General features: G+C 60.8%; 41 protein-coding genes (1 of these 41 only partly in view). 28 read left to right on the forward strand and 13 right to left on the reverse strand.

Annotation, left to right across the window (positions count from 1 at the left end; translation table 11 throughout):
• The 10 genes from prpB to HK20_RS03930 all read left to right on the forward strand — a co-directional run.
• Positions 1-810 carry the 3' portion of a methylisocitrate lyase gene (gene prpB, locus HK20_RS03885; protein WP_086645781.1) on the forward strand. It extends 123 nt beyond the left edge of the window, so only the last 810 of its 933 coding nucleotides appear in the window; its start codon lies off the left edge, out of view; its stop codon occupies positions 808-810.
• 52 nt (positions 811-862) lie between these two features.
• The gene (gene acs / locus HK20_RS03890; protein WP_233129070.1) at positions 863-2,845 is read left to right on the forward strand and encodes an acetate--CoA ligase; all 1,983 of its coding nucleotides are present in this window, start codon (positions 863-865) and stop codon (positions 2,843-2,845) included.
• Between the two features lie 197 nt (positions 2,846-3,042).
• Positions 3,043-4,272, forward strand: coding sequence for an MFS transporter (locus tag HK20_RS03895; RefSeq protein WP_086645783.1), 1,230 nt, complete (start codon positions 3,043-3,045; stop codon positions 4,270-4,272).
• Positions 4,273-4,297: 25 nt separating this feature from the next.
• Entirely contained in the window at positions 4,298-5,473 is a 1,176-nt protein-coding gene (locus HK20_RS03900) for a hypothetical protein (protein WP_086645784.1), read from the forward strand.
• Positions 5,474-5,570: 97 nt separating this feature from the next.
• Entirely contained in the window at positions 5,571-6,707 is a 1,137-nt protein-coding gene (locus tag HK20_RS03905; protein WP_086645785.1) for a hypothetical protein, read from the forward strand.
• Between the two features lie 66 nt (positions 6,708-6,773).
• Entirely contained in the window at positions 6,774-7,364 is a 591-nt protein-coding gene (locus tag HK20_RS03910) for a sugar O-acetyltransferase (protein WP_086645786.1), read from the forward strand.
• Between the two features lie 88 nt (positions 7,365-7,452).
• Positions 7,453-8,007 (forward strand): DUF1643 domain-containing protein, encoded by a 555-nt coding sequence (locus HK20_RS03915; protein WP_086645787.1) that lies wholly within the window; start codon positions 7,453-7,455, stop codon positions 8,005-8,007.
• Positions 8,008-8,198: 191 nt separating this feature from the next.
• A complete protein-coding gene (locus HK20_RS03920) occupies positions 8,199-9,479 on the forward strand; it encodes an aminopeptidase (protein ID WP_369823012.1) in 1,281 nt (426 codons plus the stop codon).
• Positions 9,476-10,036: a hypothetical protein gene (locus tag HK20_RS03925; protein ID WP_086645789.1), complete on the forward strand. Its 561-nt coding sequence runs from the start codon at positions 9,476-9,478 to the stop codon at positions 10,034-10,036. Before HK20_RS03920 ends, HK20_RS03925 begins: the two co-directional genes overlap by 4 nt.
• A gap of 107 nt (positions 10,037-10,143) precedes the next feature.
• A complete protein-coding gene (locus HK20_RS03930) occupies positions 10,144-11,685 on the forward strand; it encodes a hypothetical protein (RefSeq protein WP_143296446.1) in 1,542 nt (513 codons plus the stop codon).
• A gap of 37 nt (positions 11,686-11,722) precedes the next feature.
• Here HK20_RS03930 and HK20_RS03935 read toward each other — a convergent pair whose 3' ends face one another.
• The 3 genes from HK20_RS03935 to HK20_RS03945 form a co-directional block, all read right to left on the reverse strand.
• A complete protein-coding gene (locus tag HK20_RS03935; protein ID WP_086645791.1) occupies positions 11,723-12,574 on the reverse strand; it encodes an EipB family protein in 852 nt (283 codons plus the stop codon).
• A gap of 74 nt (positions 12,575-12,648) precedes the next feature.
• Positions 12,649-14,445 carry an aspartate--tRNA ligase gene (gene aspS / locus HK20_RS03940; RefSeq protein ID WP_086645826.1) on the reverse strand — a complete coding sequence of 599 codons (1,797 nt, stop codon included), beginning with the start codon at positions 14,443-14,445 and terminating at the stop codon, positions 12,649-12,651.
• A gap of 155 nt (positions 14,446-14,600) precedes the next feature.
• Positions 14,601-15,680: a low specificity L-threonine aldolase gene (locus tag HK20_RS03945; protein ID WP_086645827.1), complete on the reverse strand. Its 1,080-nt coding sequence runs from the start codon at positions 15,678-15,680 to the stop codon at positions 14,601-14,603.
• Positions 15,681-15,850: 170 nt separating this feature from the next.
• On the opposite strand from HK20_RS03945, the gene HK20_RS03950 reads away from it, so the two are divergent.
• The 8 genes from HK20_RS03950 to HK20_RS03985 all read left to right on the forward strand — a co-directional run bounded on the left by HK20_RS03950 (position 15,851) and on the right by HK20_RS03985 (position 22,095).
• Positions 15,851-16,456: a 50S ribosomal protein L25/general stress protein Ctc gene (locus HK20_RS03950; protein ID WP_086645792.1), complete on the forward strand. Its 606-nt coding sequence runs from the start codon at positions 15,851-15,853 to the stop codon at positions 16,454-16,456.
• Positions 16,457-16,552: 96 nt separating this feature from the next.
• The gene (gene pth, locus HK20_RS03955; RefSeq protein ID WP_086645793.1) at positions 16,553-17,134 is read left to right on the forward strand and encodes an aminoacyl-tRNA hydrolase; all 582 of its coding nucleotides are present in this window, start codon (positions 16,553-16,555) and stop codon (positions 17,132-17,134) included.
• Positions 17,134-18,228 carry a redox-regulated ATPase YchF gene (gene ychF, locus HK20_RS03960; RefSeq protein ID WP_086645794.1) on the forward strand — a complete coding sequence of 365 codons (1,095 nt, stop codon included), beginning with the start codon at positions 17,134-17,136 and terminating at the stop codon, positions 18,226-18,228. Before pth ends, ychF begins: the two co-directional genes overlap by 1 nt.
• A gap of 94 nt (positions 18,229-18,322) precedes the next feature.
• The gene (locus HK20_RS03965; protein ID WP_369823013.1) at positions 18,323-19,636 is read left to right on the forward strand and encodes a glutamate-5-semialdehyde dehydrogenase; all 1,314 of its coding nucleotides are present in this window, start codon (positions 18,323-18,325) and stop codon (positions 19,634-19,636) included.
• 92 nt (positions 19,637-19,728) lie between these two features.
• Positions 19,729-20,448 carry a nicotinate-nucleotide adenylyltransferase gene (locus tag HK20_RS03970; RefSeq protein ID WP_086645829.1) on the forward strand — a complete coding sequence of 240 codons (720 nt, stop codon included), beginning with the start codon at positions 19,729-19,731 and terminating at the stop codon, positions 20,446-20,448.
• Positions 20,449-20,570: 122 nt separating this feature from the next.
• Complete coding sequence (rsfS, locus tag HK20_RS03975) at positions 20,571-20,993, forward strand: ribosome silencing factor (protein ID WP_086645795.1); 423 nt, start codon at positions 20,571-20,573, stop codon at positions 20,991-20,993.
• A 53-nt stretch (positions 20,994-21,046) separates the two neighbouring features.
• Positions 21,047-21,505 carry a 23S rRNA (pseudouridine(1915)-N(3))-methyltransferase RlmH gene (locus tag HK20_RS03980; RefSeq protein ID WP_086645796.1) on the forward strand — a complete coding sequence of 153 codons (459 nt, stop codon included), beginning with the start codon at positions 21,047-21,049 and terminating at the stop codon, positions 21,503-21,505.
• An 83-nt stretch (positions 21,506-21,588) separates the two neighbouring features.
• The gene (locus HK20_RS03985) at positions 21,589-22,095 is read left to right on the forward strand and encodes an RcnB family protein (RefSeq protein WP_086645797.1); all 507 of its coding nucleotides are present in this window, start codon (positions 21,589-21,591) and stop codon (positions 22,093-22,095) included.
• Positions 22,096-22,199: 104 nt separating this feature from the next.
• Here HK20_RS03985 and HK20_RS03990 read toward each other — a convergent pair whose 3' ends face one another.
• Positions 22,200-23,669 (reverse strand): amino acid permease, encoded by a 1,470-nt coding sequence (locus HK20_RS03990; protein WP_086645798.1) that lies wholly within the window; start codon positions 23,667-23,669, stop codon positions 22,200-22,202.
• A gap of 384 nt (positions 23,670-24,053) precedes the next feature.
• Here HK20_RS03990 and HK20_RS03995 point away from each other — a divergent pair, with 384 nt between their 5' ends.
• Positions 24,054-24,515 carry an Lrp/AsnC family transcriptional regulator gene (locus HK20_RS03995; protein ID WP_086645799.1) on the forward strand — a complete coding sequence of 154 codons (462 nt, stop codon included), beginning with the start codon at positions 24,054-24,056 and terminating at the stop codon, positions 24,513-24,515.
• Positions 24,516-24,547: 32 nt separating this feature from the next.
• Here the strand turns inward: HK20_RS03995 and HK20_RS04000 are convergent, their stop codons facing one another.
• A complete protein-coding gene (locus tag HK20_RS04000; protein WP_086645800.1) occupies positions 24,548-25,480 on the reverse strand; it encodes a LysR family transcriptional regulator in 933 nt (310 codons plus the stop codon).
• Positions 25,481-25,599: 119 nt separating this feature from the next.
• Here HK20_RS04000 and budA point away from each other — a divergent pair, with 119 nt between their 5' ends.
• The 9 genes from budA to HK20_RS04045 all read left to right on the forward strand — a co-directional run bounded on the left by budA (position 25,600) and on the right by HK20_RS04045 (position 36,984).
• Positions 25,600-26,382 carry an acetolactate decarboxylase gene (budA, locus tag HK20_RS04005; RefSeq protein ID WP_086645801.1) on the forward strand — a complete coding sequence of 261 codons (783 nt, stop codon included), beginning with the start codon at positions 25,600-25,602 and terminating at the stop codon, positions 26,380-26,382.
• Positions 26,383-26,481: 99 nt separating this feature from the next.
• Entirely contained in the window at positions 26,482-28,170 is a 1,689-nt protein-coding gene (gene alsS / locus HK20_RS04010) for an acetolactate synthase AlsS (protein WP_086645802.1), read from the forward strand.
• Between the two features lie 182 nt (positions 28,171-28,352).
• Complete coding sequence (locus HK20_RS04015) at positions 28,353-29,846, forward strand: FAD-linked oxidase C-terminal domain-containing protein (protein WP_086645803.1); 1,494 nt, start codon at positions 28,353-28,355, stop codon at positions 29,844-29,846.
• Between the two features lie 21 nt (positions 29,847-29,867).
• Positions 29,868-31,076, forward strand: coding sequence for an FAD-binding protein (locus HK20_RS04020; RefSeq protein ID WP_086645804.1), 1,209 nt, complete (start codon positions 29,868-29,870; stop codon positions 31,074-31,076).
• A gap of 11 nt (positions 31,077-31,087) precedes the next feature.
• Entirely contained in the window at positions 31,088-32,422 is a 1,335-nt protein-coding gene (gene glcF, locus HK20_RS04025) for a glycolate oxidase subunit GlcF (protein WP_086645805.1), read from the forward strand.
• A 98-nt stretch (positions 32,423-32,520) separates the two neighbouring features.
• Entirely contained in the window at positions 32,521-34,218 is a 1,698-nt protein-coding gene (locus HK20_RS04030; RefSeq protein ID WP_086645806.1) for a thiamine pyrophosphate-binding protein, read from the forward strand.
• Between the two features lie 29 nt (positions 34,219-34,247).
• Positions 34,248-34,991 (forward strand): (Fe-S)-binding protein, encoded by a 744-nt coding sequence (locus HK20_RS04035; RefSeq protein WP_086645807.1) that lies wholly within the window; start codon positions 34,248-34,250, stop codon positions 34,989-34,991.
• On the forward strand, positions 34,988-36,394 hold the full coding sequence (locus HK20_RS04040; RefSeq protein ID WP_086645808.1) for a lactate utilization protein B: 1,407 nt from the start codon (positions 34,988-34,990) through the stop codon (positions 36,392-36,394). The genes HK20_RS04035 and HK20_RS04040 overlap by 4 nt, the downstream gene beginning before the upstream one ends.
• Positions 36,391-36,984 carry an LUD domain-containing protein gene (locus tag HK20_RS04045; protein WP_086645809.1) on the forward strand — a complete coding sequence of 198 codons (594 nt, stop codon included), beginning with the start codon at positions 36,391-36,393 and terminating at the stop codon, positions 36,982-36,984. Before HK20_RS04040 ends, HK20_RS04045 begins: the two co-directional genes overlap by 4 nt.
• A gap of 105 nt (positions 36,985-37,089) precedes the next feature.
• Here the strand turns inward: HK20_RS04045 and murA are convergent, their stop codons facing one another.
• From murA to HK20_RS04085, 8 genes are all read right to left on the reverse strand, one after another.
• Positions 37,090-38,352, reverse strand: coding sequence for a UDP-N-acetylglucosamine 1-carboxyvinyltransferase (gene murA / locus HK20_RS04050; RefSeq protein WP_086645810.1), 1,263 nt, complete (start codon positions 38,350-38,352; stop codon positions 37,090-37,092).
• Between the two features lie 5 nt (positions 38,353-38,357).
• Complete coding sequence (dcd, locus tag HK20_RS04055) at positions 38,358-38,912, reverse strand: dCTP deaminase (protein WP_086645811.1); 555 nt, start codon at positions 38,910-38,912, stop codon at positions 38,358-38,360.
• Positions 38,903-39,127, reverse strand: a complete 225-nt coding sequence (locus HK20_RS04060; RefSeq protein ID WP_086645812.1) for a hypothetical protein — start codon at positions 39,125-39,127, stop codon at positions 38,903-38,905. Before HK20_RS04060 ends, dcd begins: the two co-directional genes overlap by 10 nt.
• 160 nt (positions 39,128-39,287) lie before the next feature.
• Positions 39,288-41,045, reverse strand: coding sequence for a carbohydrate porin (locus tag HK20_RS04065; protein WP_086645813.1), 1,758 nt, complete (start codon positions 41,043-41,045; stop codon positions 39,288-39,290).
• A 385-nt stretch (positions 41,046-41,430) separates the two neighbouring features.
• A complete protein-coding gene (gene hpnK, locus HK20_RS04070) occupies positions 41,431-42,285 on the reverse strand; it encodes a hopanoid biosynthesis-associated protein HpnK (protein WP_086645814.1) in 855 nt (284 codons plus the stop codon).
• A 122-nt stretch (positions 42,286-42,407) separates the two neighbouring features.
• The gene (gene hpnJ / locus HK20_RS04075) at positions 42,408-43,835 is read right to left on the reverse strand and encodes a hopanoid biosynthesis associated radical SAM protein HpnJ (protein WP_179290143.1); all 1,428 of its coding nucleotides are present in this window, start codon (positions 43,833-43,835) and stop codon (positions 42,408-42,410) included.
• Between the two features lie 146 nt (positions 43,836-43,981).
• Complete coding sequence (gene hpnI / locus HK20_RS04080; protein WP_086645816.1) at positions 43,982-45,157, reverse strand: bacteriohopanetetrol glucosamine biosynthesis glycosyltransferase HpnI; 1,176 nt, start codon at positions 45,155-45,157, stop codon at positions 43,982-43,984.
• 74 nt (positions 45,158-45,231) lie between these two features.
• Entirely contained in the window at positions 45,232-45,885 is a 654-nt protein-coding gene (locus HK20_RS04085; RefSeq protein ID WP_086645817.1) for an ABC transporter substrate-binding protein, read from the reverse strand.
• Between the last annotated feature and the right edge of the window lie 128 nt (positions 45,886-46,013).

The following is a 46,013-nucleotide window of genomic DNA, read 5'->3' on the forward strand; positions in this document are numbered from 1 at the left end:
GCAAAGGACTGCGGGTTTGGCGCGCTCTATCTTTCGGGCGCGGCCATGACCGCCAGTATGGGGTTGCCGGACCTTGGTATTATTACCATAGACGAGGTGTGTTTTTTCATCCGTCAGGTTGTGCGTGCCACGGGCCTGCCCGTACTGGTGGATGGAGATACCGGGTATGGTGAAACCCTGAACGTGATGAACATGGTCCGCGCGTTTGAAGAGGCCGGGGCCGCCGCCGTGCATATTGAAGATCAGGTTCTGCCCAAAAAATGCGGCCACCTGAATGACAAAAAACTCGTCTCCCCTCAGGAGATGGCGCAAAAAGTGGCTGCCGCCGCCCGTGCCCGGCGCGATATGGTGGTGATTGCGCGCACGGATGCCGCTGGCTCGGAAGGGCTGGATGGCGCGGTAGCCCGTGCAAGGCTGTATTATGAGGCCGGGGCAGACGCCATCTTCCCCGAGGCTTTGATATCGGAAGATATGTTCAGGGAGTTTGCGCGCCGCCTGCCTGATGTGCCTCTGCTGGCCAATATGACCGAATTTGGCCGGTCCCCCTATTTTACCGCCTCCGAGTTCGAGGCCATGGGGTACAGCATGGTCATATGGCCGGTCAGTTCCCTGCGGGCGGCCAACCGGGCACAGGCGGACCTGTATGCCACCATTGCCCGCACGGGGGGCACACAGGCCATGCTTGAGCGGATGCAAACCCGCGAGGAGCTGTACAAAACGCTTCGGTATTATGATTATGAAACACTCGATGCAGGCATTGTGGCCACGGTTCTCCCGCACATTGGACAGCCCGACCGCAACGCAGCCTGAAAACCGCAGACTTCTGTCCCACACAAACAACAAGAACAGGGGATACAAGACCATGACGGACCAAACACTCATCCCGGCGCGTGCCTACCCCCATTACCCGGCCATTATGTCTCCGGAGCAGTTGCAGGCCATGCGTGAACATGCCCGGCGCGACCCGGACGGGTTCTGGCTGCAACAGGCGCGGCGCATCCACTGGTGCTCGCGGCCCACACAGGGCTTTGCCGGCAGTTTTGAAAAAGACGTGTCCATAAGCTGGTTTGCAGATGGCACGCTGAATGCCTCGGTCTGCTGCATAGACCGCCACCTGACCGAGCGGGGCGACCAGGTTGCCCTGATCAGCCAGCGCGAGGCCGCAGGCCGCTCGGAAAGTCTGACCTACAAGGACCTGCACGAGCGGGTCTGCCGTCTGGCCAATGCCCTGACCCATCTGGGGGTGGAAAAAGGGCACCGCGTGGCCATCTGCCTGCCTATGGTGGCAGAGGCGGTTGTGTCCATGCTGGCCTGCGCGCGCATTGGTGCGGTGCATGTGGTGCTGTTTGGCGGGTTCTCGGCCGAAGGTATTGCCGAACGTCTGGTGGATAGTGGGGCTGTGGCTGTTATTACTGCCAATATGGCATGGCGTGGCAACAAGCCCGTGGCATACAAGCAGAGCATGGATGAAGCCTTGCGCAAGGCCGGGGGCAATAGTGGCGTGCACTCCATGCTGGTCGTGCGCACATCGGAAGAAGCCGTGCCCATGCTGCCGGGCCGGGACTACGATTTTCATGATTTTGTAGATAATTTCGAGGCAGATTTTGTGCCTGCCGTCATGCGGGCGGAGGACCCGCTGTTCATGCTCTATACCTCGGGCAGCACGGGCAAGCCCAAGGCGGTTGTGCATGCAACGGGTGGGTATATGGTCTGGGCGGCCTACACCATGGGCATGGTCTATACCCACCAGCCGGGCGATGTGCTGTGGTGCACGGCGGATGTGGCTTGGATTACGGGGCACACCTCGGTTGTGTATGGCCCGCTGGCCAATGGTGGCACCACCATGATCTCGGACAGTCTGCCTACTCACCCCCAGCCGGGGCGGTGGTTTGAACTGATTGATGAATACAAGGTGAGCATGCTCTTTACCGCGCCCACAGCCGTACGCGCCATGATGGCCGAAGGCGATGCGGTGGTGAACCGGTATAACCTTGGCTCCCTGCGCCTGCTGGGTGTTGCGGGTGAACCCATAAGCCCCGATGCGTGGCTGTGGTACCATGATGTGGTGGGCAAAAAACGCTGCCCCGTGGCCGATACGTGGTGGCAGACGGAAACCGCAGGCATTGTGCTTGGCCCCATACCCGGTGTGCATTCGCTCAAGCCCGGTTCGGCCACCATGCCCCTGCCGGGGGTGGAAATGGCCATACTCGACCCGCAGGGTAAAGTGGAGCAGGGTGCTGCGGAAGGTGCTTTGTGCATTGCGCGCTCATGGCCCGGTCAGGCGCGCACCATATGGGGTGACCATGCCCGCTTCTGCCAGACGTATTTTGCCCTTGCACCGGGCCTGTATTTTACAGGCGATGGCGCAAGGCGGGATGAGGACGGGTATTACTGGATAACCGGCCGCATGGATGATGTGATCAACATTGCCGGGCACCGCCTTGGCACGGCAGAGGTGGAGGACGCTCTGGGCGCGGACCACAGGATTGTGGAATGCGCGGCCGTGGGGGTGGAGCACCCGGTCAAGGGGCAGGCGCTGGTTGTGTTTGCCATCCCCCGCAAGGATGTAACCTCCGGGCTGGATGAGGAGGGCATAAGCCGCCTTGTGGTGCAGTTGATCGGGCGGTACGCAGCACCGGAGGCCGTGTATCTGGTGCCCGATCTGCCCCGCACACGCTCTGGCAAAATCGTGCGCCGCCTGTTGCGCAAGATCGCAAGTGGGGATACCAATGAACTGGGTGATCTGTCTGCCCTGAGCGATCAGTCCATTGTGCCGATGCTGCGCGAGCGCGTGTGGGGGCAAATGGCCTTTGGGCAGCCAGAAGCCGTGCAGGCCCGAGCCTGAGGCTTGGTGGCCAGCACGCAGCGGAATCTTGCTAAGCGCGGCAAGACCGGGGGGGTCGAGGCGGTAACGCCCCGGCCCTTCTGCTTATTCAGGCCATAGCCTGCGCGTGGGTCTGGCGTATTCGTGATTATTCCTGCGTGGCAAAGCCAATGGCGGGCATGCCACAAGGTGGGTAACCGGCAAGCAGGAGTACCCCCATGGCCGCCACTGCTCTCTCCCCCATTGACCGTACAACAGCCCGGCATGTTGTGGCCGCCTCCTTTTTGGGGTGGATGCTTGATGCCTGCGATTTTTTTATTGTCCTGTTCACGCTTGATAATGTGGCCCGCAGTTTTTCCACCTCGCTGGAGGTAGTGCTACTGGCCCCCACACTAACCCTTATCACCCGGCCCATAGGGGCTTTTGTATGCGGGCGCGCCGCAGATGCGTACGGGCGCAAACCGGTGCTGATCGGCACAATTACCATTTACTCGCTGATCGAGGTCTTATCGGCCTTTGCGCCCACGCTTACGGTTTTTCTGGTTCTGCGTGCCCTGTTTGGTGTGGCCCTTGGGGGGGAATGGGGGGTTGGCACCTCCCTGATCATGGAAAGTGTTCCACCGTCATGGCGGGGCACGGCATCGGGCATTTTGCAGGCCGGGTATCCGGCTGGGTATCTGCTGGCCTCGCTTATGTTCCTGCTCCTGCCCGTGCTGGGCTGGCGGGGGCTGTTTGTGCTGGGGGGCGGGGCTATTGTGTCGGCCATTTACATCTGGCTGCGTGTGCCCGAAAGCCCGGACTGGCTGGCCCGTCAGGCACAGGGGGCAGGGGCCGAGCGCCCGCCGGGCATGCTGGCGGTTGCACGCCAGAACATGGCCCTGTGCGTGTTTGCGGTGGCGCTTATGGCGGCCTTTAACTTCATGAGCCACGGCTCGCAGGATTTGTATCCCAAGGTGTTTCTGGCACTTGAGCGGCATGTGCCTCCTCCCTCCATTACCCTGCTGGCTGTGCTGTACAATCTGGCGGCCATTGCGGGCGGGGTGGTGTTTGGCGTGCTCTCCCAGCGTATCGGACGGCAGTATGCCATTGCTGTGGCCGCAGCGCTGACTATTCCGCTGCTGCCGTTATGGACCCTGCCGCATTCCATTTTCTGGCTTGGGGTGGGGGCTGTGTGCATCCAGTTCTGTATTCAGGGTGCGTGGGGGGTGGTACCGGCGTATCTGAGCGAACTCTCCCCTGCTTCTGTCCGTGCCACGTTTCCGGGGCTGGCGTATCAGTGCGGTAATCTTATTGCGGCTAGCAACGCACTTGTGCAAACCCGGCTTGCAGGGTGGATCGGGGCAGGGCTTGCTCCCGCCCTTATGCTCACTGTAGGGGGAGCAGCACTGGGAGTGCTGGTGCTGACCCTGCTGAACGCCCGCCTGCACCCGCAAAGCAGGCTGGGCTGAAAACCACAGACACGGAGAGGCATGCATGTACCGCCCAAACATCTGGTTCGCCCGGCTGCGTGGCCTTCTGCCTTTTGGCCTGTGTGGTGTGCTGCTGGCTACTGTTGCCAGCACTGTGGCCCCTGCCGCAACCAGAGTGGGGGTGGATGACCCGCGTGACCCGGCCCCGGTCCAGCCGTTGGCCAGCGCACTGGTGTTTGACAGGTTCGAGCACATAAAACCCCGCTCCATGGAGCTGAAGTTTACGGATGTCTCCGTGCAGGTGGATGTGGCAGAGCACCAGCCCTGCCCGACCCGTGGTATTCTGATGGATGATGAGGAGGGCGGAACCTCCCCCGAGCCAGGACAGTTCTGCACGGTTGCCACACTGGTTGCACAGGCCCCGAACCATCCGGCGTTCCGGCAGGTTATTGCCTCCCTGCTGACCGGAGATAACGGGGCGCTGGATACGCTGCATCTTGCCCTTTACCAGATGGAGGCGGGGGGTGGGCCACCTCAGCTCCTGCTCTCTGGTTACACGGGTGGCGCGCATTGCTGCACGGTCAGTGCTCTTGTTGGCACAGACCGCACTGGCACATGGCATGTGAGCGCACTGCCACCTCAGGACGGGGATGGCGTGTCCGGTGTCGTGGATATAAAACACGATAACGGGCGACAGCTTATCTTTCAGGACGAGCGCTTCAATTACAGGTTTGAAAGCTATGTCTGGTCGGTCAAGCCAATTGTGATTTATGAATACACACAGGGGCAGTTACGAAACGTCACCACGCAGGCGGCTTACCGGCCTTTCCTGCGCGCGTATTTCAGGCATGACTTTGCTCCTAATAACATGAGCGGGTTTGACCATGGGGCCGTGAATGGCTTTCTGGCCGCATATGTGGCCAATAGTGCCAACCTTGGCCAGTTGCAGGCCGGGTGGCAGTTCATGTTACGCCATTATAACCGCAAGACGGACAATACCGGTGTCGTCTGGTGCGCGCTGGACAAGTCCGTATGGAGCCGAGCGGGGCAGGAGGATTGCCCGGCACCATACGTGCGCACGGTGCCATACCCACAGCAACTGGCCCTGTTTTTGCTGCAAACAGGGTATATTACGCACGCCCAATGCGTGGCCCTTGGGTATGATCCGGAAAAAATACAGCAGGCGCAGGAGCAGGTTATTACGCGCACAACGGCCCGGTGGAAAGCAGCGCACCCGTAAAAGAAGTGTCTTTAATTTATAACAATCTATTCAAAACCTTCTGCATGCGCCTGCAAAGCGGGTCGGGCAGAGAAGATACAAAAAGAGATATGTGTTCATGCGTTATTTAAGGCTTCCCCTTCATCTGTGCCTGTTTCTGGCGGCTGTCTGCGGCACGCAGGCTCTGGCTGCTCCCGCGCAGGATGATTTTTCCGCTGTCGCTCGGGATGTTGGGCCGTTTGCCAGTGCAATTGTTTTTAACGCTGCGGATCGGTCATTTTCTCAACCTCTGAGTGTTACTGTCGGGGAGTTGAGCATGCGGGTGGAGTTTGCCGAGCACCAGCCCTGCCCCTCCCATGGCCTGCTGGAGTGGGAGGAGCAGGCTACGCTTTCACGCTCAGGGGGGCTTTGCAAGGTTGCCACACTGGTGGCCAGTGCTCCGGGTCACCCTGATTTCAGGCAGGTTATTGCAGCGCTCGGAGGCGGAGGAAAAGGGACACTTAGTGATCTCAACCTGTCTTTTTACTATCTGGAGCAAGGGGCAGTGCTGCCACAGCTTCTCCTGTCCGGTTTTACGGGGGGAACGCATTGCTGTCTGGTCAGTGCTATTGTGGGGGCAGGGGATGCGGGTCAGTGGTATGCGGTTCAGCTACCCAAACAGAATGGGTTCGGGCCGCCCTCGGTGGTGGATGTTGCTCATGATGGCGGGCGGCAGTTCATTTTTCCGGATAAACGGTTTGATGCCGTTTTTCCCTCGCATGATCTGTCTGTAGGGCCGGACGTTATTTATGAATACGCGCAGGGGAAGCTTAATGTCATCACCCGGCAGCCCCGCTTCAGGCCGTACATGGAACTGTCCGTCAGGATCTTGCCAACTGAGGAGGATGTACCTGTTCCCAGAAGCCGCGAGGTTAACGGGTATCTGGCAGGTTATGTGGCAACCAGTGCTAACGCCGGGCAATTGCAGGCCGGGTGGCGCTATATGCTGGCACGTTATAACCCGCAATCACCTTATCTGCTAAAATGGTGCACGCTGGATAAATCCGCGTGGGGTAAAGGGCGTACGGCCTGCCCGGCACCGTATGTGCGTACGGTGCCATACCCGCAGCAACTGGCCCTGTTTTTGCTGCAAACCGGGTATATTACGCACGCCCAATGTGTGGCCCTTGGGTATGATCCGGAAAAAATACAGCATGAGCAGGACGCAATCCGGGCGGCAGCCACGGCACACTGGCACGCAACACACCCCGGCTAGGCCTGCGTGCACCCTTTTGCGCCCCGTTGTTGGGCCAGAGGCCGGAGGTAGGGAGAATGGCACGGTATGACGTTGGAAAACCACATGGCGTTCATGCGCACTGGCGCAATGTACAATGACCTAGCACCAGAACTGGTGCAGGCCCGTGCGGATGCCGTTGTGCTGAGCAACCGTTACAATGCAAGTTTTGGCCGCCCGGCCGTCGAGCGGGAGGCGCTTTTACGCACCCTGCTGGGCCGTGTTGGCCAGCAGGTGCATTTTGAACCGGCATTACGGTGTGAATTCGGGCGTAATATTAGCATTGGTAATAATTTTTACGCCAATTTTGACTGCATCCTGCTCGATGCGGCTCCCATTACAATTGGGGATAATGTTCTGTTTGGCCCGCGTGTGGGCCTGTACACAGCCAACCATGCGCTGGATATGCACGAGCGCGCGGCAGGGGGCTGTTACGCGCAGCCCATTAGCATTGGCAGCGGTGTCTGGCTGGGGGCAGGGGTGCATGTTACCCCCGGTGTGAGCATTGGCGAGGGCAGCGTTATCGGCGCGGGCAGCGTGGTTACGCGTGATGTGCCCGCAGGTGTGGTGGCGGCTGGTGTGCCGTGCCGGGTGCTGCGCGCACTCACCCCGGCTGACCGTACCGGGTTTGCCCCCTAGCTCCGCACATGCGGGTTTGTGCCACACGCCATTGCACCGTAAACGAGGGGGAGAAAGCCGTGCCTAACCCTCTGCCAGCCGGAGTATCATGAACGATCTGTTTGCAGGCCACCATGTAGGCCAGTCCCGCCCGCTCAAACTGTCGGGGGATGTTGTCAGTACTGCCACCTATGGCGGGCCGGACGACTGCTACCGCTACACCCTGCGCCGGGTGTGGGATGTGGACAAGCCGCTGGTCATGTGGCTGATGATGAACCCATCGGTCGCAACCGAACACGGGGATGACCGGACCGTGGCCAAGTGCCAGCGTTACGCGCGCGCATGGGGCTATGGTGGCCTGTATGTTGGCAATACCTTTGCCTACCGCTGCACGGACCAGTTCCGCCTGCTGGAAACCCCGGACCCCATAGGCCCCGGCAACGATGCCGCTTTGCTGGACATGGCGCGCAAGGCCGATCTGGTCGTGGCGGCTTATGGCTCGCCCCACCACAAGGCGCTGCTCGCCCGTGGGCCGCAGGTTGTGCAGATGCTTCAGGACCACGGCATTGCGGTGTGTGCGCTACGGCTGAGCAATGCCGGGCGGCCGTGCCACCCGCTTTACCTGCCAGCGGAATTAAAACCGTTTGAACTGCCCGTGGCGTAAGCCGGGGCGCCCGGCAGGCTTTGCCCGGCTGGCCAGCAAAAAAGGCAGGTCTGGCGGGTTTGCCGCATGCGTTGGCCCATAATGGAGCCTGCCAGCAGGGCAGGGCGTAAAAACCCGGAGTTGACGGACGCGCTCCATACGTATCCCATAAGCACCAAAGGGTTACGCCACAAAAAAGGACAGGCATAAACGTGACAGAACGCAACACGCAGGCCCATGGTGGCTATCTGGCTTCGGCCGAATTTGCAGCCCAGCTTGACCGGCTGGGCGAGGTTGCGGCCCGCACGGGGCTGAATGTGGCTCCGGGCCAGCAGGTTATCATGACTGCTCCCCTGCATGCCGTGCCGCTGGTGCGCCGTATTACGGAACATGCGTACAGGGCTGGGGCATCGCTGGTCACCACATTCTATTCGGATGAGGAAACCACGCTGGCCCGCTACAAATATGGTGCGGAAAACACGTTTGATACGGCATCGGGCTGGCTGTCCGCCGGTATGGCGGAGGGCTTTCGCGCGGGGGCTGCGCGTATGGCCATTACCGGCTCCAACCCGGCCCTGCTGGCGGGGCAGAACCCGGACCACGTCTCCCGCGCCAGCAAGGCGGCGGCACGGGTTAACCGCCCGGCCATGGAGATCATTACCAATTTTGATGTGAACTGGTGCATTGTGGCGGCCGCAACCCCGGCATGGGCCATGCAGGTGTTCCCGGACCTGCCCGAGCAGCAGGCGGTGGAAAAACTCTGGCAGGCCATTTTTGCCGTCTCCCGCCTTACGGGGGATGACCCCGTAGCCCAGTGGGAGGCCCACAACGCCATTCTGCACCGCCGCGCAGCCTACCTGAACCATGTGCGCTACGACGCCCTGCATTTTTCCGGCCCCGGCACGGACCTGCTTGTTGGGCTGGCCGATGGGCATGACTGGGCTGGTGGTGCGGAAAAAGCAGGCAACGGCATTGTGTGCAACCCCAACATCCCGACCGAGGAGGTGTTCACCACCCCCCATCGCCTGCGGGTGGAAGGGACCGTGGCCAGCACCAAGCCTCTCTCGCATCAGGGTACGTTGATTGATGGGATCAGGGTCCGGTTTGAGGCCGGGCGTATTGTGGAAATGCACGCAACCCGTGGGCAGGATGTGCTGGAGCGTGTGCTGGATACGGATGAAGGAGCCAGAAGGCTGGGCGAGGTCGCGCTTGTGCCCCATTCCTCCCCCATCTCGCGCAGCGGCTTGCTGTTCCAGAACACGTTGTTTGATGAAAACGCCGCCAGCCACATAGCCCTTGGCCAGTCCTACACCAAATGCATGCGCGACACGCAGGGGCAGGACGAGGCCGCACTGGCCGCACGTGGGGCTAATACCAGCATGATCCACATAGACTGGATGATCGGTTCGGGTGAGATTGATGTGGATGGGCTGGACGCACAGGGTGGCCGCGTGCCGCTCATGCGGAAGGGCGAATGGGTGATTGAAGCATGAAGAGGTTGAAAAACATGGTTTTTATTCGCAAGGCGTCCACTGTACTGGGGGCTATGGCCCTGCTGCTGGCCGGGGCCGCACAGGCCCAGAGCGTTGCCCCCGTTGGCGGGAGCAGGCCGCAGGCCCCCTCCCTCACGCCTGAGCAGGTCGCCACCATGCAGCATGACATGGATACAGCCCTGCACTACAAACTGGCCCCCGATGTGCTACCCCGGCTGAGCGCCGCACTCCGGGCTATTCAGGCCGCCAAAATACAGCCGCCGGGGCATGTGGGCATGTCGCTTGACCAGCAGATCGCCCTTGTGGGGCAGGTGCCGGGGCTGGATGCCATTCTCAAGGCGCACGGGCTGGATGCGCGCAGCTTTGTCATGAGCCTGACCTGTGTGGGGCTGACCGGCAGCCTGCTCAATATTCCACCCGGCCAGGGGGGCGCGCAAATGCCTGTGCCCGACGCGGCCAATGTGGCTATTCTCAAGAACAACCCGCAGGCTTTGCAGGAACTGGTGGGTGTTCTGCGCGAGGGTGCGCCCGCCAGCAGCAGCGCGCAGGTCCACTAAGCCGCTTAATCCTGTTGGCCTGAGCCTGCGCGGTGTGGCAGGGTAATGCACCGCGCAGGGGCATGGCGGGTTTTGTCCACCATGCCATAAAGGCTACGGAGCAGGCCATGACAGCAACCACAGGATCAGGCGGCCTGCCCGGCGTGGGTAACTGGCTGGGGCAGGCTGTACAAAGTGCCGGGCAAGGCACCAGCATGGCCGATGGCGGGGCCGGGCAGGCTACCGCGCAGTCCCGCCTTGCCGGGGCTTTGCCCTCTTCCACAGCACTGGTGCAGAGTGCGCGCACGGCACTGGTTGCAGCACAGGCCCAGCAGGCCGAGGTTATGCTCACATTATCCGAAGGGGCAAAAACCCTGCTTGGCGGGACCTCCTCTGCCAGACAGCCCACGGCCAGTGCGGATAATAAGGCCACTGCGGCAGCAACCAGCCAAAATACCGCCGCCAGCATGGCAGGGCGTGTGCCCACAGGGGCCGGGACCACAAGCCTTGTTGCGGATCTTATGCAGGCCGCAAATACGGTGCTGAATGACCCTGCCGCCACAGCAGACCAGAAAGCCATGGCCAGCAGGCTTGTGCAACTGGCCACAGCCATGGCGGGCCAGTCCGCTGGTGGGGGAGGCAGTGCGCTTGCGGGTGGAATTGCCGCGGCCTTGCCCCTGCTCCAGTCCCTTGGGGCGCAGCCGGAAGCACCGGGCGCGCTGGGTGGGGCGGTTGTGACCACGGCAGGGCTGTACGGGCTGGTTGGCAACACAGTGCAGGACGGCAGGCTGGCCAGCGCCCTGCAGGGTATGACAGGCGCTCAGGAGGAGGAAATCGTGCTGCCCGGCGGTATTGTGCAGCTCCCGCAGGACGTGGAGGCCGGGACTGTGGCCGCACTCATGCCCGCATCCTCCGCAGGAGTGGGGGGGAGTTTGACCAACGCCCTTAGCAGCGCCCTGCTCCCAGACCTGTTCAGAGCACTTTCTGCCGTGCTGACAAACACCAATGCGACGGATGAGCAAAAAGCCGCCGCCACCGCCCTGCTCCAGATGCTGGAGACGGCAGACAACACGCTCGATATTCCTCAGGCCCTGCTTAACCCGCTGGTTGCCGCAGCCCTTATGCCCGCGCTCAGCCCCTCCCAGCGCGGGCGGCTTGTCCGCGCTGCTCTGGCGGAGGAGGTGGAGGATATGGGGCAACTGGCAGATACCGAACAGACCGCCCAGCCGGGTGTGGCAGGGTTGCGGGCGGCTTTGCGCAAAAATGCTGCGTATCTGGCAGCGGTGCAGACCCCCTTGCTGGACCACGCGCTCCAGTTAACCCGCAAGCAGGAGGCCGAAGCCGTGGCCGCCGCACTGGCAGGGTGGGGTTTTGCAGGCCGCAGCCGTGAGCAGTGGATGGATGAGGCACTGGATGTGTCCTCTATCATGGCTTTGTCCCAGAACCTTATGGCAGATTCCCCCTATATGGGGGCTTTGGCCAGCACCAGCCTGACCCCGATCCTGATCATGAGCTGGGCGGCACTTCTGTCCGGCTGCCTGCCTCGGGCCTACCCGTTTGTGCCGCGTGTGTGGCGGCGGGCAGATAAAAAGAAGTGGCGCAGAAAAAGCCCCAACCAGAAAATGGATTTCCAGAATCTGCTGTTCATGGGCGACGCGGTGGAGGCATAGGCCCACCCCGCTGCGTGCGCCCCTGCTGTGCGGGCGCTTACGGTGCGGTATCCTGCGTGCAGGTGGGTGTGGCGGGCAGGTCGAGCGTGCTGAGCGTGCCCTGCATTTTAAAATCGCCAAAATCCAGATGCAGCTGGTCAGACACGCCATTGGCAAAATAGCGCATGCCCATTTCGTATTCAGGCATCATGGTGTGGGCGTTGCGGTCGTAAAAGGCGATATGCACGTGCCCGGAGGCCAGTTTCTGCAAGGGTTGGTACGGCGTGTTGCCAGCCGGAGGGGGCGACCATGTGAGCAGGGTCACATAGGTATCTTCCGGCCCATCAGGCAGGGTGCCGTCAAACAGGGGGGTGGTCAGGTCTTTTTCACCTTGCCGGGCGGCACTTAAAATACGGGCCGTATGAGTTACGGGGAACAGGGTGCCCACGGGCAGGCGCAGCGTTTTGGCCAGCGGCTGGCGATACTGCACAACCCCGGACCCATCGGGGGCAAGGCTTGCCTCCCCGCTGACAACGCGCAGCAGTTTGCCGTTGCGTGTTTCCTGGCTTTTAAAGGTCAGGTGGCGGCCATCCAGACTTTCCTGCGCCGCATAGTCGGAGAGCAGGTGCTCCTCGCCCTGCTTGCGGGTGACACTCTGTATGTCCAGCCTCTGGTGGGAGGACCAGCCAAGGCAGGTCTTGAGCACGGAGTAGCTCATGCGCCCGGTAGCAGAGAGCGTTTGCCCGCCCGCAGATTCCACCAGCCCCAGATCATACACCGCCTGTTGTGACACAAGGGGGGATGTGGGGGCCGCCGCGCGTGCAGCCGGGCACAGCAGGGCAAGGGTAAGGCAGGCTGGGGCAAGAACTGCCAGCAGGGTGGTCTGGTGGCGCGGGGGGCGTATGGTCATACCCCCTACAAAAAAACATCCGGCGTGGTCATGCAACCAGCCGGATGAATGTTTGTGGTCTCAAAAAACGGTTATCAGTCTTTTTTAACCGTTGGTTTGGGCTTGGGCAGGTTGAGCGCGAGGGAAAGTTCCTTCATGCGCTCAGGGGCTACGGGGGCGGGGGCCCCCATCATCAGGTCTTCGCCCTGCTGGTTGAGCGGGAACAGAATAACCTCGCGGATGTTTGGTTCATCGGCCAGCAGCATCACAATGCGGTCCACGCCGGGGGCGGAACCACCATGCGGGGGCGCTCCGTAGCGGAAGGCGTTGAGCATGCCGCCAAAGCGGGCTTCCACCTCGCTTTCGGGGTAGCCTGCAATTTCAAACGCCCGCACCATCACGTCGGGCAGGTGGTTACGCACCGCACCGGAGGAGAGTTCGATCCCGTTGCATACAATGTCATACTGGTAGGCCAGAATATCCAGCGGGTCCTTGGTGTTCAGGGCTTCCAGCCCGCCCTGCGGCATGGAGAACGGGTTGTGGGAGAAGTCCACCAGCCCCGTTTCCTCATTCAGCTCGTACATGGGGAAGTCCGTGATCCAGCAGAAGCGGAAGGCGTTCTTCTCGATCAGGTCCAGTTCTTCGGCAATGCGGGTGCGCACAAGGCCGGAGAACTTGGCTACCTCATGCCCCTTGCCTGCGGCAAAGAACACGGCATCGCCCGCCTTAAGCTCCAGTTTGGCGCGAATGGCTTCTGCCCGTTCAGCCTCAAGGTTCTTGGCAATCGGGCCCTGCCCACCTTCGGCGTTGAAGGTGATGTAGCCCAGACCACCAGCCCCGTTCTCACGCGCCCAGGCATTGAGCTTGTCAAAGAACGAGCGGGGTTTGTCCCCCGCACCGGGGGCGGGAATGGCGCGGATTTCACCACCATCGGCGGCAATGCGGGCAAACAGGCCAAAGCCGGAGCCTGCAAAGTCTTCCGTGACGTCCGTAATCAGCAGCGGGTTGCGCAGGTCGGGTTTGTCGGAACCATAAACCTTCATGGCGCGGGCGTAGGGAATACGCTCGAACGGCGCGGTGCTGACCGTGCGGCCATTACCGAATTCGGTAAACAGCCCGCTCATGACCTCTTCCATCACCGCAAAAATTTCGTCCTGCGTGGCAAAGGCCATTTCAAAGTCAAGCTGGTAGAACTCACCGGGGGAGCGGTCCGCGCGGGAGGCTTCATCGCGGAAGCACGGAGCAATCTGGAAGTAGCGGTCAAACCCCGCCACCATGGCCAGCTGCTTGAACTGCTGCGGTGCCTGCGGCAGCGCGTAGAACTTGCCGGGGTGGTTGCGTGAGGGCACCAGAAAGTCGCGCGCCCCTTCGGGGGAGGAGGCGGTCAGGATAGGGGTTTGCAGTTCTACAAAGTTCAGGTTCGTCATGCGCTTGCGCATGCTGGCAATAACGGCGCAGCGCAGGCGGATGTTGGCGTGCACTTTTTCACGCCGCAGGTCGATGTAGCGGTAGCGCAGGCGCAGCTCGTCCGAATAATGTTCCTGCCCGGCTACCTGCAGGGGCAGCACGGCGGCGTGGGACTGCACGACAAAGTCTTTTGCGCGCACTTCAATATCACCCGTGGCAAGGTCGGGGTTGCGCGTACCTTCTTCGCGCAGGACCACTTCACCGGTTACGGTAATCACGCTTTCCACCCGGATGTGTTCAGCTGTTGCCATGACATCCGACCCGGCGGGGATGACAATCTGGGTCATGCCCGTTTCGTCCCGCAGGTCAATAAACAGCAGGCCGCCATGGTCGCGCTTGCTATGCACCCAGCCGGACAGGCGCGCGGTGGTGCCAGCATCGCTTGCGCGAAGGGCCGAGCAGCTATGGGTACGGTAAGGGTGCATGGTCTTGTCCCACAAATTGTGGCCCGGCCTGCGGGCGGGCACGTGTTTTGCCATAGAGAATTGGGGTGGAGGAAGCAGGGGCAGGGGCGTTATGTCAAGGCTGGTGCAGGCTTAGCCTGCCTGTTTTAGCGCTTGTGGGGCATTTTACGCGTTATTCAGCCCTGTGTGCTGCGGCGCAGGTCCGCGGCAAGGGCGGTAATGGAGTCTGCGCGCGTGTCCCATGCACAGACAAAGCGGTAAACACCCCCGAACAGGGTATGGAATCGCCACCCCTGTGCGCGCAGGGTGTTGGCTACATGCTCGGGCATGAGCGCAAACACGGCATTGCTCTGCACGGGCCATGCCAGTTCCACCCCATCCAGCGCCGTTATGGCCTGTGCCAGAGCCTGCGCGCTGGCATTGGCATGGCGGGCATTGGCCAGCCATGCGCCGGACTGGAGCATGCCCCGCCACGGGGCGGACAGGAGCCGCATTCTGGCGGCCATCTGCCCGGCCTGCATGGCGCGCTCGGCAAAGCCCTGAGCCAGCTGGGGGGTAAAAAACACCACCGCATCCCCCATGGCCATGCCGTTGCGGGCACCACCAAAGCTGAGCGCATCCACGCCGGATTGCCATGTCATGGCGGCGGGGGTGCATTCCAGCGCGGCCACGGCGTTGGCAAAGCGTGCGCCATCCATGTGCAGGCGTAACCCGTTGTCGTGGCAGGCATTGGCAATGGCGCGTATTTCGTCCAGCGAGTAGAGTAGGCCGTTCTCGGTCGGCTGGCTTATGCTCACGACTGCCGGGGTGGAGGCTCCGGGGCCACGTGCGCGGCGCATGGCCTGCGTAATGGCGGCGGGGGTCAGCTTGCCATCCTGCGTGGGAGGGGTGACCAGCTTTGCCCCACCGGAGAAAAACTCCGTCGCCCCCCGCTCGGATGTGTCCGCGTGGGCGATTTCGGAGGCAATAATGCTGCAATAGGGCGGGCAGAGTGTTGCCAGCACCAGCGCATTGGCCGCCGCACCGCTGAACACAAAAAACACGCGGGCCTGCGGGGCGGCAAACAGGTCCGCCACGGCCTTGGCCCCAAGGCGGGTCCATGCGTCATCCCCATAAGGTGGGGCGCTGGCGGAGGCTGCGCGGTTTATGGCTTCCAGCGCCTGGGGGCACAGGCCCGTATCATGGTCACTGCCAAATTGCTGCGTGGGTGTGGGGGCAGCAGGCTGGTGGGGGACGGGCTGAAAAGGCGGGTTCATGGCGGAGGCTCCGGCCGGGGTTGGGGTGTGCCAGATGGGGCACAGGGCGGGATAAAGGTGCCACAGACCAAGCCGGACCTTGCCTGTGGCGGGGTTTTGCTGTAAGGCCGCAGCCACCGCGCAGGCACCCCTGGAGGCCTGCGTGCTCAAGTTTTTCAGGAGAAGTCAAGGTGTCCAAAATTACAACAATCCAAGCTTCTGCGCGCGCGAAGGCTGGTAAGGGGGCAGCGCGTGCGACGAGGCGTGAAGGCCTGGTGCCCGGCGTTGTGTACGGTGGCAAGCAGGAATCCACGCTGATCGCGCTCGACCCGCGTCTGGTTGTCAAGGCAATCCAGACCTCTGGCTGGCGCTCACGCGTGTATGACATCCAGATCGAAGGCGGCAAGAACGAACGCGCTCTGGTGCGTGACGTGCAGCTCCACCCGGTCAAGGATTCGCCCGTTCACATCGACTTCCTGCGTCTGGCCGCTGGCTCGCGCGTGCATGTTGAAGTGGCCGTGCACTTTGTGGGTGAAGACAAGTGCCCCGGTATCAAGCGTGGTGGCATGCTCAACATCGTGCGTCACACGGTTGACGTGGAAGTGGCAGCAGAGAACATCCCCGAGTTCTTTACTGTTGACCTGACCAAGCTCGACATCAACGACAACGTGCGTTGGGACGATGTGCAGGGCACGGCAGGTGCAACGCCTGTTTCCCACGAAGCCAACTTTGTGGTTGCCTCCATTGCCGCACCGCTGGTTGACACCACTCCGGCAGAAGGTGCTGACGCTTCCTAATCGGGAGTTTAGGCAATCTGAAGCTTATGGAACGCGGGGGCACGTGCAGGCGCATGTGCCCCCCTTTCTGTTCATAAACACAAGGCAGAATCCGCAATGCTGCTCTGGGTCGGACTGGGTAACCCCGAGTCCTCCATGCGCCGGCACCGGCACAATGTTGGCTTTATGGCGGTCGAGGCCATTGCCGCCAGATACGGCTTTACGCCATGGCGCAACCGCTTCAAGGGTGAGGTAGCCGAGGGGCGCATAGGCGGCCACAAGGTGCTTGCACTGCTGCCCATGACCTACATGAACCGCTCGGGCGAGAGTGTGCAGGAAGCTGCGGCCTTTTACAAAATAGCCCCCGAGCAGATAACGCTTTTCCATGATGAGCTGGATCTGGAACCGGGCAGGCTGCGCATCAAGCGTGGCGGCGGTGCAGCGGGCCATAATGGCCTGCGCTCGACAGACAAGATGCTGGGCACGCCCGATTACTGGCGTGTTCGTATTGGCATAGGCCACCCCGGCGCCAAGGAACGGGTGCATGGCTGGGTGCTGGGTAATTTTACACAAACAGACCAGCAGGACTGGCTCGACCCCATGCTCGCCAGCATGGCCGATGCCGCCCCCCTGCTGGCGGATGGGCATGCCGACCGGTTTATGACCAAGGTTGCACTGCCACAAGGGAGCAAGGGCTGATGGGTTTTAACTGCGGTATTGTTGGTCTGCCCAATGTGGGCAAGTCCACCCTGTTCAACGCGCTTACGGCTACGGCCACGGCGCAGGCCGCCAACTACCCGTTCTGCACGATCGAGCCCAATGTGGGCCGCGTTGCGGTGCCGGACCCACGGCTGGACAAGCTGGTGGCTATTGGCAAATCCCAGCGTGAAGTGCCCACAAGCCTTGAGTTTGTGGATATTGCGGGCCTTGTGCGCGGTGCCTCCAAGGGGGAAGGGCTGGGCAACCAGTTTCTGGCCAATATCCGTGAGGTGGACGCCATTATCCACGTCCTGCGCTGCTTTGAGGATGATGATATTACCCATGTGGAAGGGGGCGTGGACCCCGTCCGGGATGCGGAGATCATTGAAACCGAGCTGATGCTGGCTGATCTGGATTCGCTGGAAAAACGCCTGCCCGCGCTGGAAAAACGCGCCCGCAACCGCGACAGCGAAGCCGTGGCCCAGATCGAGATCATGCAGCCCATTCTTGCGGCCCTGCGTGATGGCCGCCCTGCGCGCACCGCCATTCCCGCCGGGGAGGAGGAGACTGTCCGCCGCCTGCAGCTCATGACCAGCAAGCCCGTGCTGTACGTGTGCAACGTGGATGAAGACTCGGCCTCCACCGGCAATGCGTTCTCCGAAAAGGTGAAGGCCAAGGCCGAAGCCGAAGGGGCAGCGGTTGTTATTGTTTCCGCCGCGATCGAAGCTGAGGTGAGCCAGCTCGAAAACGAGGAACGCCGTGAATTCCTGGAAGGGCTGGGCCTGAGCGATAGCGGTCTGGACCGTGTGATTGCCGCAGGGTACAAACTGCTGGGCCTGAGCACCTACTTTACCGTAGGCCCCAAGGAGGCACGTGCATGGACCATTACGGTCGGCACCAAGGCCCCGCAGGCTGCTGCCGTTATTCACAATGATTTTGAACGTGGCTTTATTGCCTGCGAAACCATCGCATTTGACGATTATGTTCGATATAATGGGGAAGCAGGTGCCAAGGAAGCAGGACGCCTGCGGATTGAAGGCCGTGACTACGTTGTGAAGGACGGCGACATTCTGCTCTTCCGCTTTAATGTCTGATACGGCACTCTAAAGCGCATGATCAGGTCCGCCCCGGTGGGCGGACCACACACGATAAAAAGAAAACCGGACAATGGAGATAAGGGACGCCAGCATGAATACGGAGGAAGACAGTCGGCAGCATGTGGCCACGGCAGATATGCGCGCACCAGCACAGGGTGTGCCATCGCCATGCTCCATGCACGATCTGGCACACAGGGCCAGACTGGCCGCGCGCACGCTGGCGCAGAGTTCCTCCTCCGAGCGGGACAAGGCCCTATGGGCTGCGGCCAGCGCATTGCGGGCGTCTGCTCCGGCCATTCTGGCGGCCAATGCGCTTGACCTTGCCGCATCTACCGCCAAGGACGCATTCCGTGACCGGCTGACCCTGACCCCCGAGCGGGTCGAGGCCATGGCCCGTGGGCTGGAAGACATTGCCGACCTGCCCGACCCCGTAGGGCAGGTGCTGGAGGAATGGTCCCGCCCCAATGGCCTGCGTATCCGCAAGGTGGCAACGGCTGTTGGCGTTATTGGCGTTATTTACGAAAGCCGCCCCAATGTAGGGGCCGATGCGGCCGGGCTGTGCATCAAGTCCGGCAATGCCGTGCTGCTGCGTGGCGGGTCGGAAAGCCTGCATAGCGCGCGCGCCATTCATGCCGCCATGCAGACCGGCCTGCGCAATGCGGGCCTGCCGGAAGATGCCGTGCTGATCGCCCCGGATGCTGACCGCAAACATGTGGCGGACATGCTGACCGCTGCTGGCCTTGTGGACCTGATTATTCCACGTGGTGGCCGCTCGCTGGTGGAGCGCGTGCAGCGTGAGGCCCGCGTGCCTGTGCTGGCGCATGCGGAAGGGCTGTGCCACACCTATGTCCATTCCGCAGCCGACCATGCCATGGCCCGCCGGATTGTGCTGAACGCCAAAATGCGCCGTGTGGGCATTTGCGGCGCAACCGAAACCCTGCTGATAGATGCCGCCATTGCTTCGGTCCTGCTGCCCCAGATCGTGTCTGACCTGGCTGAGCAGGGCTGCACGTTCAAGGCGGATGCAGCCGCAAGGCAGATCATGCCCGACCTGCCCGCGGGCACCGAAAAAGACTTTGCCACCGAATGGCTGGATGCCGTGCTGAACGTAGCCGTAGTGGATGGTGTGGACGAGGCACTCGACCACATTGCCCGCTTTGGATCCTCCCACACCGAAGCCATTGTTACGGCGGACGAAGCCGTTGCCGCGCGGTTCATGAACGGTGTGAGCAGTGCGGTTGTCATGTGGAATGCCTCCACCCAGTTCTGCGATGGTGGGGAGTTCGGGTTCGGGGCGGAAATTGGCATTGCCACAGGGCGCTTCCATGCCCGTGGGCCAGTTGGCGTGGAACAGCTGACAACCTTCCGCTACGAGGTGCTTGGTAGCGGTCAGGTCCGTACCTGAGCGCGCAGGCCCATAACAGGCCAGTGGCGTACACCCGCCCCCGCATACTTGGGGTGGGCAGTGCGCGCGGCCTGCATGGGCCACAACGGTATATGCCAGTTACAAAAGCAGATACGGCGGCCATAACGGGCAGGGGAGTGCAGCCCGCAGGGTGCCGGATTCCCACATGGGGGGATAACCGCCACGGCCGTGTGGGGCTTCTGGGTGGGTCATTCAACCCTGCGCACAGATGGCATCAGGCCATAGCCCGGCGGGCCATGCTGGAGCTAAGGCTGGATCAGGTCTGGCTTATGGTGTCTCCGGGTAATCCGCTCAAGGCCGGGCGGGAGATGGCCTCTTTTGCCACCCGTCTGGCTACTGCGCGCCAACTGGCGGATGGGCGCAGGATTGTGGCCACCGATCTGGAGGCCCGACTCGGCACCCGTTATACGGTGGACACGCTTGCCCGGCTCAAGGTCCGCTTCCCCCATGTTCGGTTTGTATGGCTGATGGGGGCGGATGGTCTGGTAACATTGCCGCGCTGGAAGCACTGGCACCAGCTGGTGCGGCAGGTACCTGTGGCGGTTTTCCCCCGTCCGGGGCAGAATGTGCGGGCTTTGGGCGGGTTGGCGGCGCAGTATCTGGCGCGCTGGCGTGTGCCTGCACGGCAGGCAGCACGGCTTGCCACACTTTCTCCCCCAGCTTGGGCTTTCCTTCCGGGGGCACAAAACAGTATATCTGCAACAGCCATTCGTCAGCGGGGCGGGTTTGACGCCACTACGGATCAGCCCATCACCCCAAAGAGTAGTCAGTTTTCAGGAGAACGGTCATAACCACCAAGCCACCCGCCGAGACGCCCGCACGCACCCGCACGTCCACGGCCACCGCTCGCGGGGGCCGTGCGGCCTCCACCCGTGCAGCCGCAGTCCCCAAAGCGGCGGCAGCCCCTGGCTCTGTGCGCAAAAAAGCAGCCGCAGCAGGGCCAAAAACCCGCACCAAGCGTGAGGCCATTGCCCCCGATCTGCTCGAACAGTCCCTTGCGCTGATCACCGCCAGTCTGGAGGATGACAAGGCGGAAGATCTGGTTGTGATCAACCTTGCCGGCCGTGCCTCCTTTGCCGATAAAATGGTGATCGCAACCGGTCTGGCCGACCGCCAGATTGCCGCCATGGCCCAGCATATTGAACGCAAACTGCGTGATATTGGTATCAAGCGCGTGCTGGTTGAAGGGGCTAATGGGTCCGACTGGGTTCTGCTGGATACGGGCGATATTGTGGTCCACCTGTTCAAGCCCGAAGCGCGTGCGCTCTATGGGCTGGAAAAAATGTGGGGTGCGGAACTGGATGAAAGCAACGAAGACGGCGTGACCCGTCTGTAAGTGCTGATGTCTGGTTTACAGGGCATACGATTCTGCCGCCACAGGTGCCGGGTATGAGGCTTGTGGCGGTAGGGCGCATGAAGGACAAATCCGAGCGTGCGCTGGTGGAGCGGTATCTCAAGCGCCTGCGTCCGGCGCTGGATATTGTGGAACTGCCTGACGGGCGCGGCAGCCCCGATGAGATCAAACGGCGTGAGGCACAGGCCATTCTGGCCGCCTGCCCCGCACACAGCCATGTTGTGGCGCTGGATGAAGGTGGGCGCACGTATAGCAGTGTTGCCTTTGCCACCAGCCTTGCCGCATGGCAGGACGCTGGGCGCACACCCTGCTTTGTTATTGGCGGGGCAGAAGGACTGGATAGTTCCGTTCTGCAACGCGCAGATGCCACCCTGTCTTTTGGCACGCTCACATGGCCGCATATGCTGGTACGGATTATGCTGGTCGAGCAGGTTTACCGCGCGCAGGCCATTGCTGCGGGCCACCCGTACCACCGGGCGGGCAGACCGGATTAAACCCAACGCCAAACGGCTATGATCTCGACAAACTTCCGCCACATCATGGTAGGCTCAATGGGGTGGAAGGAAGGAGATTCAGCATGATCTTCAAAGCAAAACGTTCAATGGCGCTTCTTATGGGGCTGCTTGTTGCCACAGCACCGCTTGCGGCTTACGCCCAGCGCGGCCCAGGTGGGCCGGGTGGTGGTGGTCACGGCGGACCGGGTGGCCCGGGTGGTCCGGGCAGAGGGCCTGGCGGTGGCCATGGTGGTGGTTTTCGGGGCGGGCCGGGTGGCGGCCCAGGCTGGGGTGCAGGCCCACGCGGTGGCCCGCATGGCGGCTCATGGCGGCGGGGAGACCGGTATGATGGCGGCGGTATTTTTGTAGATAACTGGCGCGGTTACCGTGGCCTGTATGCCCCACCACCGGGTTATCGCTGGATCAGCTACGGCGGCAGCTTTTTGCTGGCGGCAGTGGCAACGGGCATTATTTCCAATGTCATTGCGGGCAGTGTTTATCCGGCAACGCCCTACCCTGTGGCAACACCTTACCCGGCATATCCGGTGGTGCCTGCCCCCGTACCTTATCCACCCCCGCCGGGTTACTAGGTGGGCTGCGTGGTCCAGTAAAAAAGGGGAGCCAGATCGGCTCCCCTTTTTTGTATTCCGTGCTCCCTGCGGGCCATATGCCGCAGGGAAGAGCGTGCCGGTGTTTACTCCGTACGGGGTGGGGTAAAATCGGCATCATCGGTTAATTCAGCCGAAGGTATGGTCTGGGGCACAACGTTAAGGGGTGTGTGGCTTGCGGCCTTCCAGCCTACAAACAGCAGGGCGGCAAGGGCTGGAATGGCCATAATGGAATAGGTGCCTGTTGGGTAGTCAAACAGCATCAGCCCCAGAATGCTGATAAAAAAGGCAATGGTCAGCCACGCGGTAACGGGTGCGCCGGGCATGGCAAAGCCCGTGGGGGCAATACGGCCTGCCCGAATGGCCTGCCGCAGTTTGATCTGGCAGAGCACAATAAAGCACCATGTGCTGACAATGCCGATAGAAGCCATGTTGAGAACAATCTCAAAAATCTGGGAAGGCAGGAGGTAGTTCAGCCCCACCCCCACCAGATAAATGGCTACAGTTGTTAAAATGGCGGCTGCTGGTACGGCCTGTTTGTTCATATGGGCAAGGTAGCGTGGAGCCGTGCCATTGAGGGCCAGCGCGCGCAGGACCCGCCCGGTGGAATACAGGCCCGAGTTCAGGCTGGACAGGGCGGCGGTCAGCACCACTATGTTCATGAGCGAATCCACCCCCGGCACCCCAAGGCGGGAAAAGAAGGTCACAAACGGGCTAACTCCGGCCTGATAGGCCGACCAGGGCAGCAGCAGAACCAGCAAGGTAACCGTGCCGACATAAAAGATCATGATCCGCCAGATCACGTTGTTAATGGCCGAGGGCAGCACTTCGCGCGCGTTTTTGCATTCCCCTGCGGCGGTGCCAATCATCTCTATGCCGTAATAGGCGAACACAACGCCCTGAATAAGCACAAGGGCAGGGAGCATGCCGTGCGGGAACAGCCCGCCATGTTCGGTAATAAGCTGTATGCCGGTGCTATGCCCGTCCACGGGTACACGCAGGCCCAGAATGGCCGTGCCCACAACCAGAAATGCCAGCAGGGCGGCAATTTTGATGATGGAGAACCAGAACTCCATCTCCCCAAACCATTTGACGCCAATCAGGTTCATGCAGGTAATGACCACCAGCGCCATAAGCGCCATGACCCATTGGGGCACAACGGCAAAAACACCCCAGAAATGCATGTAAAGTGCAACGGCCGTAATATCGACAATGCCGGTCATGGCCCAGCTGAAGAACGAGAGCGCGCCCGCAACATAAGACGCCCGGCTCCCCAGAAACTCCTGCGCGTAGGAGACAAAGCTACCACTGGTGGGGCGGTACATGACCAGCTCCCCCAGAGCGCGGAGCATGAGGAAGGAGAACACGCCGCAAACCAGATAGACAATGGCAAGGGATGGCCCCACAGCCTGCAACCGGCTGCCTGCACCCAGAAAAAGACCAGTGCCGATGGCCCCCCCAACGGAAATCATCTGGATCTGTCGTTTGCCCAGACCTTGCCGGTAACCTTCCGTTGTCTGGCCTGGCGTGGCATCGGATGGCGGCGGTGCATGCATGCTCAAAGTGGTCTGTCTCCGTACTGGTGGCGGGAACGGGGCCGGCAGGGTGTTCCGGTGCAGAACCGGTTTGGGCTGGCGGGTCTGTGTACGTTGCTTTTGTGCAACAAATTGGGATGGTGCGTAAGTCCTTTTGCAACTTATATAAAATTAAACAAAATCCGTCCTGCGCGGCAAATAATTTTATTGTTTTCTCTAAGGCTGCGCAGGGCGCGGCAGCTCATTTTTGCCCTTGTGCACTCAGAAGTGATTATGAAAAGGTAAGAGGCAGGGGGCAGACAGTTTTTGTTCAAAAAGAAGTACTCTGATGATGGAATATTTCTCTTTTAATGAAAAACAAATAACAAAATTTCATATATTTGGGTAATTGGAGAGCAGGGTTCCATGGAAAACTGTCTGGACAAGACGGACCGGCAGATTTTGCGCCTGTTGCAAAATAACGGGCGCATCCACAACAACGATCTGGCGGACAAGGTGCAGGTCAGCCCCGCCACCTGCCACCGCCGGGTGCAACGGCTTTTTGATGAAGGGTATATTTCCGCCGTACAGGCCAAGGTCAATGCCAGCCGGGTCGGGCTGGGCATGGTGGTGCTGGTCGGGGTTGTGCTGGAGCGTGCGGCAGACAGTTTTCCCATGTTCGAGGCCGCTATGGCTGCCCAGCCAGCAGTGCTGGACTGCTACCTTGTGGCAGGGGATTTTGACTATTTTTTAAAAATCCGTGTTGCAGATATGGAAGGTTTTGACCGCTTCCATGCCGAGGTGCTGAGCGTTCTGCCCCATGTGCGCCAGACCCGCACGTTTTTTGTGCTCAGGGCCGTGGCCGATGCAAGGGGATACGCCTTTTAGCCCCGGCGGCGCAGCTATTTTGGCCCGGTCTGCTATTCCAGATCAAAAAAATCCTGTTCTGGCTGCCGGTTTGTCCATTTGCGGCAGGCTGTGCGCAGCACGCTGGCAAAGCGGGTGACCAGCGGCATGTTCTGGCCCGCACGTATGGCCACGGCCAGTGTGGCCCGTGGGGCAGGCTCGCTAATGGTATGGAAGGTGACCCCCCCGGCATGAATCTGGCTGAGTGAGCGCGGCACAACCGAAACCCCAAGCCCTGCGGCCACTAGCGGAATGGTGCCCGCAATCTGCGGGGCCTGCTGCCCCATAACGGGTGTTACCCCGGCCACCTGATAGGCTGAGAGAATGGCATCATGAAAGCCCGGCCCCAGTTCCCGCGGGAAGATAATCAGCGGGTCCTGTGCCACCATGTCCAGACTGATCACGGGGGTATCGGCCAGCTTGTGCCCACGCGGCAGGGCAATAACCGTGGGTTCATCCAGCAGATGAAAAACCGAAAGTCGCACGGGGTCGGGCACAGGGGGGCGCACAATGGCTATGTCCACGCTGGGTTCGTGCAACGCGGTGCACAGCGAGGGCGTATTGCTCTCCTCCAGAAAAATGGTGACATCGGGCGCCATTTCCCGGAACCGGCGGATAGTGAACGGGATAACCGGCAAAAGCGAGACAGCCCCCGCAAGGCCCAGACGGATATGCCCCATTTCCCCCCGAGCCAGACCTTGCGCGGTGGAAAGAAACTGGGCCTGCAGGTCCAGAATGGTTCTGGCGCGCGGGAGGAGCACGGCCCCGATGTCGGTCAGTTTGACGCCGCGCGTCAGGCGCTCGAACAGGACCACGCCAAGGTTTTTTTCAAGCTGGCGGATCTGCTGGCTCAGGGGGGGCTGTTCCATGCCCAGCGCTTCGGCCGCGCGGGTAATGGAGCCATGTTCGGCCACGGTTACAAAATAGCGCAGGTGTCGGATGTCCATAACCCATATATATCCGATATGGATAACACCGCCAAGATATATTGGAAGACTGCTTCAAGCCGTTATAACATCTGCGTCAGATGAGTATGGGCCGTTAAGCGTTTGAAGGAGTGTTGAGCATGGTAAAGCAGCCGGTAGCGGATATAGATCTGCGGTCCGCGGCGTTGGGGAACGGGGTTGTGGGCAAACCACCAGTGAACCGCCTTTACCAGACCTCCACCATGGCTGCCCTGCTGGACGCGGTGTACGACGGGGAAACCACGCTGGATGAACTGCTCCAGCACGGCAACTTCGGCCTTGGCACCTTTAACTCCCTTGACGGGGAAATGATTGTAACGGACGGCGTTGTGCGCCAGTTCCGTGCGGAAGGGCTGGCAGCGGAAGTGCCCGGTTCGCTCAAAACTCCCTTTGCCTGCGTGACGTATTTCGAACCCGAAAAAAACGTGATGATCGACACGCCCAAGGACAAGGAAAGTTTTGAAGAGCTGGTGGACCACCTGCTTGGCAACCCCAACCTGTTTGGTGCGGTGCGCTTTACCGGCCTGTTCGAGCGGGTGGATACGCGCACGGTGTTCTGCCAGTGCAAGCCGTACCCGCATATGCTCGAAGTGGTTAAAAAGCAGCCAACCTTTACCTTGGAATCGGTTACCGGAACCATGATCGGCTTCCGCAGCCCGGTTTACATGCAGGGCGTGAATGTTGCTGGCTACCACCTGCACTTTCTGTCCGAGGACCATAAGCGCGGTGGGCATGTGACCGAATACAGAATTGTTAAGGGTATGCTTGAGGTTGCCACAATTTCCGACCTTCAGGTGCAGTTGCCGCGCACAAAGCAGTTTGCGCAGGCCAACCTGAACCCCGAAAGCCTGAGTGAAGCCATTCGCATTGCCGAAGGTGGCTGACACCTTGCCGGCCTGACCTGTTTGTTTTTTTGAACTGCACGGGGTTGTTGCGCGACTTTTCCCCCCGCAACCCCGCCTGACCTGAGGGTTTTTACAACAATGACCAAAATGGCAGATACCACTGCACAATGCGGTGCGGAGCTTATTGTCAAAAATCTGGAAGCGCATGGCATTACCCATGTGTTTGGTATTCCCGGTGCCAAGGTGGACCGGCTGTTTGACGCGTTGGTTGATTCCTCGATCGAAACCGTTGTGACCCGGCATGAGCAGAATGCCGCCTTTATTGCCGGTGGCCTTGGGCGCATTACCGGCAAGGCCGGGGTGTGCATTGCAACATCTGGCCCCGGTGCTTCCAACTTTATTACCGGGCTGGCCACCGCCAATTCGGAAGGGGACCCCGTTCTGGCCATTGGTGGTGCGGTCAAGCTGGCAGACCGGCTTAAGCTGACACACCAGACCATGGATACGGTCAGCCTGTTCCGCCCCGTAACCAAATACAGCGTGGAACTGACCACCCCCACCGCCATTTCGGAAGTTATGGCCAATGCCTTCCGCTTTGCAGAAAGCGGGCGGCCGGGGGCGGCATTTGTCAGCACGCCCATGGATGTGCTGTCCATGCCTGCCAATGCCCCGGTTCTGGCGGACCGTCTGGCCCCGCGCATGGGGGGCGCTCCGGCGGATGTGGTGGCCGAGGCCGCAACGCTGCTTAAAAAAGCCAGGCGTCCCGTCATGCTTTTGGGCATGCTGGCCAGCCGCCCGGATGTGGCAGATGCCGTGCGCGCTTTTGTCAAACAGACAGGCGTGCCGGTTGTGGGGACGTATCAGGCAGCTGGTGCCGTATCGGAAGAGCTGGTGGACCGCTTTGGCGGGCGTATCGGTCTGTTCCGCAACCAGCACGGGGACCAGCTTCTGCACGAGGCCGATGTGGTGGTGGCCGTGGGCTACAACCCGGTGGAATATGACCCGTGGCTGTGGAACGTGAATGACGCCCGCCAGATTATCAATGTTGATATTGTGGCGGCTGAACTCGACAATGCCTTTGTGCCCGCCATTGAACTGATCGGGGACATTGCCCTGACCCTTGAAGGGCTGGGCGGCAAAGCCGGTGGCCTTGCCCGCGCGCCGGAGCTGGAAGCGGTGCTGGAAGGGTATAAAAAAGCCCGCAGCACTGCGCTGCTTACGGCACGTAGCAGCAGTAACTCCGCCGTGCACCCGCTCCAGATCGTGCGTGAGCTGGAACAGTTTGTAACCCCGGACATGACCCTGTGCCTGGATATGGGAACATTCCATATCTGGCTGGCGCGTTACCTGCTCTCCTTCCGGGCGCGTCAGGTGCTTATCAGCAACGGCCAGCAAACCATGGGTGTGGGCCTGCCGTGGGGGATTGCGGCCAGCCTTGTTAATCCATCGCAAAAAGTTGTTTCAATTTCTGGCGATGGCGGATTCATGATGTCGAGCATGGAGCTGGAAACAGCCGTGCGCCTGAAGTGCAATCTGATCCATATGGTCTGGATTGATCAGGCTTACAACATGGTCGAAATTCAGGAGCAGAAGAAGTACGGTCGTGGATCCGGCGTGCATTTTGGCCCGATCGATTTTGCAAAATATGCAGAAGCCTGCGGGGCAAAAGGCATTACGGCCACAACGGAAGATGGCGTGCGGCAGGCCCTGCGCGAGGCCATGGATGTGGAAGGTCCGGTGGTTATTGCCGTGCCGGTTGACTACTCGCACAACCACCTGCTCATGCAGCCTCTGGCACAGCTGGGGGAAACCACGGCAGCAGCCTGAACATAGCGCTGCGCTTGACGCAGAACAGGTTCTATTGCTGTCATCCGCTCCATCCGTTTCATTAGCGCGATAATGTTGTTATAACACCACAGCACGGCGCCACTGACGGACGGAGCAAAGGAGGCAGGCAGACTGCCTTTTTTCTTCCATGACGCGGCAACGCAGTATGAAAGAGAACAAGAATGCAGATGCCCGAACCCAACCAGACCATTATAAGCCAGCGTGATGCACTGGCGCAGGGTCTGCGCCAGATTGTGGGAAAAGACTGGGTTATTTCCGACGATGCACAGCGTAGGCCTTACCAGTGCGATGGCATTACCGCCTATATGGCCATGCCGCTGCTGGTCGTGCTGCCGGGGTCTGCGCAGGAAGTGCAGGCTGTTCTGCGTTTCTGCAACGAAAAAGGCGTCAAGATTGTCCCCCGTGGTTCTGGCACATCGCTCTCGGGTGGTGCCCTGCCGCTGGAAGATGGCGTGCTGCTGGTTACGTCCCGCCTGTGCAACGTGCTGGCGGTGGATGAACACAACCGCGTAGCCCGCGTGCAGCCGGGTGTTCCCAATATTAAAATTACCGAGGCCGTCAGCCATCTTGGCCTGTGCTACATGCCTGACCCGTCCAGCCAGTTGATCTCCACCATTGGTGGCAATGTGGCGGAAAATGCCGGGGGCGTGCACTGCCTTAAATACGGTGTGACCGCTAACCATATTCTGGGCATTCAGGCCGTGCTGATGACCGGCGAAATGGTGGAACTGGGCGGGGCCTACCTTGGCGCGGCCGAGGGTGAGCTGGACCTTATGGGGGTGCTGACCGGCTCTGAAGGGCTGTTGGCGGTGGTGACCGAAATTGCCGTGCGGCTGGAGCCCGTGCCCGAAGTTGCACGCGTTATTTCCATGAGCTTCGCGTCGGTGGAGGAAGCGTGCGAATGTGTGGGCGCCATTATTGGCGTGGGTATTATTCCTGCGGGTCTGGAGTTCATGGACCGCAAGGTGCTTGATGCGGTTTCCGTCCTGATCAAGGAAAAGTTTGATGACCGCACGGCCGCACTCCTGCTGTGCGAGCTTGATGGCACGGCGGTTGAGGTGGACGCACTGGTTGGTGTGGTCAGCGATGTGGCGCGTGGACAGGGGGCTATTGAGCTCAAGGTCAGCACCACGGAGGAAGAACGCCAGCGCATATGGAGCAGCCGCAAGCTGGCATTTTCCGCCATTGGCAAGCTCTGTCCGGATTATTACTGCACGGACGGCACCATCCCGCGCAACAAGCTGCCCGAGGTGCTGAACAAGATGGCGGACATGTCCAAAAAATACGGGCTGGATTACGCCAACTGCTTCCATGCGGGGGATGGCAACCTGCACCCCATCATCATGTATGATGCCGCCAAACCGGGCGATCTGGAAAAAGCCGAGGAGTTCGGGGCCGATGTGCTGATCGCCTGCGTGGATGCGGGCGGGGTGCTCAGCGGCGAACACGGTATTGGCGTTGAAAAACGTGACCTCATGACCCACCAGTTTACCGAAGTGGATTTGCAGCAGCAGCAGATGGTCAAATGTGCGTTTGACCCCAAGGACCTGCTGAACCCGGGCAAGATGTTCCCCACCCTGTGCCGCTGTGCGGAATTCGGGCGGATGCATGTGCATAACGGCAATCTGCGTTTTGCGGATATTCCGCGTTTCTGATTCTGGTAGGGCATTGCAAGCATGACAGACACACAAACCACTGCATCCATGCGTCCTGCCACAACACAGGACGTTGCAGATATTCTTATGGACGCGGCCAGCCGGAGCGAGCCTCTGGTGGTGCGGGGTAATGGCACCCGTGCCGGGCTGGGTAACCCGGTTGCCGCTACCCGCGTGCTGGAACTGGGCGGGCTGGACCAGATAGATTTTTATGACCCTGATGATCTGGTGATTCGCGCAGGTGTTGGCGCCACGCTGGATGAGGTCGAGCAGGTTCTGGCGCAAAAAGGGCAATACCTGCCGTTTGAACCCCCACGTTATGCCGGGCTGTACGGTACCAGTGGCGCGCGCAGCACACTGGGTGGGGCGGTTTCCACCGCCCTGTCTGGCCCGCGCCGGATTCTGACCGGGGCTGCAAGGGACTTCGTTCTGGGCGTGGAAGGCGTGAACGGTCAGGGCGATGTGTTCAAGGCTGGCGGCCGGACCATGAAGAACGTGACCGGCTACGACATCAGCAAACTGGTGACAGGGGCCAACGGTACGCTGGCAGCACTCACAACCGTTACACTCAAGGTGCTGCCCGCCCCACGGGCGGAGGTAACTCTGGTGCTGCCCGCCGCCGCACTGGAGGAGGACGTAGCCCTGTTTGCCAGAATGCGCGCCCTTCCGCTGGGGCTTGGCGGGCTGGCCCGCAGGGTCAATGCCGCAGGGGTGTGCGAGCTGCTGGTGCGTGTGGAAGGCACGGTCCCCGGCGTTGCGGGCAACCAGCAGGTGCTCAATGGCATGCTGGCCACCCGTGGTGGCATGGTGGTGCTGGAGCAGGAGCAGAGCCGCGCCCTGTGGGCCGGTGTGCGTGAACTGGACTGCCTGAATGCCAAACCGGACGAACTGGTGTGGCGTGTTAACCTGCCCGCCACAACCATGCCCGCCTTTGTGGAGCAGGCGCGCAGTGCAGGCTGCATCAACCGCTTTTTTGTGGACTGGGCCGGCGGTGTGGTGTTCTCCACCATGCGCGGCGTGCAGCCCGAGGTGGATACCCTGCGTTACCGTAAAATGGCGGAAAAAGCAGGCGCGCGCGCAACCCTGCTGCGTGCGCCCGATGCGGTGCGTGCCCAGTTTGGTGCGTTCCCGCCCGTCAGTGCAGGGGTTGCAGCGCTGGCCGCGCGCACCCGCACAGCCTTTGACCCGGCAGGTATTCTCAACCCCGGCCGCATGACCGTTCAGGCATAGGAGACGCCCCAATGCTCAGCCATATTCCCCAGGCCGCGCTGGATGCGGACCCGAACGTGCAGTTGGCCAAGGACATTATTGGCAACTGCGTCCATTGTGGCGTGTGCCTCTCGCGCTGCCCCACATACGCCGTCAAGCATGAGGAAAACGACAGCCCGCGCGGCCGTATTTTCCTTATGAAGGACATGTACGAAAAAGGTGGCGTGCCTGATGCCAAAACGGTCGAACATCTGGACCGCTGCCTGACCTGCCTTGCGTGTGAGGCCATTTGCCCGTCAGGCGTGGAATACTCCAAACTGATCGCCCATGGCCGCGAATATGTGGAGGAGCATTACAAACGCCCGCTCTTCCAGCGTGCCGTGCGCGAACTGCTGGTCCGGCTTATTCCCAATGCCCGCCTGTTCCGCCTTGCCATTTTTGGCGGGCGTCTGGGCAGGCCCTTCCGGGGTCTGTTCTCGGGCACCCTGCGTGCCATGCTGGATATGGTGCCAACCAACCCGTTGCCCGCTCCCAGCCCGGTGGACCGGCCGCAAACATTTTTACCCGCGCCGCAGGCAGGCAAGGCGGTCAAACCGCACAAGCGTGTGGCGCTGCTTAACGGCTGCGTGCAGACCGTGCTGGACACAGCCATTAACGAAGCCACAATCCGCCTGCTCCAGCGCCATGGGGTAGAGGTGGTGGTCGCAGCAGGTTCAGGCTGCTGTGGTGCCCCTGCCGAACATATGGGGGACGAGGCGCAGGCCCTGCCACTGGTCAAGGCCAATATTGACGCCTGGCTGCGTGAGGCCGATGGCCCGGACGGGCTGGATGCCATTGTCATCAACACATCCGGCTGTGGCACATCCATCAAGGCCTATGGCCACGCACTCAGGCTGGACCCGGAATGGGCGGACAAGGCCGCGCGCGTGTCCGCCATGGCGCGGGACATTACCGAGTTTATGGTCGAGATCGGGCTGGAAAAACCTGCCACCCCCACTGGGCTGCGGGTGGTGTACCATTCCGCGTGTTCCATGCAGCACGGCCAGCGGATTGTGAACCAACCCAAGGACCTGCTGCGTGAGGCAGGCTTTACCGTGCTGGATGTGCCCGAAGGCTACCTGTGCTGTGGGTCTGCTGGCACCTACAACCTGCTCCAGCCAGACATCGCCAATGAGCTGAAGGAGCGCAAGCTGCGCAACATCCGCTCCGTACATGCCCAGATTGCCGCCAGCGGCAACATCGGGTGTATGACCCAGCTTGCAGGGGAGGCCGGGCTGCCGTTTGTGCACACGGTGGAACTGCTGGACTGGGCCACTGGCGGGCCGGAACCCGCAGCCCTTAAAGGGCAGAAGCTGGCGGCGGAGTAGCCAGCACAGGGCCGCGCCGCACACGGTGTGGCCCGTAGCGGGTTAGATAACGGCGGACACAGGTGCAAGGCGCGCAACAGCGCAGGGGAGCATAAGGCATGTCAGGCATAACAGGGGTGGATACAGCCGGAGGGCAACTGCGCCGTGGGGCTGCCGTATTGCTGGAGGTGTTGCGGAGCGAGGGGGTTGATTACATTTTTGGCAACCCCGGCACCACCGAACTCCCGCTGATAGATGCGCTGCTGGAAATACCCGACGTGCATTACGTACTGGGTCTGCAGGAGGCCAGCGTTGTGGCCATGGCCGATGGCTATGCGCAGGCCGCCCGCAAGCCGGGTTTTTTAAACCTGCATACGGCGGGCGGGCTGGGGCATGGGCTGGGGAACCTGCTAAACGCCAGTGTCTCGCAAACGCCGTTGGTGGTGACTGCGGGGCAGCAGGATTCGCGCCATACCATTTCCGACCCGCTACTGTTCGGGGATCTGGTGCAGATTGCCCGCCCCGCCGTTAAATGGGCGCAGGAAGTCGCCCATGCGGACCAGTTGCCCGTGTTGTTGCGCCGTGCCTTCCATGATTCCACGGCAGCCCCCGCCGGGCCTGTGTTCCTCTCGCTCCCCATGGACGTCATGGAGGAGCTGAGTGCGGTGGATATTGGTGCGCCATCGCTGATCAACCGGCAGGCTGTGGCCGGTGGCCTGCCCGAGCTGGCCCGTGCACTGGCGGGCATAGCACCGGGGCGGCTGGCCATTATTGCGGGGGACGAGGTGTACGGCTCCGATGCGGCAGCCGAGGTCGCCGCCGTGGCCCAGTGCCTGGGTGCGCCGGTTTATGGGTCTTCCTGGCCGTCGCGCATTCCCTTTGCCACAGCACACCCGTTGTGGTGCGGCAACCTGCCCACACAGGCAACCGCCATTGCGCAGACACTGGGCGCGTATGACGCCATTTTTGCCCTTGGTGGCAAATCGCTCATTACCATTCTCTACACCGAAGGCCCGGCCCTGCCGCCAAGTTGTGCGGTGTATCAGATGTCGTCCGATGTAAGGGACCTTGGGCGCACGTTCTGGACCCCGCTTTCGGTCGTGGGGGATGTGCGGGCGTCGCTTCAGGCCCTGCTGCCGGAGTTGCAGGTGCTCACACAGGGCAGAGCCGCGGCCTACCACGCGGCGGGCGAGCGTGTGGCCGCCCAGCGCATGCAGCATAAGGCGCAGGCCAGACAGGCCATGCAGGCCCACCGTAGCGATGCGGTCATCCACCCCAGCGTTGCCGCGTGGGAAGTGGTGCGCGCCGTGGGGCCGGATATTGCCATTGTGGATGAGGCCATAGCCACATCCTCCGATGTGCGTCTGTTTTTGGAAAGTGCGTGGTCTGCGCAGTATTCATTCCTGCGTGGCGGTGCGCTGGGCTGGGGCATGCCCGCAGCGGTTGGGGCCTCACTCGGCCTTGGGCGCGAGCGTGTGGTCTCCCTTGTGGGGGATGGGGCGGCCCTGTATTCGCCACAGGCATTGTGGACCGCGGCACATGAAAAGCTGCCCGTTACTTTTGTGGTCATGAATAATCAGGAGTACAACGTGCTCAAGAACTTCATGCGGCAGCAGAAAGATTATATTTCCGCGCGGGAGGGCACATATCCGGCCATGGACATTGTTAACCCGAGCATAGACTATCAGGCGCTCGCCCGTTCCATGGGGGTGCCCTCCACCAAAGTGACACGGGCGGTAGATATTGCCCCCGCATTGGAGGCCGCCTTGGCGACTGATGGCCCATCGTTAGTGGAAATTGTGATTGCAGCGAGCTGAGGAGGCTCGCTTCTTTACCGGGGGTGCGTATGAAAATCGGGTTGTTTATTCCCTGTTATATAGACGCGTTTTATCCAAACGCGGGGATTGCCACACTGGAACTGCTGGAAAAGCTGGGGCAGGACGTGGAATACCCAATGAACCAGACCTGCTGTGGCCAGCCCATGGCCAATTCGGGCTGCAACAAGGATGCGGCTGCGGCAGAGGCACTGTTTGTTAAAAACTTTGCCAAGTATGATGCCATTGTCATGCCGTCTGGCAGCTGTACGCACCATGTGCGCGATAATTTTGACGCCATCGAGCAGACCGATGACGTACGCCATGTGCGTGAAAACACGTTTGAACTGGTCGAGTTTTTGCACGATGTGCTCAAGGTGCAGGACTTCCCCTGGGCGGAGTTCCCGCACAAGGTGGGGCTGCACAACAGCTGCGGCACCCTGCGCGCCCTGCGCACGGCCAGCATGTCCGAACTGGGTGAGCCGTTCTTTTCCAAACCCATGGACCTGCTGGGCAAGGTCAAGGGTATTTCCTTTGCTACACCCAAACGGCCTGATGAATGCTGCGGTTTTGGTGGCACCTTCTCGGTTACGGAGGAGGCTGTTTCGGCCAAAATGGGCACGGACAAGGTGCGGGACCACCATCAGGCAGGGGCTGAGTATATTGTCTCGGCCGATACGTCCTGCATGATGCACCAGCAAGGGTGTGCGGAGCGGGCCGGTGTTCCCATCCGCTTCATTCATATTGCTGAAATTCTGAATGGAGCGCGGGAATGAAAGTCAAACCTGTCAACCACGCCAAGGCGGCGGAAGCGTTTATCGAAGATACCGCCCACATGGATTTCCATGACGAACGGCTGTGGGACCTGCGGCAAAAGCGTGACGGGCAGATGCACATTCTGCCCGAATGGCAGGAACTGCGCGCACGTGCATCCGCCATCAAGGAGCACACGCTGGCCAACCTGCCTGAATACCTCGAACAGTTTGAGGCCAACGCCAAAAAGAACGGTATTCATGTGCATTGGGCAGCCGATGGCGCGGAACATAACCGCATTGTTGGCGAAATTCTGGAAAAGCACGGCGCCAAATCGCTCATCAAGAGCAAATCCATGGTGACCGAAGAATGCTGCATGCGCGAGTATCTGGAACCACGCGGCGTTGTGGTGACGGAAACTGACCTTGGGGAGCGCATCCAGCAGTTGGATAACCAGATGCCCAGTCACATTGTGGTGCCAGCCGTGCATAAGCTGATCCCCGATGTCGCCAAGATTTTTGCCGAGCACTATCACACGGACCCCAACGACAACAGCGCGCAGTCCCTTGCATGGCAGCAGCGGCTGGCTGCCCGCCCGGTTATTCTGTCTGCCGATGCGGGCATGACGGGTGGCAACTTTGTGGTGGCCGAAACAGGCTCCTTTGTGGTCTGCACCAACGAAGGCAATGCCGACCTGAGCGCGACTGTACCCGGCCTGCACATTGCCACGATCGGGATCGAACGGCTGGTGCCGCGTATGGCGGATATGGGTGTGTTTATCCGCCTGCTTTCACGCTCGGCCCTTGGTTCGCCCATTACGCAGTACACAACGCATTTCCGTGGCCCGCAAAAAGGGAGCGAGATGCATGTGGTGCTGGTGGATAACGGGCGTTCGCACCGTTTGGGCATGGAGGACTTCTGGACCTCGCTCAAATGTATCCGCTGTGGCGCATGTATGAATACCTGCCCGGTTTATCGCCGTTCGGGTGGTCTGTCTTATGGTGCGGTGTATTCCGGCCCCATTGGCGCGATTATTGACCCCACCTTTAACGAGCGCAAATACAGCACGCTGCCTTTTGCCTCGACCATGAACGGGAGCTGCACCAATGTGTGCCCGGTCAAGATCAACATTCACGAACAGCTCTACAAATGGCGGCGTGTTCTGGCCGAACACCACGAACTGCCGTTTGTAAAGCGTGAGGTCATGCACATGGCGGGCAAGCTTATGGGGCAGCCCACCCTGTACCGTGCCGCCATTAACGGGACCGAGGTCGCGCTCAGCACCATGCCGCGCTTTGTGCTGTATAACTGGCTTAACCCGTGGGGCAAGCACCGCGAACTGCCGCATCCGGTCAAGCAGACCTTCCATAGCTGGTACAAGCAGAACCGCCTGAAAACCAAAAAGAAGGAAGGGGAAAGCGCATGAGCACCTCGCGCGATGCCATTCTGACCCGCCTGCGCGATAACAGGCCAGACCCCAAGGCCCACCCGCTCCCCCCCGTTGCACGTCTGGGGGATATGGATAACGGGCAGGCCCGGTTTGAAAACAGCCTCCAGATTCTGGGTGGGCAGGTGCTGGAACGGCAGGAGGGGGACACACTGGCCACCGCCATTGCCCGCCGCTTCCCCGATTCCAAGGTTATCTGCTCCGCCGTGCCGGATTTTGAAGGTACGATCCGCATAGAAGAGCTGGGCACACCCCAGCAGGCGGCCTCGGTGGATGTGCTGGTTGTGCGCTCCCCCTTCGGCATTGCGGAAATGGGTTCGATCTACCTGAGCGAAGCCCAGTTGCAGGACCTGAACTCCGCCGCCCACCTGACCCAGCATATTGTGGTGATCCTGTCGGCCAAAAACCTGACTGCCAACATGCATACGGCTTATATGGACCGCCCCGAGTTCCACACCGCCAATTATGGTGTGCTCATGAGCGGGCCATCCGCCACGGCGGATATTCAGGGTGTGCTGATCCGCGGTGCGCAGGGCGTGCGTACTCTGAGCGTGTGGTGGGAAGACTGAGCCTTGTCCCCCCATCCCGCCTGAAGGTGGGATACGCATAAAAAAAGCCGGAGCAGTTTACGCTGCTCCGGCTTTTTTGCGCTCGGGTCGAGGGCTAACGGGCGTTCAGTCCCGCACGCGCTCGATCAGTGCGCCACATTTGGCCAGTTTGCGCTCCACCGCCTCATACCCCCGGTCAAGGTGGTACACGCGGCTCAGAATGGTCTCTCCATGGGCGGCGAGCCCTGCGAGAATGAGCGAGAACGAGGCCCGCAGGTCGGTCGCCATAACCGGTGCGCCAGACAGGCTATGCACCCCACGGATAATAGCGGAAGAACCGTGGACGTTAATGCGCGCACCCATGCGGTTGAGCTCGGGCACATGCATGAACCGGTTTTCAAAAATGGTCTCGGTAATCATGGAGGCCCCCTCGGCAACCGAGAGCAGGGCCATGAACTGGGCCTGCATATCGGTCGGGAATCCGGGGTAAGGCTCGGTCATGATGTCGATCCCGCGCAGCGCTCCGGTGCGGCGCACGCGCATGGTGTCCCCATCCTGCGTGACTTCGGTTCCGCATTCTTCCAGTGCACGCACAACAGCGCCCAGATGGTCCATCTGCCCGCCTACCAGCCGCAGGTCCCCACCTGTAATGGCGGCGGCACAGGCATAGGTCCCGCATTCAATACGGTCGGGCATAATGCGGTGTTCGGCACCGTGCAGGGCTTCCACGCCATCAATTAAAATGGCGGAACTGCCCGCACCCGTAATGCGGGCGCCCATGGCGTTCAGGCAGTTGGCCAGATCCACCATTTCCGGCTCACGCGCGGCGTTAATGATTTCGGTTTTGCCCTGCGCAAGCGTTGCCGCCATCATCAGGTTTTCAGTCGCCCCGACCGAGGCAAAAGGCAGAATAATGCGGTCGCCAACAAGCCCCTTGGGAGCGCGGGCGTTAATATAGCCGTTTTCCAGCGTAATTTCCGCGCCCAGTGTTTCCAGCCCTTTAAGGTGGAGGTCCACCGGGCGGGTGCCAATGGCGCACCCACCGGGGAGGGACACGCGCGCCTCCCGGCAGCGGGCCAGTAGCGGGCCAAGCACCAGAATGGAGGCCCGCATTTTGGAAACAATGTCATACGGGGCTTCGGTATTGGTAATATCCCCCCCGACCGACAGGGTGGAGCCATCGCCCGTAACATCATGCACTTCCAGCCCGTGCTGCTCCAGCAGGGCGCGCATGGTGGCAATGTCGGCAATATGGGGGACGTTGGACAGCACCAGCCGTTCGGAGGTCAGCAGCCCCGCCACCAGCAGCTTGAGGCCCGCATTCTTGGCCCCGCCAATGGTAATTTCGCCGTGCAGGGGGCGGCCGCCGCGGATAACAAAATGATCCATGGTTTTTACATCCGGGGCGTGGCAACGCCACGCTGGCCCATATATTTGCCCGCACGGTCCGCGTAGCTGGTCTCGCACGGGGAATCGCCCTTGAAGAACAGGAACTGGCAGATCCCCTCATTGGCGTAAATGCGCGCGGGCAGGGGGGTGGTGTTGCTGATCTCGATCGTGACCTGCCCTTCCCATTCCGGTTCAAGCGGGGTCACGTTTACAATAATGCCGCATCGCGCGTAGGTGGACTTGCCAAGGCAGACCACCAGCACATCCCGCGGAATACGGAAGTATTCAATGGTATGGGCCAGCACAAAGCTGTTGGGCGGAATAATGCATTCATCCGCCTTGCGGGACACAAAACCTTCGGGGCTGAAGTTCTTGGGGTCCACAATGGCGTTGTTCACATCCGTAAAAATACGGAAATCATCGGCCACGCGGGCATCATACCCGTAGGAGGACAGACCGTAGGAAATAACGCCTTCGCGCTTCTGGCTTTCCACAAACGGTTCGATCATGCCGTGATCGTGCGCCATCTGGCGGATCCATGTATCGGGCATCACGGGCATGTCTTGCTCTCTCCATTACCGGGGGGCTGTGTGGTGGCGGGGGATGGCTCCTCCGCCGTGTTATGGTCCTGTCTGGTCCGGGCCTGATCCTTGCGGCGGCGCAGGTTGGCGCGCAGTGCCGCGGCCTGGCGGGCAAGCCGCTCGGCGCGGGCCGCCTCCGCTCTGGCGGAAAGGGTCTGTCCGGAAGATTGGGTTTTGTCGGGCGTGTCAGTCATGCCAGATGCAGCAAGGCCAGTCGCGTACGGGTTAAACGTTCGCCTTGCTGACTAGCAGACGTACCGCGCCATGCCTAGAGCCTGCCACAGGGGCGGGCGGCCTTTGTGCTGTTTTATGCGTGCCTGCCGGTGCAGTGGGCGCACCGGCAGGGGGTGGTTTTTACAGGTTGGCAATAACCTTGAGCCCAATCAGGGCCGCATTGGGGATGTGGTGTGTTTCGCCCGGGTGGATCAGATACTGGAACTCAGGCTGGACCAGCACGCCATGTGTGGCGTCAATCCCGTAATACGCTTCGACCAGTTCGGAATCATTCTGGATTCCGCGAATGGTCGATCCCAGTGAGTACCCGCCATCCACGGCCAGAATTTCGCTCTCCCGGCGGCGGCGGCTGACCTTGTACCATGAATACAGCACACCAAAACGGTCTGTCAGGCGGGTGGGGATCAGCCCCACAAACGACAGGCCGCCATAAGCCTGATCCGATATGTTGACCACGTGCGGGGTGGCATGCACGTAACCTGCCATCAGGTAGCCACCGGCCATCTGGTTACGCCCGCCAAGGCGGTAGATCATCTGGTCTGCCTCCAGCCACATGGCATCGGAGGGGGCGGAGCGTGTGCCGGGCAGGGTGTCGGCAATGCGCTTGGGCAGGACCGAGCCAATCTTGTCCGCATACCGGGTGGTGTCATGCTCATATCCCAGCACGTAGTGGCCGGGCAGGCGGTTGCGGGTCAGGAACGGTGCCCAGGTGAACTCGATCGGCAGGGACAGGCCCGTTGCGTTCTCGGACCCCCATGCCCAGCCCGAGGGGTTCTCGCTCAAGGTGCTTACGGAGTAAGCGCCAACCTGTATGGCCGTATCCCGCGTGGGGCGGAAGCGTGCGCGCGCACCCCATGTGGCTTTTGGGTACACGCTCATGCCCGGTAGCTGCTTGATGGCCACAGGGGCCGAGCAGGTGACCATGAAGGAGCACAGCAGCGGGGATGTCGCGAACACATGGGTGAGCGACATACGGCCGAAAATGATGTCCAGCTTGTTGTTGAGCATCTTTTTCTCGGCGTACATGTCCACCAGATGCGCCGCGACGTTGCCCGAGAGCGTGTACACTTCCTGCAAGGCCACATAGTATTCGCCTGCGCGTACGTTCTGCGCGGCACGGCCTGCACGTTCCATAACCAGCCCATGCACGGACCAGCCGTTAAGTGCCGAGTTCATGCGGCCCAGATCAAACGTGGTCTGCAAGGTCAGCTCATGCACGTAGCTGATGCCTTTCTGGCCCGGTAACCCGCCAGATGCCAGCCCCATGGCTTCCCCCTTGTAGGAGAAGGAGAACGAAAACCCCTTGTCCCTCAGCCGGTCGCGGAAGGGCATCAGCTGCGGAATCAGGTGCCCCGTACCGGCTGTGGGCACGTAGTAAGGGTCTGGCAGGTCGTAATCACGCTGGGCGTCCCAGCTTGCTGGCAGCAGGGCGGAGGGGCCTTCCCCATTGATCAGGGAGTCCAGTTCGATCTGGTGCAGCGAGTGGGGTGTTTCCGATGGCATGATCGGCATCACGCTCAAAGGTGCCAGACCGGGGGACGGCAGAATGGGCACCCCGCTTGGCGGAATGGGCGTGTTGGGCGGACGGCGGATGGCGCTCAGGTCCGGGCCAATGGTTTCCGCATCCAGCGGGCGCAGGGACTGCGCAGGCAGGGCATGGACCTTGCTGCCGGGGTTGATGATGGTGTCGGAAATAGGCGCCACACTTGGCTGGGCCGTAAGGGCGGAGGCATGGGTGGTCTGGGCCTGTGCCACGCCAGAACCAAAAGGCGCATGCCACACATAGGCCAGCGCAATGGCGCAGGCGGCGGTTGTGCGGGTGTGTTTTGGCCCGTGTTCGGGGGTGCCGGGGCGCTGGGTGCGGTGTGTTTTTGGCATTGTTATTCCGCTTCCTCTCGCTCTTGCTGGAGGGAGTTGTCTTATGCGTGCAGGGGTTTGTTTAAGGGAGCGTGCTGCTGGGCCTGCTGTTCAGGCCGTGCGTACAACCCCATGAACCGGCAGGGCATGGGCGTAATGCCACAGCGCGCGAGGCTGGGCGGCATAAGAGCGGAGGCGGATATTCCGCCGGGCAGAATGTGCGACCATGTGACAGACCGTTATTGTTTTTGTTGTTGTCGGTCTGCCATCAGGAGCATGAACGGAAATGTCCGGTCAAGGGCGGTTTTGAAACATTATTACCCAAAACCAAACAAAATAGGTTTTTTAGTAAAAACGGAGTGCAAATTTTTGTTATAACGATAAATTTGCAACATACGCGCAGCAGCTATGCTCCACGGGCGATGTCCTGCCAGCCGCAAAGCTGTGCCCCCGCCTGCTCCAGCCCCTTGCGAAAGCCCGGAGAGCAGAGTGCCTTGAACTCGGCTTCATGCTCGTATGTGGGCATCAGCTCTGCGAGCATGGTGTTCTTGTGGGTGGCGGGGTGGAAATAGATCTCGGACACACCATCAGGCAGGTGGGCTGCCAGAGCGGCCATGCGCTCGGTGGTCATGTGCCCGCTCCAGGCCAGGCCAAAGCACCAGTCATTCGTGGCCATGCCAGCAGCATGGGCCTGATGGCGCAGCAGGGCGGTCCAGCGGCGCAGGGCGGCATCGCCCAACGTGTCGGTATAGGTGCCTGCGGCATACAGGGGGCGGGGTGGCTCCAGAGGTACCCGCACGGCATTCAGCCCGTAGCCTTTGCCTATGCCAATCATCATTTTGCCTACGGTGGGGTGCAGGTGCATGTGCTTGTGGGCGTTGGCGTGGTCCAGCGGCAGGCCCGTGCGGCTGAAGGCTTCAAACTGGGCGGTAATTTCCGCCTCCAGTTCCCGCCGTCCTTCGGGGCGGAAGAAGTAGTCCACTCCAAGCCCGAGCTGGGAGGAGGAGAACCAGCCATTATCGCGCGTAATCAGCGGCAGGCGGCTGTGGGGCAGAACCGATGGTCCTTCAATAACCACCAGATGCAGGCCAACATTAAGGGAGGGCAGGCGTTTGGCCCGTTCCACGGCATCCTGTGCAGCAGGGCCGGACACCATAAGACTGGCAGTTGAGAGAACGCCGTTGATGTGGGCCTGTTCAATGGCCTCGTTCACTTCAACCGACATGCCGAAATCATCGGCGGAAATAATGGCGCGTTTCATGGTTCTGGCAGCCCTTTGTAACCTTTGCCTGTGTCTAACACTGGCAGGTGGGGGCTGTCATGGCTGTTCTGGGTGGGGGACTTATGCGCCATTCCCCACCCAGTGCCATGAGTTATGCCAGATCAGGCAGCCTTGCGGCCTTTAAGGAACTGGAAGAACTCCACACCTTCGCGCAGGCGACGCTTCATCATCTGGGGCGAACGCACCATTTCACCCACGATGGAGGCAATCTTGGGAGCGCGGAAGTAGAACTTCTTGTAGAACTCTTCCACGCTGTTGAAGATTTCGGTGTGCGACAGGTGGGGGTAGTGCAGCGGTGCAATCTGCACGCCGTTGTCGTCGAGCAGTTCGGCGTTGCTTTCGTCCAGCCAGCCGTTTTCCGTGGCTTCCTTGAACAGGGCCGTGCCGGGGTACGGTGCGGCAAGGGAAACCTGCAGCGTGTGCGGGTTGATTTCCTGCGCGAAGCGAATGGTTTCCTGAATGGTTTCCTTCGTTTCGCCCGGCAGACCCAGAATGAAGGTGCCGTGGATCTTGATCCCCAGTTCGTGGCAGTTCTTGGTGAACTCACGCGCCACTTCAACGCGCATGCCTTTTTTGATGTTGTGCAGGATCTGCTGGTTGCCGCTTTCGTAGCCGACCAGCAGCAGGCGCAGGCCGTTGTCACGCAGGACCTTGAGCGTGTCGTAGGGCACGTTGGCCTTGGCGTTGCACGACCAGGTTACACCCAGCTTGCCCAGTTCGCGCGCAATGGCTTCGGCACGGGGCAGGTCGTCGGTAAAGGTGTCATCATCAAAGAAGAACTCCTTAACCTGCGGGAAGTACTGCATGGCCAGACGGATTTCGGCTGCCACATGCTGCGGGCTGCGGGTGCGGTAGCGGTGGCCACCCACGGTCTGCGGCCACAGGCAGAAGGTGCAGCGCGATTTGCAGCCACGGCCCGTGTAGATGGAGAGGTACGGGTGCATGAGGTAGCCGATGAAGTAATCTTCAATCCGCAGGTCACGCTTGTACACTTCGGTCACGAAGGGCAGGGCGTCCATGTCTTCGATCATGGCGCGGTCGCGGTTGGCAATAATTTCGCCATCCTTGTTGCGCCACGTAATGCCGTCCACGTCCTTGAAGTCCATGCCATCGGCAATGTCTTTGATCGTGTAATCAAATTCATTGCGGGCAACAAAGTCGATGGGCGCACCTTTGAGCAGGCTTTCTTCCGGCTGAACGGCCACCTTGGCGCCAACCATGCCAATCTTCAGGTTCGGGTTAACGTCCTTGAGCATCTGGGCTACCTGCACGTCCTTGGCAAAGGACGGGGTGGAGGTGTGCAGCACCACCAGATCGCGGTTTTTCACGTCTTCCAGAATGGGCTCCATGCCCATGTTGGCGGGGGGGGCGTCAATCAGGCGGCTGCCGGGAACCAGAGCAGCAGGCTGGGCCAGCCATGTCGGATACCAGAAAGATTTAATTTCACGGCGGGCCTGATAGCGCGAGCCTGCGCCGCCATCAAAACCATCAAAAGTTGGCGGCTGGAGAAAAAGGGTTCTCATCGTCATCGGTTTCTATCCTGACAAGGGCGTAGAACGGTGGGGTCCAACAGTAAGCTCCGGCATAAATGCTGGCTCAAGGACTTCCGTATCTGCATTTGGTTTAGGCAAATACTCTGGCGTATAGGAAGAAGGCAAGTCTTTGCATGCGTTCACTAGGGTCCGGGGGAGAGAGTCCTCACGGGTGTTGGTGCGGTATTGGGGTGGGGGGCAATGTGCATGGTCTGGCCCCGCCAGTGGACTTCTGTCCCGCTGGCGCTCCCCACCATAATGGCGGCAGACAGCCAGTCCCGCAGGGGAAGCAGCAAAAGAGGCCACAGCGCGCGGGCGCCCACGGCGCGGTCAATCAGCAGCGAAGTAACCCCGCGCATGGCCCATATGCCCCAGAAGAATGGCAAACTCCATGCCGCGTGTGGCTGAAAAAGCACAACCAGCGTCGCCCAGAACAGGGGCAGCTGGATGGAGGAGGCCGCATACCCCGCTGGCGCCAGCGTGCACACAGTGCGGCCCCAGCGCAGTTCGTGCCGCAGTAGCTCGCCAAAGCTGGATTCGGCAATGGTGGTCCACGTCATGCATTCGGCAATGGCAATGTTCATGCCAGCCTGCCGTACCAGCCTGCCAAGCAGGGCATCATCGGCCACATGGGGTAAAAGGGCTTCCAGCCCGCCAATGTCATCCAGTGTCTGGCGGCGCAGCGCCATGGTGGCGCCCAGGCAGTCCTGCCGCCCCAGATAACGCGAGAGCATGACACCGGGCAGAAAATTATGGTTGATCTGGCAGGCCGCCAGCATCTGCACAAGGGAACCACTTGCCGGCAGACCCGCGTACAGGGTGGTGACCAGTCCTGTATTGGGCTGGTGCAGGGCTGATACAATGTGTTGCAGGTAATCGGGCCGTACATGGATGTCGGAATCGGAAATAACCAGAATATCGTGCCGCGCCTTGGGCAGAATATTCATCAGGTTACTGATCTTGCGGTTCAGCCCATGCAGGGCGGGGTCCACCACAAGTTCCATGTCCAGCGAAGGGTGGCGTTCCTGCAGGCGGCGTACAACGGCAATAGCGGGGTCATCCGCATCGCGCACGCCAAACAGGATCTGCATATGGGGGTAATCCTGTGTACAAAAGCTCTCCAGAGCTTCTTCCAGCAGGGGTTCGGAGCCGTACAGGGGTTTGAGCACGGTTACCGGCGGGGGGCTGCCCAGCACAACAGGCTGCCGCTCATTGCGGCGAAAACGTGCCAGCAATCCAGCCCCCAGAGAGGACTGGATACAGCCAGTAACAGAAAGAAGCGCGCTGGCAGCAGCCAGAAGAGGAAAAACCGCTACCATGCCCCGACCATCATGCGCCCCATAATGGGGGAGTGTGTCTGTTTGCGTTGCCGCACGCGCCTGTTCCTGTTCCCTTAGTCTTTGGCGTAGGCCTGAGCCTTGCGCTCAAGAACGCTGATAAGGCCAGAAACGCCACCCGAGGTCAGCGTGGAGCTGAAGTCCGAACGCTGGGCCGCAGCCTGGCTGATGCGGGCATCGCTGAGCAGCACGTCCACAATTTTCCATGACCCGCTGGCATTGTTCATGATGTAGCTGATCTCGGTCGGGGTGGAGCCATCGCTCGCGCCAAGGTCGGTAACCACCAGCTTGTTGCCGCCAACGGCCGTGTCGGTCACGGTGGGCTGGATGGTGAACTTGATGTCCGCACCCGGCTTGAAGTTGCTCACGTAGCGCGAGACGGTGTAGGCCTTGAATGCGGCCAGAAGCTTCTGCTTTTCGTCTGCATTCAGCCCGTTATAGCGTAGGCCGATGGAGGCTTTGAGCACGGCTTCCAGATCATAGGACTTGTCCACCGCTGTGGCCACGATCTGGCTGCGCTCGGCAAAGCTGCCGTGGGACTGCACGATCTGGTCCAGCGCTGTGTACAGCGTTTGCACGGGGGCAATCACTGCACTGGACGGGGCGGACTGGGCAAACGCAGCCGGGGCGGATACGCCAGCCCCAGCTACGGGAAGAAGCGCCATGCTCATGCCAAGCACGAGCCCTGCGCGGAAGGAAATACGTTTCATGCTTACGATTTTGTCCCGGTTGCACGGTTTGACAAGGTTGCTTCGAGCATGTCTCCGATGCCCGTAGCGCTCACACCCAGTGCGTTAAGGGCGGTAGCGACGATGTGGGGTGCGGAGAGCCCGGCCTC

This window comes from Acetobacter sp. DsW_54 (assembly GCF_002153575.1).
Classification (GTDB): domain Bacteria; phylum Pseudomonadota; class Alphaproteobacteria; order Acetobacterales; family Acetobacteraceae; genus Acetobacter; species Acetobacter fabarum.

What these genes read in the sequence shown, in the direction of transcription:
- acs (WP_233129070.1), top strand. Translation starts at nt 863, where the DNA reads ATGACGGACCAAACACTCATCCCGGCGCGTGCCTACCCCCATTACCCG.
- HK20_RS03895 (WP_086645783.1), top strand. Translation starts at nt 3,043, where the DNA reads ATGGCCGCCACTGCTCTCTCCCCCATTGACCGTACAACAGCCCGGCAT.
- HK20_RS03900 (WP_086645784.1), top strand. Translation starts at nt 4,298, where the DNA reads ATGTACCGCCCAAACATCTGGTTCGCCCGGCTGCGTGGCCTTCTGCCT.
- HK20_RS03905 (WP_086645785.1), top strand. Translation starts at nt 5,571, where the DNA reads ATGCGTTATTTAAGGCTTCCCCTTCATCTGTGCCTGTTTCTGGCGGCT.
- HK20_RS03910 (WP_086645786.1), top strand. Translation starts at nt 6,774, where the DNA reads ATGACGTTGGAAAACCACATGGCGTTCATGCGCACTGGCGCAATGTAC.
- HK20_RS03915 (WP_086645787.1), top strand. Translation starts at nt 7,453, where the DNA reads ATGAACGATCTGTTTGCAGGCCACCATGTAGGCCAGTCCCGCCCGCTC.
- HK20_RS03925 (WP_086645789.1), top strand. Translation starts at nt 9,476, where the DNA reads ATGAAGAGGTTGAAAAACATGGTTTTTATTCGCAAGGCGTCCACTGTA.
- HK20_RS03930 (WP_143296446.1), top strand. Translation starts at nt 10,144, where the DNA reads ATGACAGCAACCACAGGATCAGGCGGCCTGCCCGGCGTGGGTAACTGG.
- HK20_RS03935 (WP_086645791.1), bottom strand. Translation starts at nt 12,574, where the DNA reads ATGACCATACGCCCCCCGCGCCACCAGACCACCCTGCTGGCAGTTCTT.
- aspS (WP_086645826.1), bottom strand. Translation starts at nt 14,445, where the DNA reads ATGCACCCTTACCGTACCCATAGCTGCTCGGCCCTTCGCGCAAGCGAT.
- HK20_RS03945 (WP_086645827.1), bottom strand. Translation starts at nt 15,680, where the DNA reads ATGAACCCGCCTTTTCAGCCCGTCCCCCACCAGCCTGCTGCCCCCACA.
- pth (WP_086645793.1), top strand. Translation starts at nt 16,553, where the DNA reads ATGCTGCTCTGGGTCGGACTGGGTAACCCCGAGTCCTCCATGCGCCGG.
- ychF (WP_086645794.1), top strand. Translation starts at nt 17,134, where the DNA reads ATGGGTTTTAACTGCGGTATTGTTGGTCTGCCCAATGTGGGCAAGTCC.
- HK20_RS03965 (WP_369823013.1), top strand. Translation starts at nt 18,323, where the DNA reads ATGAATACGGAGGAAGACAGTCGGCAGCATGTGGCCACGGCAGATATG.
- HK20_RS03970 (WP_086645829.1), top strand. Translation starts at nt 19,729, where the DNA reads ATGCCAGTTACAAAAGCAGATACGGCGGCCATAACGGGCAGGGGAGTG.
- HK20_RS03980 (WP_086645796.1), top strand. Translation starts at nt 21,047, where the DNA reads ATGAGGCTTGTGGCGGTAGGGCGCATGAAGGACAAATCCGAGCGTGCG.
- HK20_RS03985 (WP_086645797.1), top strand. Translation starts at nt 21,589, where the DNA reads ATGATCTTCAAAGCAAAACGTTCAATGGCGCTTCTTATGGGGCTGCTT.
- HK20_RS03990 (WP_086645798.1), bottom strand. Translation starts at nt 23,669, where the DNA reads ATGCATGCACCGCCGCCATCCGATGCCACGCCAGGCCAGACAACGGAA.
- HK20_RS03995 (WP_086645799.1), top strand. Translation starts at nt 24,054, where the DNA reads ATGGAAAACTGTCTGGACAAGACGGACCGGCAGATTTTGCGCCTGTTG.
- HK20_RS04000 (WP_086645800.1), bottom strand. Translation starts at nt 25,480, where the DNA reads ATGGACATCCGACACCTGCGCTATTTTGTAACCGTGGCCGAACATGGC.
- budA (WP_086645801.1), top strand. Translation starts at nt 25,600, where the DNA reads ATGGTAAAGCAGCCGGTAGCGGATATAGATCTGCGGTCCGCGGCGTTG.
- alsS (WP_086645802.1), top strand. Translation starts at nt 26,482, where the DNA reads ATGACCAAAATGGCAGATACCACTGCACAATGCGGTGCGGAGCTTATT.
- HK20_RS04015 (WP_086645803.1), top strand. Translation starts at nt 28,353, where the DNA reads ATGCAGATGCCCGAACCCAACCAGACCATTATAAGCCAGCGTGATGCA.
- HK20_RS04020 (WP_086645804.1), top strand. Translation starts at nt 29,868, where the DNA reads ATGACAGACACACAAACCACTGCATCCATGCGTCCTGCCACAACACAG.
- glcF (WP_086645805.1), top strand. Translation starts at nt 31,088, where the DNA reads ATGCTCAGCCATATTCCCCAGGCCGCGCTGGATGCGGACCCGAACGTG.
- HK20_RS04030 (WP_086645806.1), top strand. Translation starts at nt 32,521, where the DNA reads ATGTCAGGCATAACAGGGGTGGATACAGCCGGAGGGCAACTGCGCCGT.
- HK20_RS04035 (WP_086645807.1), top strand. Translation starts at nt 34,248, where the DNA reads ATGAAAATCGGGTTGTTTATTCCCTGTTATATAGACGCGTTTTATCCA.
- HK20_RS04040 (WP_086645808.1), top strand. Translation starts at nt 34,988, where the DNA reads ATGAAAGTCAAACCTGTCAACCACGCCAAGGCGGCGGAAGCGTTTATC.
- HK20_RS04045 (WP_086645809.1), top strand. Translation starts at nt 36,391, where the DNA reads ATGAGCACCTCGCGCGATGCCATTCTGACCCGCCTGCGCGATAACAGG.
- murA (WP_086645810.1), bottom strand. Translation starts at nt 38,352, where the DNA reads ATGGATCATTTTGTTATCCGCGGCGGCCGCCCCCTGCACGGCGAAATT.
- dcd (WP_086645811.1), bottom strand. Translation starts at nt 38,912, where the DNA reads ATGCCCGTGATGCCCGATACATGGATCCGCCAGATGGCGCACGATCAC.
- HK20_RS04060 (WP_086645812.1), bottom strand. Translation starts at nt 39,127, where the DNA reads ATGACTGACACGCCCGACAAAACCCAATCTTCCGGACAGACCCTTTCC.
- HK20_RS04065 (WP_086645813.1), bottom strand. Translation starts at nt 41,045, where the DNA reads ATGCCAAAAACACACCGCACCCAGCGCCCCGGCACCCCCGAACACGGG.
- hpnK (WP_086645814.1), bottom strand. Translation starts at nt 42,285, where the DNA reads ATGAAACGCGCCATTATTTCCGCCGATGATTTCGGCATGTCGGTTGAA.
- hpnJ (WP_179290143.1), bottom strand. Translation starts at nt 43,835, where the DNA reads ATGACGATGAGAACCCTTTTTCTCCAGCCGCCAACTTTTGATGGTTTT.
- hpnI (WP_086645816.1), bottom strand. Translation starts at nt 45,157, where the DNA reads ATGGTAGCGGTTTTTCCTCTTCTGGCTGCTGCCAGCGCGCTTCTTTCT.
- HK20_RS04085 (WP_086645817.1), bottom strand. Translation starts at nt 45,885, where the DNA reads ATGAAACGTATTTCCTTCCGCGCAGGGCTCGTGCTTGGCATGAGCATG.